The sequence below is a fragment of the Pantoea sp. SIMBA_079 genome (genome assembly GCF_046940275.1).
GTDB lineage: Bacteria > Pseudomonadota > Gammaproteobacteria > Enterobacterales > Enterobacteriaceae > Pantoea > Pantoea borealis.
Genome location: NZ_JAWRYR010000005.1, coordinates 1 through 57,518 on the forward strand (window position 1 = coordinate 1; position 57,518 = coordinate 57,518).

Annotated in this window: 52 protein-coding genes and 1 riboswitch (1 of these 53 running past the window's edge); of the genes, 31 read left to right on the top strand and 21 right to left on the bottom strand. The window is 59.2% G+C overall.

The features are described 5' to 3' along the window. Positions 1–407: 407 nt before the first annotated feature. Positions 408–1,310, bottom strand: a complete 903-nt coding sequence (locus SB719_RS09085) for a gluconeogenesis factor YvcK family protein (protein WP_065649806.1) — start codon at positions 1,308–1,310, stop codon at positions 408–410. Between the two features lie 193 nt (positions 1,311–1,503). After that, positions 1,504–1,638, top strand: a riboswitch (molybdenum cofactor riboswitch). Between SB719_RS09085 and moaA the strand changes: the two genes are divergently transcribed. The 7 genes from moaA (at position 1,628) to SB719_RS09120 (ending at position 6,263) form a co-directional block, all read left to right on the top strand. Beyond that, on the top strand, positions 1,628–2,614 hold the full coding sequence (gene moaA, locus SB719_RS09090) for a GTP 3',8-cyclase MoaA (RefSeq protein WP_065649805.1): 987 nt from the start codon (positions 1,628–1,630) through the stop codon (positions 2,612–2,614). (Overlaps the previous riboswitch by 11 nt.) Before the next feature lie 17 nt (positions 2,615–2,631). Beyond that, positions 2,632–3,153 (top strand): molybdenum cofactor biosynthesis protein B, encoded by a 522-nt coding sequence (moaB, locus tag SB719_RS09095; RefSeq protein WP_065649804.1) that lies wholly within the window; start codon positions 2,632–2,634, stop codon positions 3,151–3,153. Continuing rightward, positions 3,150–3,635, top strand: a complete 486-nt coding sequence (gene moaC / locus SB719_RS09100) for a cyclic pyranopterin monophosphate synthase MoaC (RefSeq protein ID WP_065649803.1) — start codon at positions 3,150–3,152, stop codon at positions 3,633–3,635. The genes moaB and moaC overlap by 4 nt, the downstream gene beginning before the upstream one ends. Beyond that, positions 3,628–3,873 (top strand): molybdopterin synthase sulfur carrier subunit, encoded by a 246-nt coding sequence (moaD, locus tag SB719_RS09105; protein ID WP_065649802.1) that lies wholly within the window; start codon positions 3,628–3,630, stop codon positions 3,871–3,873. Before moaC ends, moaD begins: the two co-directional genes overlap by 8 nt. Positions 3,874–3,875: 2 nt before the next feature. Further along, positions 3,876–4,331, top strand: a complete 456-nt coding sequence (gene moaE / locus SB719_RS09110) for a molybdopterin synthase catalytic subunit MoaE (protein WP_065649801.1) — start codon at positions 3,876–3,878, stop codon at positions 4,329–4,331. 73 nt (positions 4,332–4,404) lie between these two features. After that, positions 4,405–5,499 (top strand): DUF1615 domain-containing protein, encoded by a 1,095-nt coding sequence (locus SB719_RS09115; RefSeq protein WP_065649800.1) that lies wholly within the window; start codon positions 4,405–4,407, stop codon positions 5,497–5,499. Positions 5,500–5,555: 56 nt separating this feature from the next. Then, a complete protein-coding gene (locus tag SB719_RS09120; protein WP_039383334.1) occupies positions 5,556–6,263 on the top strand; it encodes a Bax inhibitor-1 family protein in 708 nt (235 codons plus the stop codon). Between the two features lie 66 nt (positions 6,264–6,329). Here SB719_RS09120 and SB719_RS09125 read toward each other — a convergent pair whose 3' ends face one another. Genes SB719_RS09125 through SB719_RS09135 form a run of 3 tightly spaced genes read right to left on the bottom strand, consistent with a single transcriptional unit; the run spans position 6,330 to position 9,297 of the window. Further along, positions 6,330–7,295, bottom strand: a complete 966-nt coding sequence (locus tag SB719_RS09125; RefSeq protein ID WP_065649799.1) for a lysylphosphatidylglycerol synthase domain-containing protein — start codon at positions 7,293–7,295, stop codon at positions 6,330–6,332. Further along, positions 7,295–8,539 carry a cardiolipin synthase ClsB gene (gene clsB / locus SB719_RS09130; RefSeq protein ID WP_292969762.1) on the bottom strand — a complete coding sequence of 415 codons (1,245 nt, stop codon included), beginning with the start codon at positions 8,537–8,539 and terminating at the stop codon, positions 7,295–7,297. The genes SB719_RS09125 and clsB overlap by 1 nt, the downstream gene beginning before the upstream one ends. Further along, entirely contained in the window at positions 8,536–9,297 is a 762-nt protein-coding gene (locus SB719_RS09135; protein ID WP_065649797.1) for an endonuclease/exonuclease/phosphatase family protein, read from the bottom strand. The genes clsB and SB719_RS09135 overlap by 4 nt, the downstream gene beginning before the upstream one ends. A gap of 176 nt (positions 9,298–9,473) precedes the next feature. On the opposite strand from SB719_RS09135, the gene SB719_RS09140 reads away from it, so the two are divergent. The 3 genes from SB719_RS09140 (at position 9,474) to dusC (ending at position 12,455) form a co-directional block, all read left to right on the top strand. Continuing rightward, entirely contained in the window at positions 9,474–9,866 is a 393-nt protein-coding gene (locus SB719_RS09140) for a YbhQ family protein (RefSeq protein ID WP_039383339.1), read from the top strand. A gap of 254 nt (positions 9,867–10,120) precedes the next feature. Next, on the top strand, positions 10,121–11,500 hold the full coding sequence (rhlE, locus tag SB719_RS09145) for an ATP-dependent RNA helicase RhlE (RefSeq protein ID WP_412159155.1): 1,380 nt from the start codon (positions 10,121–10,123) through the stop codon (positions 11,498–11,500). Positions 11,501–11,504: 4 nt separating this feature from the next. Beyond that, positions 11,505–12,455, top strand: a complete 951-nt coding sequence (dusC, locus tag SB719_RS09150) for a tRNA dihydrouridine(16) synthase DusC (RefSeq protein ID WP_065649795.1) — start codon at positions 11,505–11,507, stop codon at positions 12,453–12,455. A 67-nt stretch (positions 12,456–12,522) separates the two neighbouring features. Here the strand turns inward: dusC and SB719_RS09155 are convergent, their stop codons facing one another. The 3 genes from SB719_RS09155 to SB719_RS09165 all read right to left on the bottom strand — a co-directional run bounded on the left by SB719_RS09155 (position 12,523) and on the right by SB719_RS09165 (position 17,383). Further along, positions 12,523–14,118, bottom strand: a complete 1,596-nt coding sequence (locus SB719_RS09155) for an inorganic phosphate transporter (protein ID WP_292969766.1) — start codon at positions 14,116–14,118, stop codon at positions 12,523–12,525. Between the two features lie 137 nt (positions 14,119–14,255). Further along, complete coding sequence (locus tag SB719_RS09160) at positions 14,256–15,371, bottom strand: L,D-transpeptidase family protein (protein WP_065649793.1); 1,116 nt, start codon at positions 15,369–15,371, stop codon at positions 14,256–14,258. A gap of 197 nt (positions 15,372–15,568) precedes the next feature. Then, positions 15,569–17,383, bottom strand: a complete 1,815-nt coding sequence (locus SB719_RS09165; protein WP_065649792.1) for a glycoside hydrolase family 15 protein — start codon at positions 17,381–17,383, stop codon at positions 15,569–15,571. Positions 17,384–17,500: 117 nt separating this feature from the next. On the opposite strand from SB719_RS09165, the gene SB719_RS09170 reads away from it, so the two are divergent. Beyond that, positions 17,501–18,280 (top strand): SDR family oxidoreductase, encoded by a 780-nt coding sequence (locus tag SB719_RS09170; RefSeq protein ID WP_075050748.1) that lies wholly within the window; start codon positions 17,501–17,503, stop codon positions 18,278–18,280. On the opposite strand, the gene SB719_RS09175 is transcribed toward SB719_RS09170, so the two are convergent. Beyond that, a complete protein-coding gene (locus SB719_RS09175; RefSeq protein WP_065650491.1) occupies positions 18,277–18,852 on the bottom strand; it encodes a DedA family protein in 576 nt (191 codons plus the stop codon). The genes SB719_RS09170 and SB719_RS09175 overlap by 4 nt on opposite strands. Positions 18,853–19,020: 168 nt before the next feature. Here SB719_RS09175 and SB719_RS09180 point away from each other — a divergent pair, with 168 nt between their 5' ends. From SB719_RS09180 to SB719_RS09190, 3 genes are all read left to right on the top strand, one after another. Beyond that, entirely contained in the window at positions 19,021–19,608 is a 588-nt protein-coding gene (locus tag SB719_RS09180; RefSeq protein ID WP_065649791.1) for a Yip1 family protein, read from the top strand. Positions 19,609–19,794: 186 nt separating this feature from the next. Beyond that, entirely contained in the window at positions 19,795–20,733 is a 939-nt protein-coding gene (gene pbpG, locus SB719_RS09185; protein WP_293006494.1) for a D-alanyl-D-alanine endopeptidase, read from the top strand. A 163-nt stretch (positions 20,734–20,896) separates the two neighbouring features. After that, positions 20,897–23,350, top strand: a complete 2,454-nt coding sequence (locus SB719_RS09190) for a DUF3772 domain-containing protein (protein WP_314686474.1) — start codon at positions 20,897–20,899, stop codon at positions 23,348–23,350. A 48-nt stretch (positions 23,351–23,398) separates the two neighbouring features. Here SB719_RS09190 and dld read toward each other — a convergent pair whose 3' ends face one another. Beyond that, positions 23,399–25,108 (bottom strand): D-lactate dehydrogenase, encoded by a 1,710-nt coding sequence (dld, locus tag SB719_RS09195; RefSeq protein WP_412159156.1) that lies wholly within the window; start codon positions 25,106–25,108, stop codon positions 23,399–23,401. Positions 25,109–25,263: 155 nt separating this feature from the next. Between dld and bglX the strand changes: the two genes are divergently transcribed. The 9 genes from bglX (at position 25,264) to SB719_RS09240 (ending at position 36,489) form a co-directional block, all read left to right on the top strand. After that, positions 25,264–27,561: a beta-glucosidase BglX gene (gene bglX, locus SB719_RS09200; RefSeq protein WP_292969775.1), complete on the top strand. Its 2,298-nt coding sequence runs from the start codon at positions 25,264–25,266 to the stop codon at positions 27,559–27,561. Positions 27,562–27,635: 74 nt separating this feature from the next. Beyond that, complete coding sequence (locus tag SB719_RS09205) at positions 27,636–28,514, top strand: oxygenase MpaB family protein (RefSeq protein WP_412159157.1); 879 nt, start codon at positions 27,636–27,638, stop codon at positions 28,512–28,514. A gap of 129 nt (positions 28,515–28,643) precedes the next feature. After that, positions 28,644–29,753 carry a suppressor of fused domain protein gene (locus tag SB719_RS09210; RefSeq protein WP_065649785.1) on the top strand — a complete coding sequence of 370 codons (1,110 nt, stop codon included), beginning with the start codon at positions 28,644–28,646 and terminating at the stop codon, positions 29,751–29,753. A 207-nt stretch (positions 29,754–29,960) separates the two neighbouring features. Beyond that, a complete protein-coding gene (locus SB719_RS09215; protein WP_065649784.1) occupies positions 29,961–31,856 on the top strand; it encodes a methyl-accepting chemotaxis protein in 1,896 nt (631 codons plus the stop codon). 203 nt (positions 31,857–32,059) lie between these two features. Continuing rightward, positions 32,060–32,593 (top strand): isopentenyl-diphosphate Delta-isomerase, encoded by a 534-nt coding sequence (idi, locus tag SB719_RS09220; protein WP_065649783.1) that lies wholly within the window; start codon positions 32,060–32,062, stop codon positions 32,591–32,593. A gap of 161 nt (positions 32,594–32,754) precedes the next feature. After that, complete coding sequence (locus SB719_RS09225) at positions 32,755–33,663, top strand: ABC transporter substrate-binding protein (RefSeq protein WP_412159158.1); 909 nt, start codon at positions 32,755–32,757, stop codon at positions 33,661–33,663. Positions 33,664–33,666: 3 nt separating this feature from the next. Continuing rightward, positions 33,667–34,833: an ABC transporter permease gene (locus SB719_RS09230; RefSeq protein WP_314686489.1), complete on the top strand. Its 1,167-nt coding sequence runs from the start codon at positions 33,667–33,669 to the stop codon at positions 34,831–34,833. Continuing rightward, positions 34,826–35,758 (top strand): ABC transporter ATP-binding protein, encoded by a 933-nt coding sequence (locus SB719_RS09235; RefSeq protein ID WP_292969785.1) that lies wholly within the window; start codon positions 34,826–34,828, stop codon positions 35,756–35,758. Before SB719_RS09230 ends, SB719_RS09235 begins: the two co-directional genes overlap by 8 nt. After that, on the top strand, positions 35,755–36,489 hold the full coding sequence (locus tag SB719_RS09240) for an ABC transporter permease (RefSeq protein WP_292969787.1): 735 nt from the start codon (positions 35,755–35,757) through the stop codon (positions 36,487–36,489). Before SB719_RS09235 ends, SB719_RS09240 begins: the two co-directional genes overlap by 4 nt. Before the next feature lie 169 nt (positions 36,490–36,658). On the opposite strand, the gene SB719_RS09245 is transcribed toward SB719_RS09240, so the two are convergent. Continuing rightward, entirely contained in the window at positions 36,659–37,393 is a 735-nt protein-coding gene (locus SB719_RS09245) for a MerR family transcriptional regulator (protein ID WP_065650490.1), read from the bottom strand. Positions 37,394–37,545: 152 nt separating this feature from the next. Here SB719_RS09245 and SB719_RS09250 point away from each other — a divergent pair, with 152 nt between their 5' ends. The 4 genes from SB719_RS09250 (at position 37,546) to ybiB (ending at position 41,888) form a co-directional block, all read left to right on the top strand. Next, positions 37,546–38,109: a helix-turn-helix domain-containing protein gene (locus SB719_RS09250; RefSeq protein WP_065649778.1), complete on the top strand. Its 564-nt coding sequence runs from the start codon at positions 37,546–37,548 to the stop codon at positions 38,107–38,109. Then, positions 38,106–38,621: a GNAT family N-acetyltransferase gene (locus SB719_RS09255; RefSeq protein WP_304233709.1), complete on the top strand. Its 516-nt coding sequence runs from the start codon at positions 38,106–38,108 to the stop codon at positions 38,619–38,621. The genes SB719_RS09250 and SB719_RS09255 overlap by 4 nt, the downstream gene beginning before the upstream one ends. A 92-nt stretch (positions 38,622–38,713) precedes the next feature. Next, a complete protein-coding gene (gene dinG / locus SB719_RS09260) occupies positions 38,714–40,849 on the top strand; it encodes an ATP-dependent DNA helicase DinG (protein ID WP_412159159.1) in 2,136 nt (711 codons plus the stop codon). Between the two features lie 70 nt (positions 40,850–40,919). Beyond that, positions 40,920–41,888, top strand: a complete 969-nt coding sequence (gene ybiB / locus SB719_RS09265) for a DNA-binding protein YbiB (protein ID WP_304233705.1) — start codon at positions 40,920–40,922, stop codon at positions 41,886–41,888. 51 nt (positions 41,889–41,939) lie between these two features. On the opposite strand, the gene SB719_RS09270 is transcribed toward ybiB, so the two are convergent. From SB719_RS09270 to hutH, 3 genes are all read right to left on the bottom strand, one after another. Then, positions 41,940–43,097 carry a M20 aminoacylase family protein gene (locus tag SB719_RS09270; RefSeq protein ID WP_313067147.1) on the bottom strand — a complete coding sequence of 386 codons (1,158 nt, stop codon included), beginning with the start codon at positions 43,095–43,097 and terminating at the stop codon, positions 41,940–41,942. A 178-nt stretch (positions 43,098–43,275) separates the two neighbouring features. Further along, positions 43,276–44,961 carry a urocanate hydratase gene (gene hutU, locus SB719_RS09275; protein ID WP_304233698.1) on the bottom strand — a complete coding sequence of 562 codons (1,686 nt, stop codon included), beginning with the start codon at positions 44,959–44,961 and terminating at the stop codon, positions 43,276–43,278. A 10-nt stretch (positions 44,962–44,971) separates the two neighbouring features. Then, complete coding sequence (gene hutH, locus SB719_RS09280; protein WP_412159160.1) at positions 44,972–46,525, bottom strand: histidine ammonia-lyase; 1,554 nt, start codon at positions 46,523–46,525, stop codon at positions 44,972–44,974. Between the two features lie 317 nt (positions 46,526–46,842). On the opposite strand from hutH, the gene hutC reads away from it, so the two are divergent. After that, positions 46,843–47,598: a histidine utilization repressor gene (hutC, locus tag SB719_RS09285; RefSeq protein ID WP_065649771.1), complete on the top strand. Its 756-nt coding sequence runs from the start codon at positions 46,843–46,845 to the stop codon at positions 47,596–47,598. Here hutC and SB719_RS09290 read toward each other — a convergent pair. Further along, on the bottom strand, positions 47,582–48,124 hold the full coding sequence (locus SB719_RS09290; RefSeq protein ID WP_304233691.1) for a HutD family protein: 543 nt from the start codon (positions 48,122–48,124) through the stop codon (positions 47,582–47,584). The two genes, hutC and SB719_RS09290, sit on opposite strands and share 17 nt — an antisense overlap. Then, complete coding sequence (locus SB719_RS09295; RefSeq protein WP_412159161.1) at positions 48,121–49,476, bottom strand: formimidoylglutamate deiminase; 1,356 nt, start codon at positions 49,474–49,476, stop codon at positions 48,121–48,123. The genes SB719_RS09290 and SB719_RS09295 overlap by 4 nt, the downstream gene beginning before the upstream one ends. Positions 49,477–49,561: 85 nt before the next feature. Between SB719_RS09295 and hutI the strand changes: the two genes are divergently transcribed. Together hutI and hutG are read left to right on the top strand one after the other, a co-directional pair. Further along, positions 49,562–50,779: an imidazolonepropionase gene (gene hutI, locus SB719_RS09300; RefSeq protein ID WP_304233687.1), complete on the top strand. Its 1,218-nt coding sequence runs from the start codon at positions 49,562–49,564 to the stop codon at positions 50,777–50,779. After that, positions 50,776–51,561, top strand: coding sequence for an N-formylglutamate deformylase (hutG, locus tag SB719_RS09305; protein ID WP_412159162.1), 786 nt, complete (start codon positions 50,776–50,778; stop codon positions 51,559–51,561). Before hutI ends, hutG begins: the two co-directional genes overlap by 4 nt. 4 nt (positions 51,562–51,565) lie before the next feature. On the opposite strand, the gene SB719_RS09310 is transcribed toward hutG, so the two are convergent. After that, positions 51,566–52,192, bottom strand: a complete 627-nt coding sequence (locus SB719_RS09310; protein ID WP_065649766.1) for a flavin reductase family protein — start codon at positions 52,190–52,192, stop codon at positions 51,566–51,568. Between the two features lie 159 nt (positions 52,193–52,351). Here SB719_RS09310 and rlmF point away from each other — a divergent pair, with 159 nt between their 5' ends. Further along, a complete protein-coding gene (rlmF, locus tag SB719_RS09315; protein ID WP_292969808.1) occupies positions 52,352–53,278 on the top strand; it encodes a 23S rRNA (adenine(1618)-N(6))-methyltransferase RlmF in 927 nt (308 codons plus the stop codon). 66 nt (positions 53,279–53,344) lie between these two features. On the opposite strand, the gene glnQ is transcribed toward rlmF, so the two are convergent. The 5 genes from glnQ to rhtA form a co-directional block, all read right to left on the bottom strand. Then, positions 53,345–54,067, bottom strand: coding sequence for a glutamine ABC transporter ATP-binding protein GlnQ (gene glnQ, locus SB719_RS09320; RefSeq protein ID WP_065649764.1), 723 nt, complete (start codon positions 54,065–54,067; stop codon positions 53,345–53,347). Next, the gene (gene glnP, locus SB719_RS09325; protein WP_039383407.1) at positions 54,064–54,723 is read right to left on the bottom strand and encodes a glutamine ABC transporter permease GlnP; all 660 of its coding nucleotides are present in this window, start codon (positions 54,721–54,723) and stop codon (positions 54,064–54,066) included. The genes glnQ and glnP overlap by 4 nt, the downstream gene beginning before the upstream one ends. An 86-nt stretch (positions 54,724–54,809) precedes the next feature. Then, positions 54,810–55,556, bottom strand: coding sequence for a glutamine ABC transporter substrate-binding protein GlnH (gene glnH, locus SB719_RS09330; RefSeq protein ID WP_412159207.1), 747 nt, complete (start codon positions 55,554–55,556; stop codon positions 54,810–54,812). 305 nt (positions 55,557–55,861) lie between these two features. Next, positions 55,862–56,365, bottom strand: coding sequence for a DNA starvation/stationary phase protection protein Dps (gene dps / locus SB719_RS09335; protein ID WP_039383410.1), 504 nt, complete (start codon positions 56,363–56,365; stop codon positions 55,862–55,864). A gap of 306 nt (positions 56,366–56,671) precedes the next feature. After that, positions 56,672–57,518, bottom strand: the 3' portion of a protein-coding gene (rhtA, locus tag SB719_RS09340) for a threonine/homoserine exporter RhtA (RefSeq protein WP_314686518.1). 44 nt of this gene lie beyond the right edge of the window; the window shows 847 of its 891 coding nt (coding positions 45–891); its start codon lies beyond the right edge, outside the window; it ends in the stop codon at positions 56,672–56,674.

Here is a 57,518-nt window from a genome sequence, read left to right on the forward strand (position 1 = left end):
GGCAAGCCTGCGCAAATCTCCCGTAGGGGCCGCATTGATGCGGCCCTGGCGTATTCATACACCACCGGATTTTATACATGACCAGGGCGCCATGAATGGCGCCCCTACGTAAATTCCGCGGATTTTATACGTGACCAGGGCGCCATTAATGGCGCCCCTACGTAAATCTCCCGTAGGGGCCGCATTCATGCGGCCCTGGCGTATTCAGGTATCACCATATTTATATGTGACCAGGGCGCCATTAATGGCGCCCCTACGTAAATTCCGCGGGTTTTATACGTGATCAGGGCACCATGAATGGCGCCCCTGCGTAAATTCCGCGGATTTTATACGTGACCAGGGGCACCATGAATGGCGCCCCTGCATATGTCTTCTGTAGGGGCCGCATTTATGCGGCCCTGGCGCGCTTACAGCGCCTGAATGGCGTGCTCCAGCGCCAGACGCAGCAGCTGCCGATCGTGACGGTAACGGATATCCTCGGCCTCCAGCGGCTCCTGTACAATAACGCGCTGTGCCAGACCCTGCGTGTCGGCGGTCGGGCTGATGACCACGGCATCAATGACCCGTTTACCAATCGCCTGTTCCATAATGGCCAGCTTATCTGCCACGCTAAGGCGGGCTGCCGCCGGGCTGAGCTCGCGCCCAAGGTTGCCAATAAAGACCATGGTGGCAGGCGTACGACGTAGCGCGCGCGCCATCTCTTCCATCAGCAAAATCGGCATCAGGCTGGTGTAAAAACTGCCCGGACCAATCAGGATCAGATCGGCTTCTGCCACGGCGTCCAGCGCTTCGCGGGTGGGATTAACGGCCGGATGCAGCATCAGCGTCTGAGGGGCCTGGCGCATCTCATCTATCGCAGTTTCGCCATAAACCATATTGCCTTCTGCATCCTGTGCTACCAGATCCACCGGCTGCTCCGACATCGGGATAAGAAACGCATCAACCTTGAGCAGATTGCGGATAATGTTAATCGCTTCCAGCGGGCGCACGCTGAGATGGTCCAGCGCTTTCAGAATCAGGTTACCCAGATTATGCCCCGCCAGCTCGCCGTTACCGGCAAAGCGATATTCAAACATCGCGGAAGCCACGCTCGGTTCGGTAATCAGCTGATTAAGACAGTTGCGCATGTCTCCCCAGGCGATACCGCCTTCTGAACGGCGGATACGTCCGGTAGAGCCGCCATTATCCGTGGTGGTCACAATACCGGTGAGACGCGAACCCAGCGGTGCCAGCGCTGACATCACGCGGCCCAGGCCGTGCCCGCCGCCCAGTGCCACCACGCGATCTAAATCTGCCAGCGTTCGATTCATGCTGCTCCTTACCTGATTTACTGCGCTCAAAAAGCTGATTTCTGCTGCCGGAAGGCAGCGTCATGTGGCGCAGTTTAGCCTATTCTGCTGCGATAATGCCGTTAAAAATCGCTATATATCATATTATACAACGCACGCAGTGACTGGCTGACTGACGCAAAGCACGCTACCATCCAGAGACCGCGTTGTCCTCAATGACAACAAACTCTTAAGCCTTGCGCGCCTAAGTCAAATGATAGGGCCGCCTGGCCGCAGCGTAATGCTGCCAGGGTGCAGAAAGAAATGCCTGCATCTCCCGACTTTGGAAAGGTGTTAAGGTGCCACAATTTACAGATGCCTGGGCGCGTAGCTTCTATTATTTGCGCCTGTCGATCACGGATGTATGTAATTTCCGTTGTACTTACTGTCTGCCGGATGGCTATAAACCTGGCAGTACCCGCAACAAGAGCTTTCTTTCGCTGGATGAGATCCGCCGGGTAACCCGCGCCTTTACCGCCGCGGGAACGGAGAAAATTCGCCTTACCGGTGGCGAACCCTCAATGCGCCGCGACTTTACCGACATCATTGCTGCCGTGCGTGAAAACGCCGCGCTGCGACAGATCGCGGTGACCACCAACGGCTACCGGATGGCGCGTGACGTTCAGTCATGGCGCGATGCAGGGCTGACCCACATTAACGTTAGCGTGGACAGCCTGGATGCGCGGCAGTTTCATGCCATTACCGGGCAGAATAAATTTGCTGAAGTCATGGCCGGCATCGACGCCGCGTTTGACGCCGGATTTGAAAAAGTCAAAGTCAACAGCGTGCTGATGCGCGATGTCAACAGCCAGAGTCTGGATACGTTTCTGGCCTGGATCCGCACGCGTCCGATCCAGCTGCGCTTTATTGAGCTGATGGAGACCGGCGAAGGAGGCGATCTGTTCCGGCGTCACCATATCTCCGGTGAGGTGATCCGCGATCGGCTAATCATGCAGGGCTGGCAGCGCCAGCCGCGCGGCCGCAGCGACGGACCGGCGCAGGTATTTCGTCATCCTGACTATCAGGGTGAGGTGGGTCTGATTATGCCGTATGAAAAAGATTTCTGTGCCAGCTGCAACCGGCTGCGCGTCTCAGCCACCGGAAAACTGCACCTCTGCCTGTTTGGCGACGGCGGGGTAGAGCTGCGCGATCTGCTCGCTTCCGATGCACAGCAGGGCGAGCTGCAGGCGCGTATCGCCCACAGTCTTGGCCAGAAAAAGCAGACGCATTTTCTGCATCAGGGCCAGACCGGTATTACGCAAAATCTCTCTTTCATTGGTGGCTAAACACAGGAGTTACAGCCATGGCTAAACCAACCGGCGAATTTACCGCCCTGTCTGCCGCGGTGCTGACCATATCCGACAGCCGCGATGCGGCCAGCGACACTTCAGGTGATTATCTGCGCGAGGCGCTTGCTGACGCGGGGCACCAGGTGGTGGACCACGCTATTCTGCCTGACAATCGCTACCGCATCCGCGCCACGGTGTCGCGCTGGATCGCCAGCGACGATATTCAGGTGGTGATTGTGAACGGCGGTACCGGTTTTAACAGTAAAAACAGTACCCCGGAAGCGCTGCTGCCGCTGTTTGATCGTGAAATTGACGGCTTTGGCGAACTGTTCCGCATGTTCTCTTATGAAGATATCGGTAGCGCAACGCTGCAGTCGCGTGCCGTTGCCGGCCTCGCTAATCAGACCCTGATATTTGCTCTGCCTGGGTCCACCAGCGCCTGCCGCTGCGGCTGGGAACGCATCATCGCCGATCAGCTGGATGCGCGCACCCGGCCCTGTAATTTTGTCTCTCACCTGAAGAAAGTCACTGTATGAATCAGTTAACACATATTAACGCCGCTGGCGAAGCGCACATGGTCGATGTCTCCGGTAAAAACGAAACCGTGCGCGAAGCGCAGGCGGAGGCGCTGGTGCTGATGTCACCCGCCACGCTGCAGATGATCATGGAAGGCAGCCATCATAAAGGCGACGTCTTTGCCACTGCCCGCATCGCCGGCATTCAGGCCGCAAAGCGCACCTGGGAGCTGATACCGCTCTGTCATCCGCTGATGCTAAGTAAAGTGGAAGTGACGCTGGAAGCGGAACCGGCACAGAGCCGGGTGCGCGTCACTTCGCGCTGCCGCCTGAGCGGTAAAACCGGTGTGGAAATGGAGGCGCTGACGGCAGCCTCTGTAGCGGCGCTGACCATCTATGACATGTGCAAAGCGGTACAGAAAGATATCGTGATCGATCAGCTGCGCCTGCTGAGCAAAAGCGGCGGTAAATCAGGTGATTTTAAGGCGGCCAGCCATGATTAACGTCCTGTTCTTTGCCCAGGTGCGCGAGCTGACCGGCACCAGCGAGCTGACGCTGACGGAAACCTATCCCGACGTGGCGGCACTGCGTGATGCGCTGGCGCAGCGCGGCGATCGCTGGGCGCTGGCGCTGGAGTCGGGCAGGCTGCTGGCCGCGGTTAATCAGACGCTCGTCCCTATGACTCATCCGCTGCAGGCAGGGGATGAAGTGGCCTTTTTCCCGCCGGTCACCGGAGGTTAATCATGACAACCCGTATTCGTGTCGGACGCGAGCCGTTTGATACAGGAGCCGAGTACCGGCTGCTGGCCGCAGACGATCGGGATGGCGCTATCGTGACCTTCACCGGTAAAGTGCGCAATCACAACCTGGGCGCTGACGTGGCGGCACTGACGCTGGAGCACTATCCAGGCATGACGGAAAAAGCGCTGGCGGAAATTGCTGAAGCCGCCCGGCAGCGCTGGCCATTACAGCAGATCACGGTGATCCATCGCGTGGGCGAGCTTTTTCCCGGCGATGAGATTGTGCTGGTAGGCGTCAGTAGCGCACACCGCGGCAGCGCGTTTGCGGCGGCAGAGTTTATTATGGATTATCTTAAAACCCGCGCGCCGTTCTGGAAGCGCGAAGCCACCCCGGAGGGGGATCGCTGGGTGGATGCACGCGACAGTGACCATCAGGCAGCGGCGCGCTGGGACTCATAACGGACAGGGCGGGGGCTGACAGCCTCACGCCCGCAACGTGCCTGAGGCACGCTTTTTCTTATCAGGGAGCAGGATGAAACCAACCTTCTTACGCCGCGGCGCGCTTCTGCTGACCGCGCTGATCGTGGCCGGCTGCAGCAGTAAAAAAGAGCCGCAGGCGCCGGCGCGCCAGCCCGCGGATGTCAAAGCGCAGATCCAGCAGCTGCTGCCCGGTTACGTGACGCAAAAATCAGCCTGGGCTGATGACATTTATACCGCTTTTCGTGTCCAGCAGCTCGATCCCAGCGCCAGCAATCTGTGCGCGGTGATTGCCGTGGCCGGGCAGGAGTCCAATTTCAGCGCGGATGCTAACGTGCCCGGATTACCCAAAATTGCCTGGGGCGAGATTGACCGGCGGGCCGCAAAGCTGCACGTTCCGGCCTTTCTGGTGCGGACTGCGCTGCTGATTAAATCCTCAAACGGTGAGAGCTACGCCGCGCGGCTGGACAAGGTGCGCAGTGAAAAAGAGCTGAGCGCCATTTTTGATGATTTTATCGATATGGTGCCGATGGGGCAGACGCTGTTTGGCAAGCTGAATCCGGTACACACCGGCGGACCAATGCAGGTGAGCGTTGCCTTTGCCGAGGCGCATGCGCAGGGCTACCCGTATGCTATCGATGGCTCAATCCGGCGCGAGGTGTTCAGCCAGCGCGGAGGGATCTGGTTTGGCACGAAGCATCTGCTGGGCTACCCGGCGGACTATAGTCAGCCCCTCTATCGTTTCGCCGACTTTAACGCAGGCTGGTACGCCAGCCGCAACGCGGCGTTTCAGGCCGCGATTGCGCGCGCCAGCGGTATTCGTCTGGCACTGGATGGCGATCTGATCAATTACGGCAGCGAGCAGGCGGGCTCGACTGAGCTGGCGGTACGTACGCTGGGTAAACGCCTGGATATGAGCGACCGGGAAATTCGCCGCGATCTGGAAAAAGGGGACACGGCGGGCTTCAGCGACACAACGTTATGGAAACAGACCTTTATTCTGGCTGACAAAATGGCGGGCAAGCGGGTGCCGCGCGAAATGCTGCCGGGGATCAAACTGGAGAGCCCGAAAATCACCCGCAATCTGACCACCGCGTGGTTTGCTCAGCGGGTTAATAGCCGATATCAGCAGTGTATGACGCGCCGTTGAAGCGGCATGGTATACACTTCACACTGACCCTGTAATTTTTATTTGAGAGGTGCATCATGGATCGATATCCACGTAATGATTCGTTTGTGCAGCCAGCGTCAGCCGGGCTGCAGGCTTATATGGCTCAGGTCTATGGCTGGATGACCTGCGGCCTGCTGCTTACCGCGTTTGTCTCCTGGTTTGCCGCACGTACCCCCGCGGTGATGGAGCTGGTGTTTGCTAACCGCATCACCTTCTTTGGCCTGATCATCGCGCAGCTGGCGCTGGTCTTTGTGCTGTCAGGCCTGGTACAGCGCATGAGCGGGGCCGTGGCGACCGCGCTGTTTATGCTCTATTCGGCGCTGACCGGTCTGACCATGGCGAGTATTTTTCTCGTTTACACCTACTCGTCTATCGCCAGCACCTTTTTTGTTACCGCCGGAATGTTTGGGGCGATGAGCTTTTACGGCTACACCACTAAACGCGATCTGAGCCGTATCGGCAGTCTGCTGTTTATGGCGCTGATTGGCATTGTGCTGGCGTCGCTGGTGAACTTCTGGCTGAAGAGCCCGGCGCTGATGTGGGCCATTACCTATATTGGTGTGGTGGTGTTTGTAGGCCTGACCGCTTATGACACGCAGAAGCTGAAAGCGGTGGGCGAAAACATTGATGCCCGTGATAGCGAAAATTTGCGCCGCTACTCTATCATGGGCGCGCTGACGCTCTATCTCGACTTCATCAATCTGTTTCTGATGCTGCTGCGGATTTTCGGCAACCGTCGTTAACACGCCGCGTTTAATGTGACCGGGGGCGCAGCGATGCGCCCCCGTTTTTCATCCCGTCAGCTGCAGTTACTGCTCTGCCATTTTCTGCTGATTTTTATGTCGCAGATGCTTCGCCCGGCTCTCCAGCCAGAGATACAGCACCAGCGCCAGCAGCAGCGGCAGAATAAAGTAGAGGACGCGGTAGGCAAGCAGCGCGGCGATAATTTCACCATGTGAAGCGTGCTGTCCGCTCAGCAGGGCCAGAAACACCGCTTCCAGCACGCCGATACCCGCCGGAATATGAATAATCACCCCGGCAATACTGCTGATCAGCAGCACGCCCAGCACGATGGGATAATCCACTTCGCGCATCAGCAGCAGCCAGATAATGGTGCCCATCACCATCCAGTTTGCGCAGGAGACGGCAAACTGAAACAGCGCCATACGCAGTGAAGGCAGCTGCAGCCGCTGGCCCTTCACCGTCCACTGCCGCTTTTTCGCAAAGGCGCAGGCCCAGAGGTAGACCGCTGTCAGCAGCAGCAGTGCACCACCGATGATACGCAGCGTGCCTTCACCAATAAACCAGCGCGGCGGAATCGGCACCATGCCGGAGACAAACACCACGCCGCCCAGCAAAATATAGCCAAGCCAGTTAGTGGCAATGCTCAGTGAAAAAATACGGGTAATGGTGCTGCCTGAAAGGCCCAGGCGTGAATAAAGGCGGTAGCGCATGGCGACGCCGCCCACCCAGGTACTGAGCGTCAGGTTAAAGGCGTAGCAGATAAACGACACCAGCATCACCTGCCGCTTCGATAGCTTATGGCCGCAGTAGACGCGGCCGATCAGATCGTACAGGCCATAGGTAATATAACTGACCACCACCAGCCCGGCCGCGCCCAGCACCACATAGCGGTTGTAGCCGGTAATGACTTTATAGACATCCTCCCAGTTGACTTTACGCGCATAAATCACCAGCAAAACGATCACGGCGATAAAAAAGAGCCACGTCAGGATCTTTTTCGCCAGCCGCCACTTCGGGTTCTTTTTGCTCATCAGGATTTTGCTCCTTCGTTATTGGCTTCCACCCGATCCTGCGTCTCCATCTCTGGCTGGACCGGGGGAGAGACCTGGGACAGCTGAGGCGTATGTGCAGGCAGCCAGCCCGCAATGGCCGGGAAGTGGCGCAGAAAGTGGAAGACAATGACGCCCTTGGTTAACTGCCACCAGTTACGCGGCGGCAGTTTGTCATCCTGAACGCGCACGCAGTCATGCTGGATCAGGCCTTCCAGATTATCGCGCAGCGTCTGGTTAAATGTGCGATCGTAAATAATCAGGTTGGCTTCAAGATTCAGCGACAGGCTGAGCGGATCGAGGTTACTGGAGCCCACCGTGGTCCAGTGCTGATCCTGCACCGCGACCTTGCCATGCAGCGGACGGCGGCAATACTCATACACCTCCACACCGCCATCCACCAGATAGTTATAGAGCAGCTCGGCCCCTACTTTTACGATCGGCATATCGGGCTCACCCTGTACTATCAGCCGCACGCGCACCCCACGTCGGGCAGCGTTACGCATCTCGCGCAGCAGACGATAACCAGGGAAAAAATAGGCGTTGGCGATGATCACATCGCGTTTGGCTTTACGCAGCATATCCAGATAGTGCTGCTCAATGTCGTCACGATGTTCATTATTATCACGATAAACAAACAGCACCTGCGCGCTGCCGGGCTGGGCATTAACGGCCACGTGCTTTGACGGTTTCCCCCACCAGCGGCGGGTGATCTGATCGCTGCCCATCGCCATCTGGACAAAGCGGGCGATATCGATCACCACCGGTCCTTTTACTTCAACGGCATAATCCTGCTTCGCTTCCGGACCGTAATCGGTGTTGTGCTCTGCCGAGAAATTAATGCCGCCAACAAAGGCAATTTGCTCATCGATCACCACGATCTTACGGTGCAGACGGCGAAAGAGATTGGTACGCATCCCCATGACCAGCGGGCGCGGATCGTAGTAGATAAACCGAACGCCCGCCTCCGTCAGCGTATTAACAAAATCATCGGAGAGATCGGGAGAGCCGTAGCCATCTACCATGACTTCGACTTTTACGCCGCGCTGCGCCGCCGCCAGCAGGTCACGGTGCAGCGCCTTGCCGACGTTATCTTCAAAAAGAATGAAGGTTTCAAGCAGCAGCGTGCGCTCGGCGCGCTGGATGGCACCCGATACGCGCGGAAAAAACGCTTCGCCGTTCTCCAGCAGGCGCAGCTGGTTGCCGTCACGCCAGTTGAAATTCATAGGAATATCTCCACCGCCAGCGGCGCATGATCGGACAGATGAGACCAGGGTTTGACCGGCAGCGCCCAGGGCTGGCTGACGGATGCATTACGAATATAGATACGATCGAGGCGCAATAGCGGAAAGCGTGCAGGGAAGGTGCGTGCCGGACGGCCATTTTTCAGGCTGAACACCTCTTTCAGCCCGGCACCGCGCTGCAGGAAACGGTTAGCGCGCACCTGCCAGTCGTTGAAATCACCGGCTACCACCAGCGGGGCATCTGCCGGGAGCGCGTTGATCACGTCACACATCATTTTCATCTGCATCAGCCGGTGCTTCTCTTTCAGGCCGAGATGGACACAAATCACATGCAGCGGCTGCGCCCGGTCAGGCAGCGTAATCTGACAGTGCAACATGCCGCGCTTTTCGCTGCCAGCAACAGATATGTCGCGATTTTGATATTCAGCAATAGGAAAGCGTGACAATATCGCGTTGCCGTGATGGCCTTCAGGATAAACCGCGTTGCGGCCATAGGCGAAGTCGCGCCACATCGTGTCAGCCAGATACTCATAATGTGAGTTTTCAGGCCACGCTTCTATCTGTGCGGCATGAATAGCGTGGGTACCCATCACCTCCTGTAAAAAGACGATATCCGCTGATGTGGCGCGTACGGCGTCGCGTAATTCGGGCAGGATAAAGCGACGATTAAACGTGGTAAAACCTTTATGGGTATTGATCGTCAGGACTTTAAATGAAAATCCTTGCGTGTTTTGTGGCATACTGCGACGCGCTCCTTTTCATCATGAATAGAACAAAGTGTAGTCTTTGTCACAAACGGGTGGTGCCAGGGCGAGAAAATTAAGGTGTTATCTGAAATTTGTTTTACATTGAGGAAATCCGTCTGGCTCCGGTCAGATACACTTGGGCGACCTGTTGGGTCTGCCAGGAGAAAAGTATGAAATGGTCTAATCGTGTTCAGATTGTTACCGGTCAAACCTGTCTGCACATCGCCACGCATCTGCTGGTGATTGCCGCACTGGTCTGGGGCTGGAAACACAAGGCACTGGTTGAAGTGAGCAGTACCCTGGTGGCAGCTTATGCAGTGGTGTTTATCTCCATGCTGGCCCTGCAGCGTAGTGCCCGTTTACGCCGTATGGGTGACACTCTGGAAGAGGTCACCACAACTTACTATTTTGGCGCAGCGATGCTGACGCTGTTCCTGATCTCACGCTTTTTCCATAACAACCTGCTGATTGGTTGCCTGGGCGTCGTGATGCTGGTGGGCCCGGCGCTGGTTTCTTTGCTGGCCAGAGAACCCGCCCCCCGCGTGGAGAAAAAGCGTAGCTGACCGCTGCGCATCCCGCCAGTCAGGGAGCCTTAAAGGCTCCCTTTTTATTGCCTGCTGCACCTCACGTCACGCAGCAGCAACCGGCGACGTGCCTGTTTTGCAGGTCGCAGTGCGCAGTGAAAGCTGGTACACTCGCCTCCTTACGCATGGTAGTTTGTGCCCTTTTCACACGCAGGCCCCCGGGGCTGCGTCATATCCCCCCTGAAAACTACATCGCGCAGCGCGATCAGGGCGGTTCGGAGTAATACACCTGCATGTCCTTTGACTCTCTCGGCTTGAATGCCGATATTTTGCGTGCGGTAGCAGAACAGGGCTATCGCGAACCGACGCCAATTCAGCGTCAGGCAATTCCCGTAGTGCTGGCTGGCCGTGACCTGCTGGCGAGCGCCCAGACCGGTACCGGTAAAACCGCCGGTTTTACGCTGCCTCTGCTGCAGCGTCTCTCTGAAAATCCTGCCGCGCCACGCGGCCGCCGCCCGGTGCGCGCGCTGATCCTGACGCCAACGCGTGAGCTGGCCGCACAGGTCGGTGAGAACGTGCGCGAATACAGCCAGTACCTGAACATGCGTTCACTGGTCGTGTTTGGTGGCGTCAGCATTAATCCGCAGATGATGAAACTGCGCGGCGGCGTTGACGTGCTGGTGGCAACGCCAGGTCGTCTGCTGGATCTGGCGCATCAGAATGCGGTTGATCTCTCGCAGGTCGAAATCCTGGTGCTGGATGAAGCCGATCGCATGCTCGATATGGGCTTTATTCATGACATCCGTCGCGTCCTGGCGAAGCTGCCGGCGAAGCGTCAGAACCTGCTGTTCTCAGCAACGTTCTCCGACGAAATCAAGACGCTGGCAGAAAAACTGCTGACGAACCCGGAGCAGGTAGAAGTGGCCCGCCGCAACACCGCGTCAGAGCAGGTGTCGCAGCAGGTGCACTTTGTTGATAAGAAGCGTAAGCGGGAACTGCTGTCGCTGATGATTGGCCGTGACAACTGGCAGCAGGTACTGGTGTTTACCCGTACCAAGCACGGTGCCAACCACCTGGCTGAGCAGCTGAACAAAGATGGCATCACCGCAGCGGCTATCCACGGTAACAAGAGTCAGGGCGCCCGTACCCGCGCGCTGGCTGATTTTAAATCGGGCAGCATTCGTGTTCTGGTCGCGACTGATATCGCCGCACGCGGTCTCGATATTGAAGAGCTGCCGCACGTGGTGAACTATGAGCTGCCAAACGTGGCGGAAGATTACGTGCACCGTATCGGCCGTACCGGACGCGCCGCGGCAACCGGTGCCGCGCTGTCGCTGGTCTGTGTTGATGAACACAAGCTGCTGCGTGATATCGAGCGGCTGCTGAAGCGTGAGATCCCGCGCATTGCGCTGCCGGGCTTTGAGCCCGATCCGAGCATTAAAGCGGAGCCGATCCAGAATGGTCGTCAGCAGCAGCCGCGCGGTCGTGGTCAGGGGCAGGGCGGCAACGCCGGTCGCGCCGGCGGCGGTCAGCGTCAGGGTAATGGCGCTGCGCGCCCGCAGAGTGAGTCGCGTGCGCCGCGTCGTCAGGGCGGCAACGGCCCGGCGGCAGGTAACGCAGGCAAACCGGCACGTTCACGTCGTCCGGCTGCCAAAGGCAACGGGAACGCATAACGCAATGCGGGTGTTACTGGCTCCGATGGAGGGCGTACTGGATTCACTGGTGCGTGAACTGCTCTCCGGCGTCAATGATTACGATCTCTGTGTGACCGAGTTTCTGCGCGTGGTCGATCAGCTGCTGCCGGTAAAGTCGTTCTATCGCCTCTGTCCGGAGCTGCACCATCAGAGCCGCACGCCATCCGGTACGCGGGTGCGGCTGCAGCTGCTGGGACAGCACCCGGCCTGGCTGGCAGAAAATGCCGCCCGCGCAGCCGAACTCGGCTCATGGGGGGTCGATCTTAACTGCGGCTGTCCGTCAAAGCTGGTTAACGGCAGCGGCGGCGGCGCTACGCTGCTGAAAGATCCGGAGCTTATCTATCGCGCCGCGCAGGCGATGCGTGCTGCCGTGCCGGATCACCTGCCGGTCACGGTTAAAGTGCGGCTCGGCTGGGATGCCAGCGATCGCCGCTTTGAAATTGCCGATGCGGTACAGCAGGCGGGGGCCAGCGAGCTGGTGGTGCATGGGCGCACCAAAGAGGATGGCTATCGGGCTGAATGCATTAACTGGCAGGCGATTGGCGAAATTCGTCAGCGGCTGTCGATCCCGGTCATCGCCAACGGTGAGATCTGGAGCTGGGAAGATGCACAGGCCTGTATGCGCATCACCGGCTGCGATGCGGTGATGCTTGGCCGCGGTGCGCTGAATGTGCCTAACCTCGGACGCGTGGTGAAGCATAACGAGGCGCCGATGGGCTGGCCGGATGTGGTGGCGCTGCTGCTGAAGTATACCCGGCTGGAGAAGCAGGGAGACACCGGCAATTATCATGTTGCGCGCATCAAACAGTGGCTGGGCTATCTGCGTAAAGCCTACCCTGAAGCAGCCGATCTCTTCAGTGAGGTACGGACGCTGCGGGTATCTGCCGATATTGCCGCAGCGATTGAGCGCTATGCGGAGCGTCTGGAACGCTAAGCGTTATGCGCTTCCCCGCTATAAAAAGCCAGCCTCCGTGCTGGCTTTTTTTTTGCCTTACCGTCGCTCATATCTGTGCGAACAGCGCATAGAGCACGCCCGCCAGCAGCACAGAGACCGGCAGCGTCAGGATCCAGGCCATCGCCAGATTACGCAGCGTGGCAAGCTGCAGGCCGGAACGGTTTGCGGCCATGGTTCCCGCCACGCCGGATGAGAGCACATGCGTGGTGGAGACCGGCAGGCCAAACGCGTCCGCCGCGCCGATTGTCGCCATCGCCACCAGTTCGGCGCTGGCCCCCTGCGCATAGCTGAGATGCGATTTGCCGATGCGCTCGCCCACCGTAATGACGATACGTCGCCAGCCCACCAGCGTGCCGAGGCCCAGCGCCAGCGCCACCGCGACCTTTACCCAGAGCGGAATAAAGCGCGTGGCGCTATCCAGCTCGCGCTTAGCGGCGCTGAGATTGCGTGCGGTCTCTTCGGGCAGCGTCACGCGGCTGCTCTGCAGGTGCCGGATACTTTCTGACGCCAGGTACATGTCATTACGGGTGTTGGTCACCGCCTGTGCCGGAATATTATTCACTGAACCGTAGCGCCTGATCTGTTCGCTGATATCACCCAGCAGCAGGCCCAGCGCCGGCAACACCTGAGGACGGTACTGACGGCTGCGGACAAATTCCGTCAGCACCGCGCGCGGAGCCGGCATGGCATCCGGTGCCGGCTGCAGCGTCAGCAGCTGCTGCTCCGTGATCTGCGTCAGTGCCGCGACGCGCGGAATCTGCTCCGGCGGCAATGACCGGTTCAGGGCGTAAGCAATCGGCATCGTGCCCACCAGAATCAGCATGATCAGTCCCATGCCTTTCTGGCCATCATTGGAGCCGTGCGCGAAAGAGACGCCGGTGCAGGTCAGGATCAGCAGCCCGCGGATCCAGACCGGCGGTGGCCGGGGGCTGTCGGGCGCCTGATAGAGCTGGCGATGACGCACCAGCGCTTTCAGCACCAGCAGCAGCAGAGCCGCGCAGACAAATCCCACGATCGGCGAGAGCAGCAGGGCGTAGCCCACTTTCAGCGCCTGATCCCAGTCAACGCCGCTGGTGCCGCTGCGGCCATGCAGCAGCGCATTCGCCACCCCGACGCCGATGATAGAGCCAATCAGCGTATGGGAAGAGGAGCTGGGCAGACCAAAATACCAGGTTCCCAGGTTCCAGATAATGGCAGAGAAGAGCAGCGCATAGACCATGGCAAAGCCGTGTCCGCTGCCCGCCTGCAGAATAAGCTCGACCGGCAGCAGCGAAATAATGCCAAAGGCCACCACGCCGCTGGAGAGCAGCACGCCGAGAAAATTACAGATACCGGACCAGACCACCGCCACGCCGGGCGTCAGAGAATGGGTATAGATCACCGTCGCCACGGCGTTGGCGGTGTCGTGGAAACCGTTGACAAATTCAAAGCCCAGCGCAATCAGCAACGCCAGCGCCAGCAGAAAAAAGGGCGTATAGGTGGTGACCACCGCGCCGGTTTCTGCCACATCGTTAAACAGGTTAACAGCGGTAAAAATCAGCCCTGCAGCCAGCAGCAGCAGAAACAGCAGGCGGGAGAGCGGACCGCTGCCGCGCTGCAGGTCGGGACGTCCGCGCGCCGCCGGTAAACTGGTTTCAGCCATGACACACCCCATTGATGACCGGATGCACCCACCGCATCCGCTACTGGCAGTGTGATACGCCTGCAGTGTGACAGAATGATGATGGCAATAAAAAAGCCAGCCCGGAGGCTGGCTTTTCTGACAGCATCAGAATGTCATCAGAGGCTGTTGCTGGTCGCGGGCTGCGCCTGATCGACCGGTGCCGGCTGCTGTTCTGCCTGCGGTTGTGCAGCAGGCTGATCGGCTGGCGGTGCGACGGCCGTTGCGCCCTGTGGCGTCATCGGTTCCTCTTTTGGCATTGCATCAGCCGATTCCTGAACGGCAATTGCTGCCGGCTGCGCATCATCGGCCTGACCGTTGATTTTGGTCGGCATACCGCTGCGTGCCTGGATGGCGTTGTTGACTGCATCCTGACGCGTGCTGGCATCAGCAACCACTTTTGTCACGGCTGACGTCAGATTGATCGGTACCAGCTCACGCGAGTTGAACTGCTCTTCCGTGGTGGAGAGCGGGTTATGCACCTCAATCCAGCGTGAACCATCCGGCTCAACGGTCGCTTTAACCGGCTGATCGATAAACTGCACGCGGGTGCCGACCGGCACGTTGTCAAACAGCCATTTGATATCGTCGGCACGCAGGCGGACGCAACCGTGGCTGACGCGCAAGCCGATACCGAAGTTGGCGTTAGTCCCGTGAATCGCATACAGGCGGCCGATATAGAGCGCGTGCAGACCCATCGGGTTATCCGGGCCGGCCGGGAAGACGGCCGGAATGCTCTCGCCGCGTGCTGCATATTCAGCGTGCATCGCTTTGGTTGGCGTCCAGGTCGGGCCCGCTTTTTTACGCTCTACTTTGGTGGTCCAGTTAACCGGGGTATCTTTCCCCAGCTCACCGATACCGATAGGCAGCACGACAACGGTCTTAGTGCCTTTCGGGTAGTAGTAGAGACGCATCTCGGCGCTGTTGATCACGATGCCTTCACGCGGCGCGTCAGGCAGGATCAGCTGCTGTGGGATCACCATTTTGCTGCCCGCTTTAGGCAGGTAAACGTCAACGCCGGGGTTCGCTTCCAGCATGTTGCTGAGGCCCATCTGATACTGAGCAGCAAAAGCTTCCAGCGGAAGTTTACTCTCTTCCGGCACGGTGATTTCAATGTTTTCGCCAATTAGGCGGCTATTCGCTGCAGGGAGCGGATAGACGACAGCAAAGGCTGACTGGCTGAAAGCGGCCAGGGCAAGAGCTAGTGAAGCGAACGCGCGAATGCTTTTTTTCATGTTTTTACAAGTCGTTATGGCCGTGTTTCAGGCTTGTCAGAGTATCGAATCCATCGTGGTCAGTGTGACCCGCTGCGCATTATATGTGCATTGCCGCGGCGATGGGAATGATGATTTTTACTGCCTGAAGATACTTTACGCAAAAAGTCCTTCTTCACAGATAAATCTGTTGGCGCAATGCCCCAAATTGTGAATAGTCAGGGCTGCCAGAGCGTGACTTCACCGCTGAGTTTACGGTTAAGAAAAAAGGCGGCACTGATCAGCGCCAGGTGGCTGAGCGCCTGCGGAACGTTACCCAGGGCATAGCCGCGTTCAGTAAACTCTTCGGCATACAGACCCAGCGGGTTGGCATAGCTCAGCAGCTTCTCAAACTCAAAATGTGCCTCCTGCACCCGGCCGGCACGCGCCAGGCACTCCACATACCAGAAAGAGCAGGCGACAAAAGCGCCTTCACCGCCTGCCAGTCCGTCAGCCGGGGTTTCGCTGATATTATAGCGCCGTACCAGGCCATCACTCACCAGGTTAGCCTTAATCGCATCCAGCGTGGCCAGCCAGTCAGGATCGGTGGAGCTGACAAAGCGTACCAGCGGCATCAGCAGCATGGACGCATCCAGAGCGGTGCCGCCGCGCGTCGCGGTAAAATGGCCCAGTTCGGCATTCCAGAAGTTCTGCCAGATATCGTCGCGGATCTCACTGCGCACCCGATCCCAGCGATCGTAAGGCATCGGCAGTGAACGTTTCATACCCAGACGCAGCGCGCGATCCAGCGCTACCCAGCACATCAGGCGCGAATGAAGAAAATGCTCCGGCTGACCGCGCATCTCCCAGATGCCGGCGTCAGGCTGGTTCCAGTTGTCACAGACGTAATCAATCATGCTGGAGACGTGCAGCCAGCCACGGTGGGAGATGGCGTCGCCATATTTGTTGGCCAGATAGATAGCGTCCATCAGTTCGCCATAAATATCGAGCTGCGTCTGTCGCCACGCGTCGTTACCAATACGCACCGGCTGTGAATCAGCGTAACCAGAAAGATTCAGCAGTTCGCTTTCATGCAGTTCAGTGCCGCTGTCCAGACGATACATCACCTGCAGATGCGGCGTGTCATCATGGCTGTGTTCAACACAGCGGCCGACCCAGCGGGTAAAATCGTGCGCTTCTTCCACGTAGCCGAGACGCATCAGCGCATACATGCTGAACGAGGCGTCGCGGATCCAGGAGGCGCGGTAGTCCCAGTTGCGTTCACCGCCCAGCTCCTCCGGCAGACCAAAGGTGGCGGCGGCAGCGATGGAGCCATGCTCGTGCGACGTAAGCAGCTTCAGCGTCAGCGCTGAGCGCGTCACCATTTCACGCCAGCGCCCCTGATAGGAGCTGTGATTACTCCAGCGCAGCCAGTAATCAAGCGTGTCCTGAAAGCAGCGCGCCGTTGAGATCGTTTCAACGTGCGGGTCATCATCGTTGCCAAAAACAAACTCCGCGTGTTCGCCACTCTGCAGCGTGAATTCCGCTACCGCCGCCTGATTTTCGCAGCGCAGCGGCAGCGTGGCGCTCAGGCGTAGCGCAGGTTGTCCCTCCGCCAGAAAGGCCACGCCGCCCTCACGCATTTCCGCACGCGTTTCTGCCCGGGCGTAATCGTGACGCGGTGCGCAGACCAGCTGAAAAGTGGCGGTACCGCGCACCACTTTTACGCGGCGTACCAGGCGCGGGACTTTGCTGCTCTCATCGCAGATCGGCATATAGTCGGTGATTTCCGCGACCCCCTCATCGGCCAGCCAGCGGGTCTGCAGAATATTGGTATCAGGCAGGTAAAGCTGCTGGCGACGCGCCTGCGGCCAGTCAGGGGCAAGGGTAAAACGGCCCGCTTCTTCGCTGTCGAGCAGCGCTGCAAAGACAGAAGGGCTGTCCAGTTCTGGCCAGCAGAGATAGTCGATAGTGCCATCGTTAGCGATCAGGGCGCAGGTGCGCAAATCGCCGATTACACCGTGGTCATCAATTCTGCGTTTAATTTTGCTCATCCCGCCTCCGATAGCTTATCTGACTGTTAACTATAGACGAAACGGTTTGCAGGGCAGCGTCGTGGCACGGATGGATAACTTCTATACTAAAACATCCCTGACTGTAAGGAGCGCGTGATGATGACAGGCAAACAGAGAGTCGCGGTAGTAACCGGATCGGATTCAGGCATTGGCCGCAGCTGTGCCGTGATGCTGGCAGAAGCGGGGTATACCCTGGGCATTACCTGGCACACCGATGAGGAGGGCGCGCAGGAGACTGCGCGTCTGGTGGAGAGCAAGGGACAGCAGGCGCAGGTGCGTCAGCTTGATCTCTCCGATCCGCAGGCGGGCGGCAAACAGCTGGCACAGCTGATTAACTCGCTGGGGCGCATTGATGTGCTGGTCAACAATGCCGGGGTGGTATCGCAGGCTGATTTTCTCGACATGGATTTTAGTGAGTGGCGTAAGGTATTTGATGTTGACGTCGACGGCGCGTTTGTCTGTGGACAGATCGCTGCCCATCATATGGTTGACCAGGGCGACGGCGGGCGAATCATCAATATCACCTCCGTGCATGAGCATACGCCGCTGCCCGGCGCGGTGGCGTATACCGCCGCGAAACATGCGCTGGGCGGGCTGACTAAATCGATGGCGCTGAGTCTGCTGCCGCACCATATCCTGGTTAATGCCGTGGCACCCGGCGCGATAGCCACGCCGATGAACGATATGGAAAACAGCGATGCGCGTCGTCGCCATATGCCGGAGATCCCGATAGGCCGGCCTGGCGACACGCGTGAAATTGCCAGTCTGGTGGCATGGCTCTGCTCTGAATGGGCCACCTATACTACCGGCCAGTCGTTTGTGGTAGACGGCGGATTCACCCTGGCAAATCCGCAGTTCAAAGGCTACCACAGCTAACCGGCGCGGCGGTGGTTCCAGCGGCGGATCAGGTAGCGTAATACGATACCGGTGACGATAGCCGCCGCCAGCCAGACCAGATGTTTGAGGTGCTGATCAAGCTTATGCAGCCAGGGCGCAATGATTTCGCCGGCAAAATAGCCCAGCGTGACAAATATCAGCGCCCAGAGCGCAGCACCGATCACATTGAGCACAAAAAAACGCAGCGGCTTCAGGCGGCTGGTGCCGATGATAATCGGCCCAATCAGGCGAAAGCCATACATAAAACGTACGCCGATAACAAACAGGCTGGGATGCTTCTGGATCAGGCGCTTAGCTTTGCCAATCGTCGCCTGATGTTTACTGAAGCGGCGCAAAATGCGTGTACCGTAGCGGCGGCCGAGCCAGAACAGCAGCTGGTCGCCAATGATCCCGCCTGCCATCGCCGCCAGCACCACGCCGCCGTAGTGCAGCAGCCCCTCATGGGCTGCCACGCCGCCCAGCAGCGTAAAGGTTTCCCCTTCGGCAATACAGCCAATCATCAGGGCCAGATAGCCATACTGGGTGATTAATCCATTGATATCGAGATGCAATTTTTTCTCCCTGCACAGAACAAACACCTGAGCAGTGTAGCTGCAGACGGCTTTTTTTGTGCTGCGGGCCGCAAAAACAGGCGGGCTGGTTATACTTGAAGAGACGCTGCCTGTCGGAGTCTGACTGAATGCTAAAGGGGCGGCCCACTGCATCAGAGGAGTGATTTTATGAATCATGTCTGGGGTCTTCTGGCGCATCCGAATCAGGAAATGCGCCATATCAAGCAGGAAAACGAAAGCGTTTCACATCATTACACGCATCACGTGCTGCTCATGGCAGCGATACCGGTAATATGTGCCTTTATCGGCACGACACAATTTGGCTGGAATCTTGGCGAAAATCGCTTTATTCAGCTCAATCTGATGACCGGCATCGGTCTGGGTATTCTCTTCTATTTGTTAATTCTGGGCGGCGTCGCAGTGATGGGGCGGGTGATCCACTGGATGGCGCGCGACTATCCGCAGCGTCCCGGTATTCAGCGCTGCACCGTATTCGCCGGCTACGTGGCCACGCCGCTGTTTCTCAGCGGTCTGGTGGCGCTTTATCCGCTGGTGTGGCTCTGCGTACTGGCGGGAGCAGTGGCGCTGGTTTACACCGGTTATCTGCTTTATGTCGGTATTCCGGTGTTTTTAAATATCGATCGTGAAGAGAGTATGCGCTTCTCCGGCTCCACGCTGGCGATTGGGGTACTGGTCTTTGAAGTGCTGCTGGCGCTGACGGTTGTACTGTGGGGTTATGGGCCTCGGCTGTTCTGATATTCGCGCTTTTTTCTGAGGCCGCACATAACTGCGGCCTTTTTAACGCCCGGAAACAATCTCACTAAGAAATTTGCTGCATTTGCGCGTATTATCCTGCTGCCAGCCCGCACCCTGACAGGCCTGATGCGGGCGGCCTGTGGAGCTTTCACAGCGCAAAATTCCTGATCGGATCTCACTGACACGATGTCTGTAAAATTACCTGTTTCTCTGCTGTCGCTGGCGCTGTTTATGACAGCCCCGGCGGCGATAACACCTGTACTGGCTGCACCCGCCGCGCTCCCGGGTCTGGCACCGCTGGCCCAGCCGCAAATCGCCTCCGGCAGCGCCATGATTGTTGATCTCGACACGGGCAGGGTGCTGTTCTCAAGCCATCCTGACCGCGTGCGCCCTATCGCCTCTATCACTAAAGTGATGACGGCGATGGTGGTGCTGGATGCAAAATTGCCCATGGATGAGCTGCTCTCGGTGGATATCAGCCAGACGCGCGAAATGCGCGGTGTGTTTTCGCGCGTCAAACTCAACAGCGAAATCAGTCGCCGCTCTATGCTGCTGCTGGCGCTGATGTCCTCTGAAAACCGCGCGGCGGCCAGTCTGGCGCACCACTATCCGGGCGGCTATAACGCCTTTATCCGCGCCATGAATGCCAAAGCGCGCGCGCTGGGTATGACGCACACGCGCTATGTAGAACCCACCGGCCTCTCCACGCAGAATGTCTCCAGCGCCAGCGATCTGGTTAAGCTGCTGAAAGCGACGCGTCAGTATCCGCTGCTCGGCCAGCTCAGCACCACAAAAGAGCAGACGGCGGTGTTTCAGCACCCGAGCTACGCACTGCCGTTCCGCAACACCAATCACCTGGTTTACAAAGAGGGCTGGCGGATCCAGCTGACGAAAACAGGGTACACCGATGAGGCGGGCCACTGCCTGGTGATGCGTACGGTGATCAACAACCGCCCGGTGGCGCTGGTGGTACTGGATGCGTTTGGCAAATATACCCACTTTGCCGATGCTAATCGCCTGCGCGACTGGCTGGAAACCGGTAAAGCAGCCCCGGTTCCGGCGGCAGCGCTGGCGTATAAAAAACAGAAAGCGGGACTCACTACCAGCAACACGGTAGTGGAATAACGGCAAGGGTGCGCGCCCGCCAGCAGGCGGACCGCACCCCTTGTAAAGCGGCATATCACCCGTTCCCTGATTTGATATGCTCAATCCTGTTATCACCCGGCGGCGACCTCCTGTACGGGCCGCCACACTCATTTAACTGGCTTATTCGCTGGAATGTCGTTCTATGATGAAGTTTCGTTTTTTCACGATTCCGCTGTTACTGCTCATGCTGTGTGTGCCCGCGCTGAGCCAGGCGGATGACGCGCCCGATGTGACGCAACAGCAGCCGGCACAGGAAGAAGAAGCGCCGCCGCAGGTTAATCCGGCGGTTGAGCTGCCAAAAATGCAAAAAATTCTCGACAAGATCAAAGGACAGGTCTCGGGAGAAACCAGCGAAAACCAGCTCAACCAGCTTAATGAGATGGCGCTGGAGCTGTCGGGCAATGCAGAGACGCTGGGGCAGGCGTTACTCCCGCAGCGCCAGCAGCTTGATGCGCAGCTGGCGGTACTGGGTCCCGCGCCGAAAGCGGACAGCGGCGTTAAAGAGACGCCGGAGGTCACGCGTAAGCGCCGTTCGCTGGAAAACCAGAAAGGCAAGCTGGACGATCAGATCAAACAGGCTGAAGGCATTAAAAACGGCGCGCTGGTGCTCTCTTCACAGATTGTGAATCTGCGTCGCGATCAGCTGAAAAACCAGCTGGCGCTGAACTCCGGCAGTATTTTTGGCCCGCGCTTCTGGGCGCCGCTGGTGAGCCGCCAGGATCTTGACGGCGAAAAAATCAGTGACTTCATTACGGAGCTGAAGGCGTCGGCAGCCCTGTCGTGGGAATCGGACTGGCGTGCCGGCACCATCGGCTGGCTGGTGGCAGCCATGCTGGTGATGACGCTGGGACGGCGCTATAGCGAAGAGTTTCTCGCCTGGGTAAGTATTCACAAACTGCCGGAAGGGCGGCTGCGGCGCAGCTTCCTCGCTGCTGCCATTGCGCTGACCACGCTGGCGGCGGTGGTGCTAACCTTTAACTTCAGCGCGCTGGCGTTTACCCGCCGGGATGAAGTCTCCGGTGACGTACAGGATTTTGTTACCCGCCTGGTGCAGCTGAGCGTCTACTGCGGGCTGATTGCCGGCCTGGGACGGGCGTTTCTCTCGACCCGCCGTCCCAGCTGGCGACTGCCGGCCATCTCTAATGAGGTTGCGCTGGCGCTGAAGCCGTTTCCGCCGATTACCGCTGCGCTGGTGTTTATCTTTCAGACCGCAGAAGCGTTTAACTACACGGTAGGCACCAGCCTCAGCACCACGATTTTTGCTAACGGCCTGACCGCACTGCTGATTGGCAGCACCGGGCTCGCCATCAGTATGCGCACCAACCGCGTGCGCCGCCGGATGACCCGGCTGGGTAACCCGCCGGAGGCGCGTCCGACAGTGGTCGGGCTGGTTCAGCTGGCGCTCACGCTGACCGCCGTGGCGATTCTGATTTCACTGACGATTGGCTATGTGACGCTGGCGCGTTTTCTGAGCTATGAAGTGGTGTGGTGCGGGATCCTGTTTGGCTCCTTCTATTTTCTGAGTCACGTCATTACCGACGGCTGTGAAAGTCTGTTCTCCACCAGCAGCGCAGCCGGACGCCGCCTGCAGAGTTCGCTGAATATTGATGAGCGCTATCTGCAGCAGGCCGCCACGCTGCTCAGCGCGCTGGGTAAAGCGCTGCTGATGGGCATTGTCGCGCTGGCGCTGATGACCGGCACGTTCGCCTCTTCGACGCCGGTAGAACTGATTCAGAAAGTGATTGAGTTCTGGGGTGGCAAAGGGCTGGAGTCGCTGAATATTGTACCGGCGCATATGGTCAATGCCCTGCTTTGCCTCGTGGCGGGTATCTGGATATTACGCTCAGTACGCCGCTGGCTGGATAACGATTTTCTGCCGAAAACCACCATGGATGTCGGCATGCGCGTCTCGCTGGTGACGCTGTTCAGCAATATCGGCTACGTGCTGATTATCCTGCTGACGCTCTCCATCATGGGACTGCAGTGGAATAAGCTGGCGTGGATCGTCAGCGCGCTGTCGGTGGGCATCGGTTTTGGTCTGCAGGAGATTGTAAAAAACTTTATTTCCGGCCTGATCCTGCTCACTGAGCGACCGGTCAAGGTAGGGGATCTGGTCAGCATCAGCGGCATTGAGGGCGATATCCGGCGTATCAATGTTCGCGCCACGGAGATTCAGCTCGGCGACAAGTCGACGGTGATTGTGCCCAATTCGCAGCTGATTTCGCAGAACGTACGTAATGCCACCATGGGAAATGCGCAGGGCGTTGTGACCATTCAGCTGACGTTCCCGCTGGATATCGATCCGGTGCGGGTGCGCGAGCTGCTGCTGGAGGTCTATAACGAAAATGAGCGCATTCTGGAGACGCCTGATCCTTCCGTGTCGTTTAAAGATCTTACGCCGTCGGGCATTGTGCTGAGCGTAACCGGCAACGTTGCCAGTCAGCGCCAGATCTCAGGAGCCAAAAGCGATCTGCTGTTCGATATTCTGACGCGCCTGCGTAAAGAAGGCATTGTGCTGTCTGCACCGCAGACCATGATCATCGAGCGCCGTGCGCTGGCGGCGGCCACACAGGAGCAGGATCCACCGCAACCCTGAGTCAATGGCAGGGTGGTTATCAGGCCACCCTGCGCATGAGTGCCGGTCTCAGGCTTTTACTGCCCAGCCTTTCTGCTTGCTGGTTTTACCGATGCCGGGATTAAAGGTATTGGTCGGATCCAGTTCCCGATAAAACGCCTGCAGCTGCGGTTTCGCCTTATAGAGATGACCCACGTTATGTTCCGCGGGATACTCGGCGCCGCGTGCGCTGAGCAGCGCCAGCATCCTTTCTTTTAGCGCGTACACGTCCACGCCTTTTTTCACAATGTAATCCTGATGGAACACGTGGCAGAAGAAGTGGCCATAGTAGAGCCGGTGGATCAGATCGTTATCAAACTCCGGCGGCAGCTGTTCAAACCACTCTTCATCGTTGCGTCGCAGGGCAATATCCAGTGCCAGAATATCTTCCACGTCATCCGCATGTACTGCGTGATAGCGCACGGCAGCCCCGGCGGCGGCAAACCGATGCAAAAACGCATGCGATCCCTCTTTGCTGTCGCAGGCGAAAAACTCCCCGCCGCCCTCACGAAAATAGTCCTGCAGATACGTCTGCGCCTCGGCAACGCCTTCGCCGGACATTTTCAGCATCAGGTGGTGTTCATACTTATCGCGGTACTGCTTAAGGCGTTTTGGCAGGTGTGCCGGAAACAGGCGGCTGATACGCTGCAGCAGACGATCGGTGAAGTGCGGTTTCACAACGCTGAGCTTGTTCAGCCAGGCATCCATCCGTCCCTTGAGGGTGAAAAAGAGCGGCATCTTATCGGTGCCGAGCTTGTCGATCATCACGAAAGTATCTTTGCCGTACACTTCGGCAATATCGAAGATATCGCGGTGCATATATTCACCCGCCACCGGCAGATGGGTGAACTCTGCCAGGATATGACGGCGGATGTCGCCCAGCACGGCGGGGTCGTTGGTGCCGATATAGAATACCTGCTGCTGTGGCTCAGTCGGAAAGGTATCCAGACGCACGGCAAACACCGCAAGCTTACCGGCGCAGCCGGAGGCTTCAAACAGCCGGCGGGCGTCAGCGTTAAAGCGCGCCGGCGTATCGGCGTGAATATCACGTACCCGCCCGGCGTATTCATGGTCCGAGGCGTGACGCTCATCCCAGCGCACATCGCTCTGCTGCCAGCGCTCATCATCCAGCCGCCCGAGGATCTCTTCCGGCGAGTGGCCCAGGTCGATCCCCAGATGATTAACCAGCTTGAGTTTACCGCTGGCGTCCACCTGCGCAAACAGCGCCATCTCACTGTAGGCTGGCCCGCGTTTGATCAGCGAGCCGCCGGAGTTATTACAGATCCCGCCCAGTACTGAAGCACCGATGCAGGAGGAGCCAATGACCGAGTGCGGCTCGCGACCGAGCGGTTTGAGCGTTTTTTCCAGCTGATAGAGCGTGCTGCCGGGAAACGCGAGGATCTGTTTGCCGCCATCAATCAGCTGCAGCCGATCGAGACGCAGGGTGCTGACGATCACAACCGGACGATCGTAATCGTTGCCGCTGGGCGTGGAGCCTTCCGTCAGGCCGGTATTGGCCGCCTGCATCAGAATAATAGCGTCCGCGCTGACCAGCGCCTGCAGGACCCGCCAGAGTTCGAGCAGCGACCCCGGAAAGACCACCGCCAGCGCATCGCCCGCGCCGGAGCGAAAGCCGGTACGGTAGCGCGCGGTTTGCTCCGCATCAGTCAGCAGATGAGAGGCACCAACCAGACGGCGCAGGTCGGCAACCAGTGCAGGATGAGAAAGGTGAGAATTCATGAGCCTGTCCTTGTCGTTAACGTGGCGTTTCTACTGTAGCACGCGGCGCGGCTCTGGTCGCCGTGTGACAAAGGCGGCTACCTGCTATCCTCATCTTGTGGCACACTGCCCCGCTAATCTTCATTGTGCGCAGTTACTTAAGAGAACCCAACCTGATGAAATGGATTTACTCTGTTAGCCTCGCGGTCTCCCTGGCTCTGCAGCCGGCGTTTGCCGATACGCTGCGTGAAACACATCCCCTGACGGAGCAGGCGCGCGACGCGTATGTCAGCCAGCTGCTCAGCAAAATGACGCTGGACGAAAAGATTGGCCAGATGCGGCTGATCAGCGTCGGACCCGACACACCGAAAGAGGCGATTCGCGATATGATCCAGCAGGGGCAGGTTGGGGCAATTTTTAATACCGTCACCCGCCAGGATATTCGCGCCATGCAGGATCAGGTGATGCAGTTAAGCCGCCTGAAAATTCCGCTGTTTTTTGCCTACGATGTGGTGCACGGCCAGCGCACTATTTTTCCGATTCCGCTGGGCCTCGCGGCCAGCTGGGATCGCGATGCGATTGGTGAGGTGGGGCGTGTTTCTGCTTATGAGGCCGCGGATGATGGTCTGAATATGACCTGGGCACCGATGGTGGATGTCAGCCGCGAACCGCGCTGGGGACGAGGCTCAGAAGGCTTTGGTGAAGATACCTATCTTACGTCGCAGATGGGCAGCGCCATGGTCAGAGCGATGCAGGGCAAGAGCCCGGCCGATCGTTACGCCGTAATGACCAGCGTGAAACATTTTGCCGCCTACGGCGCGGTGGAAGGCGGACGTGATTACAACACCGTGGATATGAGCCCGCAGCGGCTGGCGCAGGACTACCTGCCGCCTTATAAAGCCTCGCTGGATGCCGGCAGCGGTGGCGTGATGGTGGCGCTGAATTCGCTGAACGGTACCCCGGCCACCGCCGATGGCTGGCTGCTGAAAGATCTGCTGCGCGATCAGTGGAAATTCAAAGGCATCACCATCAGCGATCACGGCGCGATTAAAGAGCTGATCAAACACGGTGTGGCGAGCGATCCGCAGGATGCGGTGCGCATTGCGCTGAAGTCAGGCATCGACATGAGCATGAGCGATGAGTACTACAGCAAATATCTGCCGGCGCTGGTGAAACGCGGGGCAGTGAGTATGCGTGAAATTGATGACGCTGCCCGTCACGTGCTCAATGTAAAATATGACATGGGGCTGTTCAACGATCCGTACAGCCACCTCGGACCGCAGAGCAGCGATCCACAGGATACCAACGCTGAGAGCCGCCTGCACCGTGCCGAAGCGCGCGACGTGGCGCGCAAGAGCATGGTGCTGCTGAAGAACTGGCGCGAGACGCTGCCGCTGAAGCGTGACGCGACCGTGGCGCTGGTAGGGCCGCTGGCGGACAGCCAGCGCGATATCATGGGCAGCTGGTCAGCTGCGGGCGTGGCAAAGCAGTCGGTGACGCTGCTGCAGGGCATGCGCAATGCCATGGCAAACAAAGGCACGCTGCTGTACGCCAAAGGCGCTAACGTTTCAGACAACAAAGGTATTCAGGGTTTCCTCAATCTCTATGAGCAGGCGGTCAGCGTGGATACGCGTACCCCGCAGCAGATGATCGATGAGGCGGTGGCTCAGGCAGAGAAAGCGGATGTGGTGGTCGCTGCGGTGGGTGAGGCGCAGGGCATGGCGCATGAAGCGTCGAGCCGCAGTGAACTGGCGATCCCGGCCAGCCAGCAGAAATTACTGGCGGCCCTGAAAGCCACCGGTAAGCCGCTGGTGATTGTGCTGATGAATGGCCGGCCGCTGACGCTGGTGAATGAAGACCGCATGGCGGATGCGATGCTGGAAACCTGGTTCAGCGGCACGGAAGGCGGCAATGCCATCGCTGACGTGCTGTTTGGCGATTACAACCCTTCCGGTAAACTGCCGGTCACGTTCCCGCGGTCAGTGGGGCAGATCCCGCTTTACTATAATCATCTGCCTACCGGGCGACCTTATAATCCGGAAAAGCCGAATAAATATACCTCCCACTACTACGACACGATTAACGGTCCGCTCTATCCGTTTGGTTACGGCCTGAGCTATACCCGCTTTACCGTTTCACCGGTGACGCTCTCTGCGCGCACGATGCCGCGCAGCGGCAGCATTGAAGCGAGCGTAACGGTGACCAACAGCGGTAAACGCGACGGGGCGACGGTGGTACAGATGTATCTCAACGACCCGGTGGCGAGTATCAGCCGTCCGGTACAGGAGCTGCGCGGCTTCCGGCGTATTATGCTGAAAGCCGGTGAGTCGCAAACCGTGCGCTTTACGATCGACGCTGATGCGCTGAAATTCTGGAACCAGCAGATGCAGCACGTGGCGGAACCCGGCAAATTTAACGTCATGATTGGCCTGGATTCCGTACGCACCCAGGATGCACAGTTCGACTATCTTTAACGGATAACCGCGTCTCCCGGCCGCCAGGCCGGGGGCGCTATCCCTGACGCCTTTTTATCCGACACCACGCCACCATGACGCTTCGCAATCGCATTGAACAGCAGATCTTTCGCCTTAACGGGCTGGCACTCAACGAGTTTGACCTCTCGCAGCCGCCCGGCGATCCCGGCTTATTTGGCCCCGACTCCACTATCTGGCGTATCCACGGTGATTTTCCGGCGATGCTCTGCGGCGGTATCAGCGCCCTGATGCTGCAGATGCTGCATCCGGCGGCGCTGGCCGGGGTCTGGGATCACTCCAGCTTCCGTCAGGATATGCTCGGCCGGCTGCGCCGCACCAGCCAGTTCATCGCCGTAACGACCTTTGGCAATACGGCCGATGCCCGGACGCTGATTAAACGGGTGAAGCGCATCCATCTGCAGGTCAGCGGCATCGATAACAACGGCAACCCTTACGCGGCCAGCGATCCGCATCTGCTGACCTGGGTGCATGTAGCGGAAACCAGCCGTTTTCTGGCGGCCCATCTGCGCTATAAAAACCCGGCGCTCAGCCGGGCTGAGCAGGATCGCTACTATCAGGAGGCGGCGCAGGTGGCGATTGCGCTGGGCGCAGAGCAGGTGCCGTGCAGCGTGACCGACGTCGCGCATTATCTGCAGGCGATCCGCCCGGAACTCTGTTTTGATGCGCGCACGCAGGAGGTGATGGCGCTGCTGATGAATGCGCCGGCACCCGGCTGGCAGGCGCGGCCGGCAATGCGCACGATGCTGCAGGCGGGCATCGGCTTACTGCCGGAGTGGGCACAGCTGCAGCTGCAGCGCCCGGTCAGTCCGCTGACGCAGTGGCGCACCGACCGGCAGATGGCGCTGCTGGCGCGCCTGCTGCGCTGGTCGATCCAGCGCGGCGCCTGGTCACGGGCGATGCAGCGTATGGGCCGTGACGCCCGCTACCGCTGAAGCAAAGCCAGGCGCTCAGCGCGAGCGCAGCCGCACTTTGAGAGTTTTACCCTTGTCTCACATGGCGCGAGTGCCGATCCTGCTCTATTCTCGGGGAAAATGGATCCCTCCAGGCATTGTCGAGGCGTTATGACCAGTTACCCTCTGATTGCTGAGGTGCCGAATCAGCAACATACTTTAACCGCGATCGTCGAACAGGATGCGCGCACCGCCTATTTTTATATCTGGCCCAACGACCTGTTTCGCAGTCAGTACGCTGTGCGCGGCTGCTGGCTGCGCAACCTTCTGCCGGCACCGGCGGAGGAAGATCGCGAAGCGATGGAGCAGGGTATCGCACCGCTGCTGAGCGCAGAATATTGCCGCACGCTGGAGGCAGAGCCAATGCTCGATCCCGCAGGCCTGCAGATACTGTGGGAGCCGGATGATACCGGTGCGGCCCTGTGGTACTACGGACAGCTGCTGGCGGTGATCCCTGGCTGGAGTCTCTATCAGAGCAAACAGGTCAGCTTCTCAGCCGGCTGTATCAGGAAAAACCGCCTTACGGCGCCGCTGGGTTCAGCCTCCACCAATGAATACTATGCGCGTGCTGAGCAGCAGCGTCACTTCTGGCGTGACTGGCACGACGACCAGCAGTGGGAAAAAATCCAGCATGAAATGCTGCAGGTGTACCAGGCGCAGTTTGGTGAGTCGGTCAAATATTACGCTATCGATCAGGGCAGCTGGCCGCCGATGGCGCTTTCTCAGCACTGGCACAACGGCGTCTGGTATTTTGTCACGCTGGGGATGAGCATTCGTCCGATGCCGCAGGTCGATTATCTGTTTGAGGAGCTGGCACCCCAGTACCGGCGGGTTGAACTGGCGCTGGCGGTAGATGGCGAGGTGATGACCGAGGCCAACGCGGTGCAGATGGCGAGCGCGCTGGCGGAGTTTGCCCATCTGCCGTGGGCGCGGCTGACGTGGATTGGCGAAGGGCATACGCTGGCGTCTGAAGTGGCACCGGTCGGCTTTGAAAGTTTTCTGCTGGCTAACGCGCTGGCACCGGAGGCAGCGTCGCTGCGGCTGCCGAAGCGCGACGGCGACCGGCCGGAGCTGCTCTGGGCGACGCCGATCACCGAAGCGGAACGCCACTTCGCACAGTCAGATGAACAGGGCGGACAGCAGCTGCTTCAGCGGCTGCTGGCAGAGGGAAATAGCCATATCTTCCGGCCGCGTCAGGAGGTTGTGGCGCCGCCTCAGTAAATGCCCGCCCTTCTTCTGTGAAGAGGGGCGCGCTGCCGGTACCGGCAGGCGATTTTCCGCTGTGCTTCCCCCCTGGTTTCTTACCGCAGAAAATAGTCACCCGATTCAACTATTTGCTTTTTTTGTGATCCCGCCCCTCTCAAGTTCCCCATTAACACGCCGTTAACCTCGATCAGGCAACTCGCCAACCAGGGTAAGGGCATCCGAATGTTTAAAACCACGCAATCCCGTTTTACCGCGACGCTGGTCGCGTTTTTTGTTGTGCTGATGCTGGTCACCGTGCTGGTGATCAATCAGTTTATCGCACCGCAGCTGAGTCAGAATGAGAGCCGCCTGGTGCGCTATGAGGTTGATGGCCTGGCCGGACGCATTGTCGAACAGATGAACCGGGTTCAGGCGCAGCAGCGGGCGATAACGGAAGCTGCCGGCGTGATGGAGAGCGCGACGATAGATATTCTGCTGCCGGCGCTGGTGAACCAGTACCAGGACAGTAACGTGTTTGGCGGCGGGATCTGGCCGCTGCCGAACCGGCGCGATCCGGCAAAAGAGAAAGACAGCACCTTTTTTGCGCGCAATGCCAGTAATCAGCTGCAGGTCAATACCTACTGGAATTCTGATGCGGCCGATAAGTACTGGGAGCAGCCGTGGTACAAAGCGGGGATGGCCGCAGCAAAAGGGCAGTGCGCCTGGGCTAAAGCCTATCAGGATGCGGCCAGCCCGCAGCCGCGTACCAACTGCGCGATGGCTATCTATCGCGACGGCAGCGTCTGGGGCGTGGCTACCATTGACGTAACGCTGGGCTTTTTTAATCAGCTGGCGAAGCAGATGGGGGACGCCATTAACGGCCGCGTGCTGATTGTGGAAGCGGATGGCAAAGTGGTCGGCAACGCGGCGCTGCTGGACGGTGCGCCAAAACTGGAAAACCTGAGCGAGACCCGGCTGCCGATGGCTGCTGCACTGAAGTCGCTGCTGACGCAGGCGGGTAGTGAGCCGGCGCAGACCACGTTCAGCGGCGAGGATGGTGAGCATACGCTGTTCCTGCAGGCGATCCCCGGCAGCCCGTGGTATCTCGCCAGCGACGTGCCCTCCAGCCTGCTGGATGCGCAGACGCACAGTATGCTGACGCGGCTGGGCGTGGTGCAGATCCCGCTGGCTATCATTCTGCTGCTGGTATCGCTGGGCTTTGTCCGCGCAATGATGAAACGTCTGGGCGTACTGCACAAAAACATTGAAGCACTCTCCACCGGCGGTGCCGACCTGACGCAGCGCCTGCCTGCCAGCAATAGCCCGGAATTTAACGCCGTGGCAGAGAGCTTTAACCAGTTTATCAGTTACCTGCAGGGGCTGATGCGTCAGGTTGGCGACAGCGCGCTGGCGATCACGGCAGCCTCGCGTGAAATCGCCAGCGGCAACGCCGATCTCTCTGCGCGGACCGAATCGCAGGCCAGCTCGATTGTAGAGACGGCAGCTTCAATGGAGGAGCTGACCGGCACCGTGCGCCAAAACGCCGATAACGCCACCCACGCCAATCAGCTGGCTGACGGCGCGGCCACCGTGGCGGCGCGCGGCAGTGAAGTCGTGCGTCAGGTCGTGACCACCATGGGGGAGATCCATCACTCATCGCGTAAGGTCGTCGACATCATCAGTGTCATCGACAGCATTGCGTTTCAGACCAACATTCTGGCCCTGAACGCGGCGGTTGAAGCGGCACGCGCCGGCGAGCAGGGACGCGGTTTTGCGGTGGTGGCCTCAGAAGTGCGTAATCTCGCGCAGCGTTCAGCCAACTCAGCACGCGAAATCAAAAAGCTTATTGAGGAGTCGGTGGCAAATATCGACACCGGCAGCCAGCTGGTTGAACAGGCGGGACAGACCATGGATGAGCTGATGCAGGGCGTCAGCAGCGTCACCACGCTGATGAGCGAAATCATGTCCGCCAGCCGTGAGCAGAGCATGGGCATTGACCAAGTTAACGTCGCGATTACGCAGCTGGATGGCAGCACCCAGCAGAACGCCGCGCTGGTGGAGCAGGTCTCTTCGGCTGCACGCGCGATGGAAGAGCAGAGCGTACAGCTGGAACAGGTCGTGCAAAGCTTCAGGCTGTAACCGTACTAACCCTGATTGCGGTGGCGCACACGCTGCCGCAATCTCATCATGCTTTACCTCTGCATACCTTCTTCTTCGCCGATTCAGATTAAGCCTGCTAAGCTTATTTTTTTACCGCGCCAGCGCACGAAACGCGCGTGATTTTCTCCGCTGCCGCCGCGGTGATTGTGTACAATAGCAGGGATTTTTCTGAAGGAGCCCTCATGCCTGCCATAGAAGTTATTCTTGTTGACCACCTCGATCGTCCCACCGGCAAGATGGAAAAGTTGGAAGTGCATGAAAAAGGCTTACTGCATCGCGCAGTCACGGTTTACGTGTTTAATTCGCGTCATGAGCTGCTGCTGCAGCGGCGTGCCAGCAGTAAATATCACTGCGGCGGGCTCTGGAGTAATACCTGCTGCAGTCATCCCTTCCCGCAGGAGCCAACGCGCGACGCGGCCGAACGTCGTCTGCGTGAAGAGATGGGACTGGACCTGGCGCTGACGCCGGTGTTTGAGCTGAGCTACAACCTGCCGCTCAGCAACGGTCTGATTGAACATGAGTATGGTCACGTCTTTTTTGCCATCAGCGATGAAGAGCCGGTGCTGAATCCGGAAGAAGCGGACGCCTGGTGCTACCGTTCGGTCGGGCAAATCCAGCAGCAGATGCAGGCTGAACCGGAGCAATTTACGCCGTGGTTTCTGCACACTTTTCCGCGCATTCCGCATACGCTGGGTGACTTTCGCCTGACCGCCTGACACGTCTCCTCTTTTCGGGCGTACCACGCCCGTGCTGTGCGGGGCAATTTTTGCCCGGCTTAACAAAACAGACGTAAAATCTCCGCTTTTTTCCCGTCGCCTGCTGCGCCAGGCTACGCTTGTTTATCACCAGGTGCTAAACAGGGCGTAAGGAAAACATCATGATTAAACAGGGTTTACTGGGGCTGATTGCCCTGTCACTGAGCATGGGCGCGGCGCATGCCGCCGATGCGGTTAAAGTGGGATCGAAAATCGATACAGAAGGCTCGCTGCTGGGCAATATCATTCTGCAGGTACTCAATAAGCACGGTGTAAAAACCGTGAATAAAATTCAGCTTGGCAACACGCAGGTGGTACGCGGCGCCATCGTCGCGGGCGAACTGGATATCTATCCGGAATATACCGGCAACGGCGCATTCTTTTTTAACGATGAAAAAGCAAGCGCCTGGAAAAATGCGCAGCAGGGTTATGAGAAAGTCAGACAGCTTGATGCAGAAAAGAATCATCTCGTGTGGCTGACGCCGGCACCCGCAAATAACACCTGGACCATCGCCGTGCGTGGTGACGTGGCGCAGCAGCATAAGCTGACTTCGCTTGACGATCTCAGCGCGTATCTGAAACAGGGCGGCGAGTTCAAACTGGCTGCCTCCGCTGAATTTATCGAACGCGGCGATGCCCTGCCGGCGTTTGAAAAAGCGTACAGCTTCAAACTCAGCCAGTCACAGCTGCTCTCGCTGGCCGGCGGTGATACGGCGGTCACCATTAAAGCTGCGGCGCAGAAGACCTCAGGTGTTAATGCGGCTATGGCGTACGGAACGGACGGCCCGGTAGCGGCACTGGGTCTGCAGACGCTGAGCGATCCCAAAGGCGTACAGCCAATCTATGCACCGGCGCCGGTCGTGCGTGAAGCGGTACTGAAGCAGTATCCGCAGATGAAAGAATGGCTGCAACCGGTGTTCAGTAAGCTGGATGAAAAAACGCTGCAGCAGCTCAATGCGCAGATTGCGGTGGAAGGGCAGGATGCCAGCCAGGTAGCAACAGCGTGGCTGCAGCAGAACAAGTTGCTGTAAAAGGTGAGACAGCTGCTGTTGCGCCCCGGCCGGCAGCCGGTCACGCTGCTGCTGACGGCGCTGATCACGCTAACGCTGCTGACGCTGCCGTTTCTGCGCTTCGCCGCTAACCGGCTGGTCTCGGGCGAGCCGCTGATGGCGTGGCAGGTTGCGCACGCTGGCTGGCTGGTGCTGCCTGTCGCGGTACTCTGGCTGAGCCTGTTCGGGCTACCGGGCCGGCGTGCATCACTGCTCACGCTGCTGGGCGCGCAGGGGCTGCTTGTACTGCTCATCGGCCTCGGCGGCAGCGGGGCCAGCGAGCTGGCACGCAGCAGTTCACTGCTGGCGCGTACGGCACCTGGCAGCGGTTTATGGTGTGCGGCCGGATTAACGCTGCTGCTGGCAGCTGAAGCGATCAGAACGATAAGCCGGCAGGTGGTCTGGCGCATCCTGCTGAATCTGCAAACCGGCGTGCTGCCGCTGCTGCTTTTACTGACCGGCTGGCTGGATCAGCTTTCGCTGCTAAAAGAGTATGCCAGCCGCAGCACCACTTTCCATGCGGCCTTTAGCCAGCACCTGCTGCTGGTCTGCGGTACGCTGGTGCCTGTGCTGCTGGCAGGTATCCCGCTGGGACTGGCCATTGCGCGACGTCCTGGCTGGCAGCGGCCGGTATTCAGCCTGCTGAATCTGATCCAGACCATTCCCTCTGTGGCGCTTTTCGGCCTGCTTATCGCACCGCTGGCGGGGCTGGTTGCACACTTTCCCTTGCTTGGTCGTCTTGGCATCAGCGGTATCGGTATGGCACCGGCGCTGATTGCGCTGGTGCTTTATGCGCTGCTGCCGCTGGTGCGCAGCGTGGTCGCCGGGCTGGCGCAGGTGCCGCCTGAGGTACGTGAAACCGCACGCGCTATGGGCATGAGTGCCGGGCAACAGTTCTGGCAGGCCGAGCTGCCGCTGGCGCTGCCGGTCTGGCTGGCCGGTTTACGGGTGGTAGTGGTGCAAACCGTGGGTCTGGCAGTCGTGGCGGCGCTGATTGGTGCGGGCGGCTTCGGGGCTATCGTCTTTCAGGGATTGCTGAGCAGCGCGCTGGATCTGGTTCTGCTGGGCGTGATCCCGGTGGTGGCGCTGGCGGTACTCTGTGATGCGCTGCTGCGGCTGCTGTCCGCGCTGCTGGAGAAAAAACATGATTGAATTTCATGACGTAAGTAAACAGTTTGCCGGAAAAACGGCGATTTCCCGCCTCTCTTTGCAGATTAAGCAGGGGAGCTTTACGGTTCTGATTGGCACGTCCGGATCCGGTAAATCGACCCTTCTGAAGATGATCAACCGGCTGGTGGAACATGACAGCGGCGAGATCCGCTTTGCAGGCGAGCCTATCGAACAGATGAATGTTCGCGCCCTGCGCCGGCGCATCGGCTATGCCATTCAGTCAATCGGCTTATTCCCGCACTGGAGCGTGGCGAAAAACATCGCCACCGTGCCATCGCTGCTGGGCTGGCCAGCGCAGAAAATAGCGGCACGCGTAGCGGAACTGCTGGCGCTGCTGAACCTTGATCCCCGGCTGGCGACCCGCTATCCGCACCAGCTTTCCGGCGGACAGCAGCAGCGGGTTGGCGTGGCGCGCGCGCTGGCTGCCGATCCGGAGCTGCTGCTGATGGATGAGCCCTTCGGCGCGCTCGACCCGGTAAACCGTCAGGCGCTGCAGCAGGAGATGCTGCGCATTCAGCGGCTCACTGGCCGTACCATCGTGCTGGTTACACACGACATTGATGAGGCGCTGACGCTGGCCGATCGGCTGGTATTGATGGATAACGGTGAAATCGTACAGCAGGGGGCACCGGTTGCACTGCTGACGCAGCCTGCCAGCGACTTTGTCCGTAACTTTTTTGGCCGCAGCGAGCTGGGCGTGAGGCTGCTGGCGCTGGGGCAGGCGGGCAGCGTGGCGCGCCGCGGCGAATGGGTAGAGGCCGAGCCGATTGCCGCCGCGCTGTCGCTGCGCGAGGCGCTGTCGCAGTTTATTGCGCGCGGGACCGACAGGTTACCGGTAGTGGATCAGCAGCAGCGGGTAGGTGTGCTGCATTTCAGCGATCTGCTGCGCCCGCGGGACGCTCAATGAAGCGCCTGTTATACGAGCCGCTGAGCTGGCTGATCGCGCTGTTTTTACTGCTGCTGTGGGGATTGCCGCACAGTGAACCGCTGTTTGCGTACTGGTTTCCGCAGCTTGAGCGCCCGCTGTATCAGCAGGAGAGCTTCTGGCGCCTGACGCTGGCCCATCTCTGGCTGGTCGCAAGCGGCACCCTGCTGGCAGTGATCGTGGGCGCGGGCGGGGCAATTTTCGCTACGCGCCGCTGTGGCCGTGCGTTCCGTCCAACGCTGGAAACGCTGGCGGCGGCAGGGCAGACGATCCCGCCGGTTGCCGTGTTAGCGATTGCCGTGCCGGTAATGGGGTTTGGCGCCACGCCTGCCATTGTGGCGCTGTTTCTTTATGGCGTATTGCCGGTGCTGCAGGGGACGCTGGCGGGCATTGAGAGCGTACCGGCCAGTAACCGGGAGATCGCAACCGGACTGGGCATGGGGCCGTGGCGGCGTCTCTGGCAGATTGAACTGGCGCTGGCTGCGCCGGTAATGATGGCAGGCATACGTACATCGGTGATGATCAATATCGGCACAGCAGCTATTGCCTCTACAGTAGGCGCCGCCAGCCTCGGCTCGCCCGTGATCATTGGTCTGAGCGGCTTTAACACCGCCTATGTCATTCAGGGAGCCATACTGGTTGCGCTGCTGGCGCTGATTTGCGATCGGCTACTGGAGCGGGTGCAGCGCTGGTTTACCGGGTATGCAGAATAAGGCTGTAGCCTACCAGCATCATGCCACCCATGCCGCCAATCGCCATAATCGCGAACAGCGTACCGATAAAAATTTTATTCCAGTTCATTACAGTACCTGATTGATGCCGGGAGTCAGGCATAATAACGCGCGCCCGGCGCAGGAAAAAGGCCTGACGTGCGGTTTTACATTACGCCGGTTCATGCATCTGTATTGAAAAACCCTGCGCCTGCCAGTGCTCAAACTGCTCCTGCTGACGCCGCGTTGGCCGTTTTCCGGTCCAGATAAACAGATGCTGGCCCGGAAAGAGTTCAGGGCGTGGCATATCCAGCGGCTCAGCCAGTACATCAATACGCCAGCCGTGCTGCGCCAGACGCCAGGCTTCCAGCCAGATACGGGTGCGATCTTCCACAGCCCAGCCGATCATCAGCGCATCTTTACCCGGCTTTTTGCGCGCCCCGGCCAGACAGAAAGCAACGTAATCGATGATAGCGCCGTCCAGCAGACTGCACATGGTACGGGCGGTGTTTTGATCGAGACCCAGACGCTGGCGTACCGGCACAAAAACGTGATCGATCAGTGCATCAATCGGGTGTTCACGTCCGATGGTGGCGATTTTGGTACGCAGTTTTGAAGCGCGTACGTGACGCAGCACGCTCATCAGCTCTTCCTGCAGCGCAGTCCAGCCATCGTGTACATTGATCGTTTCACCTTCAAGCAGCGCTTTTACTTTGCCCACGGGCACGCCACTCTCTATCCAGCGTTTAATCTCTTCAATACGCTGAACATCTTCATCATCAAATTGGCGATGACCACCTTCGGTGCGCTGGGGCTTTAACAGACCGTAACGTCGCTGCCAGGCGCGAAGTGTTACCGGGTTTATTCCACAGCGCTCGGCAACATCGCCGATACTGTATAAGGCCATAATGTCCTCAAATATTGCGACCTGCATAAAAACACCTTAACCGTCGGGGCTGCCTTGTACAATCTTTATTTTATTGTACAACTTGAGTTTTATCCCGGTTTTCGGTTAATTCTCAAATAAGAGATTTTTTTCTCATATTTGAAAGGGGCATTATGTCAGCAACTGAAACGAATAACCGGCTGGCGCTGCGGCTTGCTGAACTTCGCGAACAGCAGGGCTGGTCATTGGATACACTCGCTCAGGCTACAGGCATCAGCCGGGCCTCATTGTCGCGCATTGAGCGCGCTGAGACCAGTCCTACCGCGGCATTACTCAACCGGTTATGTCATGCTTATGGCGTGACAATGTCACGTCTTCTGGAGGAGGTTGAAGATGAGACGGTGCTGCTGATAAAAGCTGACCAGCAAACCTGCTGGCACGATCCCGACAGCGGTTTTCAGCGTCGTACCCTTTCTCCTCCTGCAAGGCAGTTTAAAACAGAATTGATTGAAGGGGTACTCCCGCCAGGCGCACATATTCACTATGACATGCCACCCCTGTCCGGGCTTGAGCAGCATATCTGGTTGCAGAAGGGCGGCTTAACGATCGTCATGGCAGATCAGCGCTGGACGCTGGCCGCCGGCGATTGCCTGCGTTTTCACCTGACGGGACGATCTGCATTCAGCGCCGATGCGCAGGCGGGCGCCCGTTATATTCTGGCGGTATGCAAACCATGATAACGTTCTCTCAGCTTACTGCTGTCAGCGCAGCACACGCGCTCGCGCCGTTAAGCGATCTGCTGCAGGCCTGTGTGGCGGACGGCGCCAGCGTGGGCTTCACCGATGCCCGCGATCGGCAGGCGATAGAGCGCTTCTGGCAGGCGAGAATCGCGACATTATCCGGCGGGAGTGATGACCTGCTGGTGGCATGGCAGGAGCAGATCCCGGTAGCAACCGTGACGCTGAGCAGCTGCACGATGCCTAACGGTTACCATCGGGCAGAAATCAGCAAGCTGCTGGTACACCCGCAGCAGCGACGGCAGGGCATCGCGCGTCAGCTGATGCTGCGGGCAGAGGCACGGGCACGGACGCGGGAAAAAACGCTGCTGGTGCTGGACACCCGCAGCGGGGATGTGGCCAGCCAGCTTTATCTCTCCCTGGGCTGGCAGATCGCCGGCGCTATTCCGCACTATGCCTGCTCAACGGAAGGGGTCATGGAGGCGACCACCCTGATGTATAAGCTGCTGTAACAGGAAGCGGGTACGAAAAATCACCCGCTGAGGCTGACGCTGTCAGATTACTGTGTAAAAATACAGGCCGGATTAACTCAACAGTACTAATTATGGCTCTGACAGCAGCAATTAAAAGCCAGATCGCGCAATGGTATAAAGCGCTGCAGCAGCAGGTTCCTGACTTTATCCCGCGCGCGCCGCAGCGCCAGATGATTGCCGAAGTGGCAAAAAGTCTGGCCGGCGATGAGGGGCGCCATCTGGCTATTGAAGCCCCTACTGGCGTAGGTAAAACGCTCTCTTATCTGATCCCCGGCATTGCGGTAAGCCGTGCCGATGACAAACGGCTGGTTATCAGCACGGCCAACGTAGCGCTGCAGGATCAGATTTTCACCAAAGATCTCCCGCTGCTGAAAAAGATCATCCCCGATCTTACCTTTACGGCAGCCTTTGGCCGCAGACGCTATGTGTGTCCGCGTAATCTGGCCGCCCTGGCCGCCAGCGACGATCAGCAGGGCGATCTGCTGTTTTATCTGGATGAAGAGGCGGTGACCGGCTCAAAGGAGGAGCAGACAGTCTGTGCCCGGCTGGAGAAAGATCTCAGCCGTCATCAGTGGGATGGCCTGCGCGATCACGCTGAGAAAGCGATTGATGACAGCCTGTGGCAGCGCCTCTCGACCGATAAAGCCAACTGTCTTGCTCACCACTGCCGCTGGTATCGCGAATGCCCCTTTTTTGTCGCCCGGCGCGAGATTGAGCAGGCTGACGTCGTCGTCGCAAACCATGCGCTGGTAATGGCAGCTATGGAGAACGAGTCAGTGCTGCCACCGGCAAAGCACCTGATGCTGGTACTGGATGAAGGGCACCATCTGCCGGAGGTCGCGCGTGACGCACTGGAGATGAGCGCGGAGATCACACCAGGCTGGAGCGGGCTGCAGCTCGATCTCTTCATACGGCTGGTGGAAACGATCATGGCGCAGTTCCGGCCTAAATCGCCGCCGCCGCTGACGAATCCTGAACGGCTGAAACAGCACTGCGAAGAGATGCGTGAGCTGCTGCAGACATTGAGTCAGGCGCTGAATCCGCTGCTGCCACCCGATAATCAGCCGGGTGAGTTTCGTTTTGTGCTAGGCGAGCTGCCGGAAGCGCTGCTGACGCTCTGTACCCGGCTGTTTAAGCTGAGCGATGCGCTGCGCGGCCTGAGTGAAGGGCTGCTGAACGAACTGGGCGAGCAGACCGGCAAAGCGGATATCATGCGCCTGCATAAAGCGATTCTGCAGCTGAACCGTCACTTCGGCTGGTTTGAAGCCATCAGCAAACTGTGGCGGCTGGCCGCGATGGAAAAGGCCTCTAACGCGCCGGTCTCTAAATGGGTGACGCGTGAACTGCGCGAGGGGCAGGCGCACCTGCTGTTTCACTGCGCCGGCATCCGCGTCAGCGACCAGCTTGAGAAACTGCTGTGGCGCAAAATTCCGCATGTGGTCGTGACATCAGCCACGCTGCGTTCGCTCAGCAGCTTCAGCCGCCTGCAGGAAATGTCAGGGCTGAGTGAGAAAGCGGGCGATCGTTTTGTGGCGCTGGATTCCCCCTTCAATCATGTCGATCAGGGCAAGCTGGTGATCCCGCAAATGCGCTACGAGCCGCTGCTGGCAAATGAAGCTGAGCACATCGCCGAGATGGCGCGCTTTTTCCGCCAGCAGATGGCAGAAGGCGAACATAAAGGCGTGCTGGTGTTGTTTGCCAGCGGACGGGCGATGCAGCAGTTTGTTGCGCAGCTGCCGGAGCTGCGTCTCACGATGCTGGTGCAGGGCGATCAGCCGCGCTCCAGGCTCGTCACGCTGCATCGTGAACGCGTGACAGCAGGAAGCAGCAGCATTCTGGTGGGTCTGCAGTCGTTTGCTGAAGGGCTCGATCTCAAAGGCGATCTGCTGTCACAGGTGCATATTCACAAAATCGCTTTCCCGCCGGTAGACAGTCCGGTAATTTTGACCGAAGGCGAGTGGCTGAAAAGCCTGCGCCGCTATCCGTTTGAAGTCCAGAGTCTGCCCAGCGCCTCGTTTACGCTGATACAGCAGGTCGGGCGCCTGATCCGCAGCCATCAGTGCTTTGGTGAAATTGTGATTTACGATCGCCGTCTGCTCAGTAAAAGCTATGGCAGCCGGCTGCTGGCGGCGCTGCCGGTATTTCCGATTGAGCAGCCTGCGGTGCCGGAAGAGAAAAAAAGCGCCAGGCGCAAAAGAAAAGCCTGAGTAGCCGCGCTGAGCGGATACTCGTTCCGGCCGCCGCACTGCGGCGCGCCCAGAGAGCAGGAAGCGTAATATGGAACTGAATAAAATAATTAAAGAGATCGGGCGCGGTAAAAACCACGCGCGCGATATCGATTTCGACAGTGCGGTGGCGCTTTACAGCGCCATGCTGGCAGAGGAGGTGCCGGAGCTGGAGCTGGGCGCCATCCTGATTGCGCTGCGGATTAAAGGCGAAGGCGAAGCCGAAATGCGTGGCTTCTACCACGCTATGCAGCAGCGTATGCTGCGGCTGCAGGCGCCGGCTGGCCGGCCCATGCCGATTGTGATCCCCAGCTACAACGGCGCACGCCGTCAGGGCAATCTGACGCCGCTGCTGGCGCGGCTGCTGGTAAAACTGGGTTTTCCGGTGCTGCTGCACGGTATCAGCGAAGACGCCACGCGCGTAACCAGTGAAGCGGTGCTCGCTGCGTCAGGCATCGCTGCGGTAACCAGCGCCGCGCAGGCGCAGGCGGCGCTGGATCGCGGTGAGCTGGCGTTTATCACCATCGATACGCTCTGTCCGCCCATGGCCAGACAGCTGGCGCTGCGCTGGCGGATGGGCGTGCGTAACAGTGCGCACACGCTGGCAAAGCTGGCCACGCCGTTTGAAGAACGCGCCGCGCTGCGTCTTGCCAGCGTGTCGCACCCTGAATATGTGCCGCGCGTTGGCGCGTTTTTCCAGGCGATAGACGCGCCCGCTATTTTGCTTAACGGCACGGAAGGCGAAGTGTATGCCAGTCCGCTACGCTGTCCGGCGATCAATTACATCGCTGGCGCAGCGGGTGAGGCGCAAATCTGGGTTGAGCGGCAGCCGGAGCGTGTGGAAGCGCTGCCGGAGAACAAACAGGCTGAAGCGACCGCGCGCTGGAGTGATGAGGTGCTGAACGGCACGCGTGCCGTGCCGCAGTCGCTGCGGCTGCAGCTCGCCTGCTGCCTGGTGGCAACGGGTGAGGCGGCAACGCTGTCTGAGGCTGAAATCCGGCTGCAGCAGGCGGGAATGTAAACGCGAGAGCAGGCCGTTCTGCGCACCCGGTTTACCGGACCAAAACGGCCCTCAGCGTTTTGCCAGTACGCGCTCTGCCAGCTTCTGCCAGAAGGTAATCCCCACCGGCAGCAGCGCATCATTGAAGTCGTAGCTGGCGTTATGCAGCGGCGCAGAAGGCACTTCGCCGTCAGCGCCCAGCCAGAAGTAGGCGCCCGGACAGGCTTCCAGCATACAGGCGAAATCTTCGGACGCCATTGACGGGCTGCACGCCCATTTTACCTGCGCGTCACCCAGCATCTGCTCTGCCACCTCGCGCACCTGCTGTGCCGGAGCAGGGTGATTCGCAGTCACCGGATAGCCGGGATACCAGTGAATGTCGCCGCTGACGCCAAACGGACGCGGCAGTGCGGTCACAAACTCTTCGATCAATCCGCGCACCCGATCGCGCACCTCCGGCTGCAGGCAGCGTACCGTGCCGCGCAGGGTGATCTGCTCCGGAATGACGTTAATCGCCTCGCCGCCATGGATCTGCGTCACGCTCACCACGGCGGATGCCAGCGGTGACAGACGGCGTGAAGGGATGGTCTGCAGCGCCAGCACCAGCTCAGCCGCCACGACCATCGGGTCCGCGCCGCTTTCCGGCATGGCGGCATGACAGCTGCGGCCGGAAAGGGTGATTTCAAAGGAATCGAGCGACGCCATCATCGCCCCCGGATTCACCGCCAGCGTGCCGAGCGGCAGGCCGGGCCAGTTGTGCATCGCATAGACGGCATCCATAGGGAAGCGCGAGAACAGGCCTTCCTCTACCATGCGGCGTGCGCCGCCGAGGTTCTCTTCGGCGGGCTGAAACAGAAAGTGAATAGTGCCGCTGAAATCACGCGTGGCAGCGAGCTGACAGGCGGCAGCCAGCAGCATGGCGGTATGACCGTCGTGACCGCAGGCGTGCATCACGCCAGGCCGGGTCGATTTCCACGGCGCGCTGCCTTTTTCCGTGATCGGCAGCGCATCCATATCAGCGCGCAGGCCAATCACCGGACCCGGACCGTTCTCCAGCGTACCAATGACGCCGGTGCCGGCCACGCCGCGAAATACCTGAAGCCCGGCCTCCTCCAGTACCCGGGCGACCAGCTCGCTGGTCTGCTGCTCCTGATAACCCAGCTCAGGGTGTTGATGTAACTGATGACGCCAGGTAAGGGCATTTTCCAGCAGAAGAGCAGGCAGACTCATAACAGAGGGCTCCAGTCGCAGCGCGCGCCAGCGCGGGGGGTAAGTCATCACTGTAGTGATATGTCGCCGGAGCGTCTATCGCTAAACGGAATAATTTGGCTATAGAATATACCTTTATGGAATATAACATCCTGACCAGCCGCGGACACGCGTCCATGCGCGCCAGGTCATCAGGTCGTCAGGTCAGCATCGGCAAATTCAGCCCGTGCCGCACGGCACACGCCTGCGCCTGCTCGTAGCCGGCATCAGCATGCCGCATCACACCGGTGGCCGGGTCGTTCCACAGGACGCGCGCCAGCCGCGCATCCGCTTCAGGCGTACCGTCACAGACAATCACGACGCCGGCATGCTGTGAAAAACCCATGCCGACGCCGCCGCCATGATGCAGGCTGACCCAGGTGGCGCCGCCAGCCGTGTTCAGCAGGGCGTTAAGCAGCGGCCAGTCGGATACGGCATCCGAGCCGTCGCGCATCGCTTCTGTTTCGCGATTAGGAGACGCCACCGAACCGCAGTCGAGATGATCGCGGCCAATCACTACCGGCGCTTTCAGCTCGCCATTGCGCACCATCTCGTTGAACGCCAGCGCAGCCAGATGGCGCTCGCCCAGTCCCAGCCAGCAGATACGGGCCGGCAGACCCTGAAAGGCGATACGCGCCTGCGCCATGTCGAGCCAGCGATGCAGATTGAGGTTATCCGGAAACAGCGCTTTTAATTTCGCGTCTGTTTTATAGATATCCTCAGGATCGCCCGAGAGCGCCACCCAGCGGAACGGGCCTTTGCCCTCGCAGAACAGCGGACGGATGTAAGCGGGGACAAAGCCCGGAAAGTCAAAGGCGTTGCTGACGCCCTCATCCAGAGCCACCTGGCGAATGTTATTGCCGTAGTCCACGGTCGGTACGCCCATATGGTGAAACTCAAGCATGGCCCGGACGTGTACCGCCATAGAGGCGCGCGCCGCCTGTTCAACTGATTTCGGATTGCGCTGGCGCTCCGCCTGCCAGCGTGCCACATCCCAGCCCTGCGGCAGATAGCCATTTACCGGATCGTGCGCAGAGGTCTGATCGGTCACGATATCGGGTCGCATGCCGCCGGCGCGGGCGCGGTTTACCAGCTCCGGCAGGATCTCTGCCGCGTTGCCCAGCAGGCCGACAGAGATCGCCTCTTTTGCCGCAGTCGCCTGTTCAATCAGCGCCAGCGCCTCATCCAGCGTGCGCGCTTTGTGATCGAGATAGCGGGTGCGCAGGCGAAAATCGATGCGCGACTCCTGACACTCAATCGCCAGGACGCAGGCCCCTGCCAGCACGCCGGCCAGCGGCTGGGCGCCGCCCATGCCGCCGAGGCCCGCGGTGAGGATCCAGCGGCCGGCAAGATCACCGTGATAGTGCTGTCGTCCCGCTTCTGCAAAGGTCTCAAACGTTCCCTGCACAATGCCCTGAGCACCGATGTAGATCCATGAGCCGGCGGTCATCTGGCCATACATCATCAGGCCGGCGCGATCCAGCTCATGAAAATGATCCCAGTTCGCCCAGTGCGGTACAAGGTTGGAGTTAGCCAGCAGCACGCGCGGTGCATCGGCATGAGTGCGAAACACGCCCACCGGTTTGCCGGACTGGATCAGCAGCGTCTCATCCGGCTGCAGCAGGCGCAGTGAGCGCAAGATCTGCTCAAAACAGGGCCAGTTACGTGCGGCCTTGCCGATCCCGCCGTAGACCACCAGATCGTCCGGACGCTCGGCGACATCAGGATCAAGGTTATTCTGGATCATGCGCCAGGCGGCTTCGATAAGCCAGTTAGCGCAGTGCAGTTCACTTCCGTGCGGGGCACGGATTTCGCGGGCCACAGCCTGCGTCAGGGTATCGCTCATGATCGGTTCCTTAGTGCTGGTTCTGGCGCTGGCTCGGCAGCAACGTTTTTAGCGCCTCAGGCCACTGTGCGTCAGCGGCCCACAGACGCATCGCCTCAATATCGGGTGCCAGCAGGCGGTCGCTGGCAAGAAATGCCACCCTGGTGCGGATGCGCTGCATCTCCTGTTCAAGTACGGCTGAACTCTGCAGCGGCCGGTGAAACTCAATGCCCTGGGCGGCCGCCATCGCTTCAATGCCGACCACCGCCGCGGTGTTAAAACACATCTCTCCGAGACGGCGTGCTGCATAGGTGGCCATAGAGACGTGATCTTCCTGATTAGCCGACGTAGGCAGACTGTCTACGCTGCCGGGGTGCGCCAGCGACTTGTTTTCTGACGCCAGCGCGGCAGCGGTCACCTGGGCAATCATAAAGCCGGAGTTCACGCCGCCATCCTGTACCAGAAAAGGCGGCAGGCCGGAGAGGCCGCTGTCCAGCAGCAGCGCCAGACGGCGCTCAGAGATAGCCCCTATTTCGGCCACGGCGAGGGCAATAATGTCAGCAGCAAACGCCACCGGCTCGGCGTGGAAGTTGCCGCCGGAGATCACCTCACCGCTGTCGCTGAAAACCAGCGGGTTATCAGAAGCGGCATTAGCCTCAATCTGCAGCACGCGCGCGGCGTGGCTGAGATTGTCAAGGCAGGCGCCCATGACCTGCGGCACGCAGCGAATGGAATAGGGATCCTGAACGCGTCCGCAATGGGTATGCGACTGCAGGATCCCGCTGCCGGTAAGCAGCGAGCTGACGGCGGCGGCAACAGCGATCTGGCCAGGCTGGCCGCGCGCCTGATGGATACGCGCATCATAAGGTTTAACGGAGCCTTTGATCGCTTCCAGCGAGAGCGCGCCCGCCATCAGCGCGGCAGAGAAAATATTTTCCGCTTCAAACAGGCCGCGCAGCGCCAGGGCCGCAGAAACCTGGGTGCCGTTCAGCAGCGCCAGTCCCTCTTTCGGCCCGAGCACAATTGGCGTCAGACCGGCGCGCGCCAGGCCTTCCGCTGCCGGCAGGCGTTCGCCTGCAATGCGCACCTCACCTTCACCCAGCAGCATCAGCGACAGGTGCGCCAGCGGCGCCAGATCGCCGGACGCGCCCACTGAGCCTTTCGCCGGAATACAGGGCATAACCCCGGCGTTAAACAGCGCCAGCAGGGCGTCCACCAGCTCAATGCGTACACCGGAATGGCCGCGCGCCAGACTGATAATCTTGCTGGCGATCACCAGGCGCGTGACGTTATCCGGCAGCAGATCGCCCAGACCAACGCTGTGCGACAGCACCAGATTACGCTGCAGCTCAGCCAGGCGGGCGGCAGGGATTTGCGTCTGTGCCAGCTTGCCAAAGCCGGTATTGATGCCATACACCACGCTGCCGGACGCGACGATCTCTTTGACGGTTGTATAGGCGCGGTGCACAGCACTGCGCGCCGCGGGCGTCAGCTGTAACGTCACCGGCTGCTGATAGATAGTACGCAGGGTTGCGAGATCCACCTCGCCGGGTTCCAGGCAGATTTCCTGCAGTGCATGCGACATGATCTACTCCTGTATATACAAGTAAGTGGCAGGCGCAGTAATACGCCGTAACGCCGGGCGTTATAGAACTCGCCTGCAGTAAGCCGAGTGAAGCACAGGTACGTTATTCCTGTCTATACAAGTAGCAAACGCTATGCCAGTTTCCCTGTAATTTGTGAAATGTGCCGCACTGCAGGTGAGCAGGTCAGGGAGTCAATCTGCTGCACGCTAAAGCAGCAGCCTCTGCACCCGACGTGACCGGACTGCACCACTGCATGTCTATACATCTGCCCGCCGGACCAGTAAACTTTCCTTCTCAGAGCAGAAAGGAACAGCAGATGACCGAGCAAACGGCACTGGCGCAGTTAGCCGCCGCCATGGGCGATGAACCGGCACCGATTTACCAGCGCGTCAAGCAGGCGATTATCAGCCAGATCCGTGCCGGAGAGTGGAAAGCCAGGCAGCGCGTACCCTCAGAGAGCGAGCTGGTCAGCGAGCTGGGCGTCAGCCGGATGACCATCAATCGCGCGCTGCGTGAACTCACCGCTGAAGGTTATCTGCTGCGTATGCAGGGTGTGGGTACGTTTGTCGCAGAGATGAAGGGCTACACGGCAATGCTGGAAGTGCATAACATTGCGGATGAGATTGCGCAGCGCGGTCATCAGCATCGCTGCCAGATCCTGACGCTGGCGCAGGGGCGGGCAGATCCGGAGCAGGCGGCGCTGCTGGGTATGCGCACCGGCCAGCCGCTGTTTCATTCGCTGATGGTGCACTATGAAAACGACCTGCCGGTGCAGCTGGAAGATCGTCTGGTGAACCCGCAGATGGCGCCTGACTATCTGCAACAGGATTACCATAGCGTCACCCCCTATACCTATCTGATGCGGGTCGCGCCGCTGACCGCCGGCGAGCATATTGTTGAAGCGGTACTGCCCGATTTGCGCCAGCGCAGGCATCTGGCGCTGGAGGAGCATGAACCCTGTTTATTGATCCGGCGTCAGACATGGAGCGACAGTAAGATCGTGACCTATGCGCGGCTGCTCTATCCCGGCTCACGCTATAAGCTGCTGGGACGTTTTAAAGGGCACGGCTGAGCCGGCACCAGAGCAGCAGGGCATCGCAGCTCTGCGGTGTCAGCGTCAGTGGCTCATCCAGCCACCAGATCCCCTGCGCCGGCTGCAGCATGTCACCTGAGGCGCACTGCCACGCGCCGGATAACACATATGCCACGCCGTGCAGGCTCTGCTGCGGTGAGTCCTGCACGATGCTGACATCCGCCCGCCAGCTGTCGCGACGGGTCATGATATTAAAATCGCTGCAGCGGCCGTGCACGGTCGCCTGTACCGCGGCGTCTCCGGCAAATCGCCACGGCTGGTGTCTCTGCAGCCGGTGCGCCTGCTGGCCGCTCTGCAGCAGCGGGCTGTCGCCCTGCAGCAGGGTGATCACCCGATCCACGCCAGGAAACAGCGAAAAAGGGCCGCTGGCGTCAAGCGTGGCGATGCTGGCCCGCCAGCCAAAATCCGCCGCGCCGGGCGGAAAGCTGACAATTTCGCGCGTCTCGCCGCCGCCGTTGCGCCAGCGGCTGACCGGCAGCGCGTCGTAGCGGAAGCGGTGCATCACTGCAGCGCCCGCAGCGCGGCGGCGGCGCGGACTGCCGCCTGCGCCTCCTCTGCGTGCTGACCGTCAGCGATCACCTGCCGGCCGGCAACAAAGGTATCCCGGATCCCGCTGCGCGCGCCGGCAAACAGCCAGCGGTTGAGCAGGGCGTCGGAGGGAGTCACGCTGAGCAGAGGGTCGTCGCGCAGTACCAGCCAGTCAGCACGCAGGCCGGGTGCCAGCACGCCGCTGCGAATGCCGCATGCCTGAGCGCCCCCGGCAGCAGCCTGCTGCCACAGCAGATCGCCTACCGACGGCTGCTGCGGCAGCGCAAGGCGGTTGCGTCGCCTGTCGCGCAGCCGCTGCCCGTACTCCAGCCAGCGCAGCTCCTCCCGGGCGCTGACCGAGACGTGACTGTCCGATCCGATCCCCCAGCGCCCGCCCTGTGCAATATAGGCACTCGCCGGAAAAATACCGTCGCCGAGGTTGGCTTCGGTCGTCGGGCATAACCCCGCGACCGCCCCGCTGGCGGCAAGCTGCTGCAGCTCGTTCTCATCCGGATGGGTGGCGTGGATCAGGCACCAGCGTGCATCAACGCTGAAGCGGCGCAGCAGCCAGGCGATCGGACGCTCGCCGCTCCACGCCAGACTGTCGCTGACCTCTTTTTCCTGCTCGGCAATATGGATATGCACCGGCAGATCGCGCGGCGCGGCGGCCAGCACCTCGTGCATCTGCACTTCGCTTACCGCGCGCAGCGAATGAAAGCAGATGCCGTAGTTCAGCAGCGGGTTATCTGCACAGGCGGCAGCCACGCGCTGCAGCTGTTGCAGGTAAACGCCGGTCTGCTGGATAAAACGGCGCTGTCCGGCACTGGCAGGCTGTGCGCCAAAACCGCTGTAGCTGTAAAGCACCGGCAGCAGCGTCTGGCCGATACCGGTGCGCTCTGCGGCCAGCATTACCTGCTGCAGCATGGCATCATCAGGGTAGGGCTGGCCCTGCGGATCGTGATGCAGATAGTGAAACTCAGCGACCTGGCTGTAGCCGCCTTTCAGCAACTCTATATAGAGCCAGGTGGCGATGTCGCCTACCTGCTGTGGCGTCAGCCGCGCCACCATGCGATACATCAGATCGCGCCAGGTCCAGAAGCTATCCTGCGGATCGCCCGCAACCTCGGCCAGCCCGGCCATCGCACGCTGAAACGCATGCGAGTGCAGGTTGCTCATGGCGGGAATGATGGCCCCCGCCAGCGGTATCGCAGCGCCTGGCGTACTGTCTGGCGTAACGCGGGTGATAAAACCGGCGTCGCTGACCTCCAGCGTAACGTGGTGGTGCCAGCCATCTGCCAGCCGGGCGCGCGGGGCAAAATAGGTGGTCATGGTTGATCCTTCAGGCAGGAAAGTTGTATATACATATACATACTTTAGCAGGACGTGTAAATCGTCCGCACGCGGGGAACCGGACATGAATAACGCGAAGCAGATCGACAGCCTGTGGCTGGGCGCAGATATCGTTACGCTGCGTGACGGACGCTATAACATCATTCCCGATGGTGCGCTGGCCGTGGATAACGGCGGTCTGGTATGGGTCGGACCGCGCAGTGAACTGCCGGCGTTCGCGCCGCGTCAGCGGCATACGTTCAGCGGCGGCATCATTACGCCGGGGCTGGTGGATTGCCATACGCATCTGCTGTTCGCCGGCGATCGCAGCGCGGAATTTGAGCAGCGTCTCAACGGGGTCAGTTATGCAGAGATCGCCGCGCAGGGCGGCGGCATTCTTGCCACGGTACGCGCCACGCGGTCCGCGTCACAGGAGGCGCTGGTGGCGTCAGCGCGGGCGCGGCTGGCCCATCTGCTGGCGGAGGGGGTGACCACGGTAGAAATTAAATCAGGGTACGGTCTGGATGAAGAGAGCGAGCTGAAAATGCTGCGCGCCATACGCCAGCTGGCAGCCGGCGTGCCGGCTGATGTCATCGCAACCTGTCTGGCCGCGCATGCGATCCCGCCGGCGTTCCGTGACAACCCGCAGGGCTGGATCGATATCATCTGCCAGCGGCTGCTGCCGCAGGTAAAAGAGGAAAATCTGGCGGATGCGGTGGATGCATTCTGCGAACATCTGGCGCTGTCGCCTGCGCAGGTCAGCGCGGTGTTTGATGCGGCGCGCGCGCTGGATCTGCCGGTAAAACTGCACGCTGAACAGCTCTCGGCGCAGGGCGGGGCGGCGCTGGCCGCACGCTACGGCGCGCTCTCCGCTGACCATCTGGAGTACGCCAGCGAAGAGGATGTCCGTGCGATGGCAGAGCACGGTACCGTTGCGGTGCTGCTGCCGGGGGCGTTCTATCTGCTGCGCGAAACGCAGCGGCCGCCGGTCGCGCTATTCCGCCGCTACGGCGTACCGATGGCGCTCGCCAGCGACGCCAATCCGGGTACTTCACCCGCGCTTTCGCTGCGGCTGATGATGAACATGGGCTGCACGCTGTTTGGCATGACGCCGGAGGAGGCGCTGGCGGGGGTGACGCTGTGGGGCGCGAAAGCGCTGGGGCTGCAGCAGACGCACGGCTCACTGGAGGCGGGCAAAGTCGCCAGCTTTGTTCACTGGCCGCTGACGCGTCCGGGCGAGCTGGCTTACTGGCTGGGCGGCGAACTGCCGTGCCGGGTTATCTATCGTGGAGAAGCACAATGAGTTTTGATTTTACGCCGGGCAGGCTGCCGCTGCTGATCTCAATACCGCATGCCGGGACGCAGCTTACGCCGGAGGTGGCGGCGGGGCTGAGCGACGCGGCACGTTCGCTGCCGGACACCGACTGGCATCTGCCGCAGCTGTATGATTTTGCGCACGATCTCGGTGCCAGCGTGCTGACGGGGCGCTATTCCCGTTTTGTTATCGATCTCAACCGGCCGCCCGATGATCAGCCGCTCTATACCACAGCGACCACCGGACTCTGGCCGGAGACGCTGTTTGATGGCACGCCGGTATTTGCACCCGGCATGACGCCGGATAGCGCGACGCGTCAGCGCTATTTGCAGACGCTGTGGCAGCCCTATCACCAGCAGTTGCAGCAGGAGCTGGCGCGCCTGAAAGCGCAATATGGCTACGCGCTGCTGTTTGATGCGCACTCCATCGCTTCACGGGTACCACGGCTGTTCAGCGGTGTGCTGCCCGATCTGAATCTGGGAACCCATGATGGGGCCAGCTGCTCAGCGGCGGTCAGCGACGCGCTGAGGCAGGTGTGTACCGATCAGCAGCGATTCAGCTGGGTGATGAATGGCCGCTTTAAAGGCGGATATATTACGCGCGCCTATGGTCAGCCGGCACAGGGGGTAGAGGCGGTACAGCTGGAGCTGGCGCAGCACAACTACATGGTTGAATCGCTGCCTTTCACCTGGCAGCCGGCGCGCGCTTCACAGCTGCAGCCGGTGCTGCAGCAGCTGCTCGGCGCACTACTGACGGCAGGAAGCCGTTAAACGCTTACCGTTTACGCGCGTCAGGGCGCACCAGGTCAAAACGCTGCGCCTCGCTGATGCCGTAATAGGCAGAAGGTCCCCCGGCGCGCAGAATCGGCTGCGCCCTGGCGGTCTGATAGATACCATCCTCCAGCAGCGCTTCATCAATATGAATGGCGACCGCTTCACCCAGTACCAGCCAGCTCTCCAGCTCGTTGCCCTGCGCATCCTGCAGCCGGATCAGCTGCGTCAGGCGACACTCAAAGTTAACCGGGCTCTCTGCCACCATGCTGCAGTCGATATGGGAGGCCGCAACCGGCGTCAGACCGGCGAGCGCGAACTCATCATTGTCGACCGAAGCGGAGCTTTCGTTCATCGCTTCCGCCAGCGGGCGCGTGGCCAGATTCCAGACAAACACCTTGCTTTCGCTGATGTTCTGCACGCTGTCTTTCCAGCCGCTGCTGGCGAAGCCGATAATCGGAGGCTGGTAGTTAAAGCAGTTAAAAAAGCTGTAAGGCGCGAGGTTATCCTGACCGCTGCGGCTCCGGGAACTGATCCAGCCAATCGGACGCGGACCGATAATGGCGTTCAGCGGATCGTGGGGCAGGCCGTGTCCGGCCCGGGGCTGGTAGCTGTAGCGATGGCGCGTCATAAAAACTCCTGAATGAAGATGAAGGCATATCGCGGCGGCGACGTGCGTTGCAAAAAACGTTGCTAAAAGAGTCTGGTGTAAACGTAAAATTGCGGTAAGCGGATTGTGCGCTGGCAGCAGCCGGAGTATCTTACGCCCGCCTTACTTTCCGGAGAGACTATGAATAAGCCAGCCGCCAGTACGCCCTTTCATCCGCGCAATCGCCACCAGGGGCGTTACGATTTTCCTGCGCTTACCGCCGCACATCCGCCGCTTGCGCCGAAGGTTCGCCCTAACGGTCACGGCGAACAGTCGATCGATTTTGCCGATCCGCAGGCGGTGATGCTGCTTAATCAGGCGCTGCTGAAGCTCTTTTATAACCTTAACTGGCAGCTGCCGGAAGGCTATCTGACGCCACCGGTACCCGGCCGAGCGGATTACGTTCACGCGCTGGCCGATCTGCTGGCGGGAGACAACGGCGGGGCACTCCCGCGCGATCTTGATGTCATGGATATTGGCTGCGGGGCCAACTGTATTTATCCCCTGATTGGTCACGCCGAGTATGGCTGGCGTTTTACCGGTACAGATACCAGCGCTGAGGCGATCGCCGCCGCCAGCCAGATTGTGGCAGGCAATCCGGGGCTGCAGCGTGCGATACGTCTGCGCCGCCAGAAACAACCGCAGGCGATTTTCAGCGGTGTGATCCATAAAAACGAGCGCTACCATGCTGTTATGTGCAATCCGCCGTTTCATGCCTCGGCCGCTGATGCCGCAGCAGGCAGTCAGCGCAAAGTACGCAATCTCGGACTGAAGCAGAATGCGCCGCTCAATTTTGGTGGTCAGCAGAATGAGCTGTGGTGTGAAGGCGGTGAGCTGGCGTTTATCGGCAGTATGATTGATGAGAGCGTCGTGCAGGGCAGCAGCATTGTCTGGTTTACGTCGCTGGTCTCGCGGAAAGAGAATCTTCCGGCGCTGCGCGACCGGCTCGCCGCAGTAGAGGCCTGTGAGGTACGCATCGTTAACATGGCACAGGGACAGAAGCAGAGCCGCTTTCTCGCCTGGAGCTTTATGACGCCCGCTACCCGCGCACAGCGGATGAAGCGCTAAGGTAAGCGCCGGATAAAAAAGGCCGCCCGGTTACCCGGCGCGGCCTCATTCAGAGTGCGTAGCGCATCAGGAGACGTGCTGCAGAAACTCGCGCAGACGCTCGCTTGGCGGAGAGGTGATCAGGGTATCCGGATCGCCATCTTCCGCAATCGTACCCTTATCAATGAAGATCAGCCGCGACGCGACTTTCTGTGCAAAACCCACTTCATGCGTGACGATCACCATCGTCATGCCTTCCTCGGCCAGATCCTGCATCACCTTCAGCACTTCATGACGCAGCTCCGGGTCAAGCGCAGATGTCGGCTCATCAAACAGCATCATCTTGGGCTTCACAGCCAGCGCCCGTGCAATCGCCACGCGCTGCTGCTGACCGCCAGAGAGTTCAGCCGGGAAATGGTGCGCGCGCTCAGCCAGGCCCACTTTGCCCAGCAGCTCACGCGCCAGTTTGTGAGCATCCTCTTTTTTTGCGCCACGGACGCGAATCGGACCAAAGGCGACGTTATCCAGCGCGCTCATCTGCGGAAAGAGATGAAACTGCTGAAACACCATGCCCGCTTCCTGACGAATCAGGCGCTCATCAACTTTCGGATCGTTGACTTTCATGCCGTCGACAATCAGATCGCCGCTGGTGATCTCTTCCAGCTTGTTAATACAGCGCAGCAGCGTCGACTTACCGGAGCCGGAAGGGCCGATAATCACCACCACTTCGCCCTGATTAATCTTCAGGTTGATGTCATGCAGAACCTGCGTCTGACCGAAATTTTTAGAGACGTTTTTAAATTCAATCACAGGATTTTCACCCTTTTCTCAATACGGCGCAGCACAAAGCTCAACACCAGCGTAATAATCAGATAGATAATGGCAACCGCACTCCAGATCTCCAGCGCGCGGAAGTTCCCGGCAATAATCTCCTGGCCCTGTCGTGTCAGTTCCGCCACGCCGATAACGATAAACAGCGACGTATCTTTAATACTGACAATCCACTGGTTGCCCAGCGGCGGGAGCATGCGGCGCAGGGCCAGCGGCATAATCACATAGCGCAGCGTCTCACGGCGCGACAGGCCCAGTGCCAGGCCCGCTTCGCGGAAGCCTTTATTGATAGAGAGCACGGCACCACGCGTAATTTCGGCAATATAGGCACCCGAGTTGATCATGATGGTCACGACCGCTGCAGTGAAGGGATCGATACGCAGATCGGGAAAAGCCATCGGCAGCGCAAAGTAGATAAACATGACCTGCACAACAATCGGCGTGCCGCGGATCAGCTCAATAAATACCAGCGCGACGTTATTGGTGATCCAGCCACCGTAGGCGCGGGCAAAGCCAGCAACCAGGCCGATAATCAGGCCACCTATCAGGCCAAGAACGGAAATCAGCAGGGTCATTTTGGCGCCTTCGATCAGAATCGGCAGGGCTGGCCAGATGACGCTCCAGTCAAACTCCATGGTGTTACTCCGGAATATGTTGCAATGGAAAAGGTAAAAGCAGGGCGCAAAGGGCGCCCTGCTGCATAAGCCCGTTTACGCAGGCATTATTTTGGTTCAGTACCGAACCATTTTTTATAAATTGTGTTGTAAGTACCGTTGTCGCGCAGCGTTTTCAATGCACCGTTAATTTTGTCGCGCAGTTCATCACTGCCTTTAGGCAGTGCCACCCCATATTGCTGAGCTTCAATCGACTCGCCTACCGCTTTGAAACGGCCTTTACCGGCGGTATTGATAAAATAGAGAATATTCGGCGTATCGTGCAGCACGGCGTCAGCGCGGTTAGTGGCTAACTCCATGTAGGCGTTGTCGATATTCGGGAACTGACGCAAATCTTTGGTTTTGATATGCGCTTTGGCATAGTCCACCGAGCCGGTCCCGCTTTTCACCGCAACGGTTTTACCGTTGAGATCGTCGATGCCTTTAATGTTATTTTCGTTATTACGTACCATCACCAGCAGACCGCTTTTATAGTAGCCATCGGAAAAGTCGATCGCTTTCTTACGTTCCTCGGTAATGGTAATGCCGGCCAGGGCCAGATCGACATTTTTGGTTTGCAGTGCCGGAATGATGCCGCTGAAATCCATTGGCTTCAGGGTGTAATCCAGCTTCAGCTCTTTCGCCACTGCATCCCAGAGATCGATATCAAAACCAACATATTTGTCTCCCTGTTTAAATTCAAAAGGAACAAATGCGGTGTCGGTCGCAACAATCAGTTTTTTGTCTGCAGCGGTAGAAGAAAGAGAAAAGGCCAGCGCCAGCGCGGCCACAGAGACGTTAAACAGAGACTTCATCATTTTATCCTTTATTGCTCTGCAGGCCTGATGGCCTGCACTACGGCTGTCATATGAAAAAATTATGCCAACTTTAATAACAGCCCGAAATTACCGGCTGCAGGGCTATCAGCTGACACGATTTTGCAGAAAAATGAACCTATGCACTATTTATGGGCACCATTATGGTGCATGGGACATTTTTGGTGCAGCCACAGTGTGCATCAGGATGATGACAAGAAAAGAGTGGGATGAAAGAAGTGTTAACAGGGTCAAAAAAGCGGGGCAGCAGCAATAAAAAAGGCGGGATAACCCGCCTCTGATAATTATTCGATATTGGCTTCGATAAACCACAGGAACTTGTCGAGATCGCGGGACGCTGCGGTAAAGATATCGGCAGTATCTTCATCTTTGACTTCAGTGATCGCTTTGCGGGTATCGTTAGCCACAATGGCGTAGCGATCGGCCAGTGCTTTCAGGTGATCCTGAACGCTGTGAATATTCAGCGGATAGCTCTGCAGTGGCGTTTTATCATTTACGACCTGCGTGGTGCCCAGTGCCACGCCGCCCAGCTGGATCACGCGTTCAGCAATGGTGTCCTGATGTTCGGTAATAGCAGCACGGAATCCATCCAGCATTTCATGCACGCCAATGAAGTTTGCGCCGCGCATGTTCCAGTGCGCCTGTTTGGTGATCAGGGACAGGTCAATGAATTCCACAACCAGACGGTTGAGCACCTCAATGGTGGCTTTCTTTTCGCTGTCAGCCACATCATTGCGGGTGTAAATCAGATCGGAAGCATTGTTTTTAACCAGTTTTGCGGTACTCATCATTTATGTCCTCTAATTGATGTTGTCCTAATCAAGCACGGAAATAAGTATAGCAGCTGTTATAAAATATGCTGAAGCGTTCTGGCCGATAGCAGAGATAGATAAAGACATGAGACGGCTTTATAAGTATGCTTGCGCAATAACGTATATTAATCAGTTAGTTATTATATGGAGCTGAAAAGCATTTTCAGTGTGACAAAATAATAACAGCTTTAGCGATGCGATAACGGAATGATAATGATTCCGGATGCTGTTGCAGCCTGCTGAAATAACAGGCTGCGGCGGCCAGAGATAATTAAAGGTGGTTCATGCGACTTCTTTCAGCCGGGCTTTCTGTCGCATCATGAGCGTTGTGCCTGCTGACGCGGCAATAATCGCCAGCAGACCGAGCCACTGCGGCGGAGTAAGCCGTTCACCCAGAAACAGCATACCGGAGAGGGCTGCCACAGCGGGTTCCAGGCTCATCAGCGTACCAAAGATCCGCGCCGGCAAACGGGTCATTGCAATCATCTCCAGTGAATAGGGGATGGCACTGGAGAGCAGAGCGATCAGTAGCGCCAGCGGCAGAATCTCCCAGTGCCAGATGCCGGGCGAGGCAAACAGCAGCCCCAGCGGCACAAAGATGACTGAAGCAATCAGTGAACCCATTGCCACGGTTGCCGGACCGTGCTCCGCGCCGGCACGCTGCCCGGCGAGAATATAGATTGCCCAGCAGACGCCGGCACCGACTGCCAGCAGGGCGCCCAGCGGATCAATATGGCTGACACCGTCACCAATCGGCAGCAGAAACCACAGGCCGGCGACCGCCAGGGCGATCCAGAGAAAATCAAGCAGCCGGCGTGCGCCCGCCAGCGCCAGCGCCAGCGGACCGAGAAACTCCAGCGCAACGCCCACTCCCAGCGGAATGGTTCTCAGGGCGAGGTAAAACAGGAAGTTCATACAGCCGAGCGCCAGACCGTAAATCAGCAGAGGTTTGCGCTGCGCGGGGGTAAAGCGCAATCGCCAGGGCTTGAAAAAGAGACAAAGCAGTAGCGTTCCGAGTCCGAGACGCAACGCGGTGATGCCAGGCGCGCCCGCCACGTCAAACAGCGATTTTGCCAGCGAAGCGCCACCCTGCAGTGACATCATAGCGACAAGTAAAATGACGACGGGC

Excerpts from the sequence above, each read along its gene's own strand:
- SB719_RS09085 (WP_065649806.1), bottom strand. The coding sequence starts at position 1,310 with ATGAATCGAACGCTGGCAGATTTAGATCGCGTGGTGGCACTGGGCGGC.
- moaB (WP_065649804.1), top strand. The coding sequence starts at position 2,632 with ATGGCTAAACCAACCGGCGAATTTACCGCCCTGTCTGCCGCGGTGCTG.
- moaC (WP_065649803.1), top strand. The coding sequence starts at position 3,150 with ATGAATCAGTTAACACATATTAACGCCGCTGGCGAAGCGCACATGGTC.
- moaD (WP_065649802.1), top strand. The coding sequence starts at position 3,628 with ATGATTAACGTCCTGTTCTTTGCCCAGGTGCGCGAGCTGACCGGCACC.
- moaE (WP_065649801.1), top strand. The coding sequence starts at position 3,876 with ATGACAACCCGTATTCGTGTCGGACGCGAGCCGTTTGATACAGGAGCC.
- SB719_RS09115 (WP_065649800.1), top strand. The coding sequence starts at position 4,405 with ATGAAACCAACCTTCTTACGCCGCGGCGCGCTTCTGCTGACCGCGCTG.
- SB719_RS09120 (WP_039383334.1), top strand. The coding sequence starts at position 5,556 with ATGGATCGATATCCACGTAATGATTCGTTTGTGCAGCCAGCGTCAGCC.
- SB719_RS09125 (WP_065649799.1), bottom strand. The coding sequence starts at position 7,295 with ATGAGCAAAAAGAACCCGAAGTGGCGGCTGGCGAAAAAGATCCTGACG.
- clsB (WP_292969762.1), bottom strand. The coding sequence starts at position 8,539 with ATGAATTTCAACTGGCGTGACGGCAACCAGCTGCGCCTGCTGGAGAAC.
- SB719_RS09135 (WP_065649797.1), bottom strand. The coding sequence starts at position 9,297 with ATGCCACAAAACACGCAAGGATTTTCATTTAAAGTCCTGACGATCAAT.
- SB719_RS09140 (WP_039383339.1), top strand. The coding sequence starts at position 9,474 with ATGAAATGGTCTAATCGTGTTCAGATTGTTACCGGTCAAACCTGTCTG.
- rhlE (WP_412159155.1), top strand. The coding sequence starts at position 10,121 with ATGTCCTTTGACTCTCTCGGCTTGAATGCCGATATTTTGCGTGCGGTA.
- dusC (WP_065649795.1), top strand. The coding sequence starts at position 11,505 with ATGCGGGTGTTACTGGCTCCGATGGAGGGCGTACTGGATTCACTGGTG.
- SB719_RS09155 (WP_292969766.1), bottom strand. The coding sequence starts at position 14,118 with ATGGCTGAAACCAGTTTACCGGCGGCGCGCGGACGTCCCGACCTGCAG.
- SB719_RS09160 (WP_065649793.1), bottom strand. The coding sequence starts at position 15,371 with ATGAAAAAAAGCATTCGCGCGTTCGCTTCACTAGCTCTTGCCCTGGCC.
- SB719_RS09165 (WP_065649792.1), bottom strand. The coding sequence starts at position 17,383 with ATGAGCAAAATTAAACGCAGAATTGATGACCACGGTGTAATCGGCGAT.
- SB719_RS09170 (WP_075050748.1), top strand. The coding sequence starts at position 17,501 with ATGATGACAGGCAAACAGAGAGTCGCGGTAGTAACCGGATCGGATTCA.
- SB719_RS09180 (WP_065649791.1), top strand. The coding sequence starts at position 19,021 with ATGAATCATGTCTGGGGTCTTCTGGCGCATCCGAATCAGGAAATGCGC.
- pbpG (WP_293006494.1), top strand. The coding sequence starts at position 19,795 with ATGTCTGTAAAATTACCTGTTTCTCTGCTGTCGCTGGCGCTGTTTATG.
- SB719_RS09190 (WP_314686474.1), top strand. The coding sequence starts at position 20,897 with ATGATGAAGTTTCGTTTTTTCACGATTCCGCTGTTACTGCTCATGCTG.
- dld (WP_412159156.1), bottom strand. The coding sequence starts at position 25,108 with ATGAATTCTCACCTTTCTCATCCTGCACTGGTTGCCGACCTGCGCCGT.
- bglX (WP_292969775.1), top strand. The coding sequence starts at position 25,264 with ATGAAATGGATTTACTCTGTTAGCCTCGCGGTCTCCCTGGCTCTGCAG.
- SB719_RS09205 (WP_412159157.1), top strand. The coding sequence starts at position 27,636 with ATGACGCTTCGCAATCGCATTGAACAGCAGATCTTTCGCCTTAACGGG.
- SB719_RS09210 (WP_065649785.1), top strand. The coding sequence starts at position 28,644 with ATGACCAGTTACCCTCTGATTGCTGAGGTGCCGAATCAGCAACATACT.
- SB719_RS09215 (WP_065649784.1), top strand. The coding sequence starts at position 29,961 with ATGTTTAAAACCACGCAATCCCGTTTTACCGCGACGCTGGTCGCGTTT.
- idi (WP_065649783.1), top strand. The coding sequence starts at position 32,060 with ATGCCTGCCATAGAAGTTATTCTTGTTGACCACCTCGATCGTCCCACC.
- SB719_RS09225 (WP_412159158.1), top strand. The coding sequence starts at position 32,755 with ATGATTAAACAGGGTTTACTGGGGCTGATTGCCCTGTCACTGAGCATG.
- SB719_RS09235 (WP_292969785.1), top strand. The coding sequence starts at position 34,826 with ATGATTGAATTTCATGACGTAAGTAAACAGTTTGCCGGAAAAACGGCG.
- SB719_RS09240 (WP_292969787.1), top strand. The coding sequence starts at position 35,755 with ATGAAGCGCCTGTTATACGAGCCGCTGAGCTGGCTGATCGCGCTGTTT.
- SB719_RS09245 (WP_065650490.1), bottom strand. The coding sequence starts at position 37,393 with ATGGCCTTATACAGTATCGGCGATGTTGCCGAGCGCTGTGGAATAAAC.
- SB719_RS09250 (WP_065649778.1), top strand. The coding sequence starts at position 37,546 with ATGTCAGCAACTGAAACGAATAACCGGCTGGCGCTGCGGCTTGCTGAA.
- SB719_RS09255 (WP_304233709.1), top strand. The coding sequence starts at position 38,106 with ATGATAACGTTCTCTCAGCTTACTGCTGTCAGCGCAGCACACGCGCTC.
- dinG (WP_412159159.1), top strand. The coding sequence starts at position 38,714 with ATGGCTCTGACAGCAGCAATTAAAAGCCAGATCGCGCAATGGTATAAA.
- ybiB (WP_304233705.1), top strand. The coding sequence starts at position 40,920 with ATGGAACTGAATAAAATAATTAAAGAGATCGGGCGCGGTAAAAACCAC.
- SB719_RS09270 (WP_313067147.1), bottom strand. The coding sequence starts at position 43,097 with ATGAGTCTGCCTGCTCTTCTGCTGGAAAATGCCCTTACCTGGCGTCAT.
- hutU (WP_304233698.1), bottom strand. The coding sequence starts at position 44,961 with ATGAGCGATACCCTGACGCAGGCTGTGGCCCGCGAAATCCGTGCCCCG.
- hutH (WP_412159160.1), bottom strand. The coding sequence starts at position 46,525 with ATGTCGCATGCACTGCAGGAAATCTGCCTGGAACCCGGCGAGGTGGAT.
- hutC (WP_065649771.1), top strand. The coding sequence starts at position 46,843 with ATGACCGAGCAAACGGCACTGGCGCAGTTAGCCGCCGCCATGGGCGAT.
- SB719_RS09295 (WP_412159161.1), bottom strand. The coding sequence starts at position 49,476 with ATGACCACCTATTTTGCCCCGCGCGCCCGGCTGGCAGATGGCTGGCAC.
- hutI (WP_304233687.1), top strand. The coding sequence starts at position 49,562 with ATGAATAACGCGAAGCAGATCGACAGCCTGTGGCTGGGCGCAGATATC.
- hutG (WP_412159162.1), top strand. The coding sequence starts at position 50,776 with ATGAGTTTTGATTTTACGCCGGGCAGGCTGCCGCTGCTGATCTCAATA.
- SB719_RS09310 (WP_065649766.1), bottom strand. The coding sequence starts at position 52,192 with ATGACGCGCCATCGCTACAGCTACCAGCCCCGGGCCGGACACGGCCTG.
- rlmF (WP_292969808.1), top strand. The coding sequence starts at position 52,352 with ATGAATAAGCCAGCCGCCAGTACGCCCTTTCATCCGCGCAATCGCCAC.
- glnP (WP_039383407.1), bottom strand. The coding sequence starts at position 54,723 with ATGGAGTTTGACTGGAGCGTCATCTGGCCAGCCCTGCCGATTCTGATC.
- glnH (WP_412159207.1), bottom strand. The coding sequence starts at position 55,556 with ATGAAGTCTCTGTTTAACGTCTCTGTGGCCGCGCTGGCGCTGGCCTTT.
- dps (WP_039383410.1), bottom strand. The coding sequence starts at position 56,365 with ATGAGTACCGCAAAACTGGTTAAAAACAATGCTTCCGATCTGATTTAC.